This is a genomic window from Aneurinibacillus uraniidurans (genome assembly GCF_028471905.1).
Taxonomy (GTDB): Bacteria; Bacillota; Bacilli; order Aneurinibacillales; family Aneurinibacillaceae; genus Aneurinibacillus; species Aneurinibacillus uraniidurans.
The window spans coordinates 762,186-819,856 of the sequence record NZ_CP116902.1; the positions used below are offsets into that span (position 1 = coordinate 762,186).

General features: G+C 47.3%; 55 protein-coding genes and 1 other annotated feature (2 of these 56 cut by a window edge). Of the genes, 47 read left to right on the forward strand and 8 right to left on the reverse strand.

All coding sequences use genetic code 11. The features are described from left to right. The 4 genes from PO771_RS03830 to PO771_RS03845 all read left to right on the forward strand — a co-directional run. Window positions 1–870: the final stretch of a valine--tRNA ligase gene (locus PO771_RS03830; protein WP_272561960.1), read on the forward strand. 1,788 nt of this gene lie to the left of the window's left edge; the window shows 870 of its 2,658 coding nt (coding positions 1,789–2,658); the start codon falls outside the window, past its left edge; it ends in the stop codon at window positions 868–870. Between the two features lie 6 nt (window positions 871–876). Beyond that, window positions 877–2,205, forward strand: coding sequence for a bifunctional folylpolyglutamate synthase/dihydrofolate synthase (locus PO771_RS03835; RefSeq protein ID WP_272561961.1), 1,329 nt, complete (start codon window positions 877–879; stop codon window positions 2,203–2,205). Next, window positions 2,198–3,613 (forward strand): UDP-N-acetylmuramate--L-alanine ligase, encoded by a 1,416-nt coding sequence (murC, locus tag PO771_RS03840; protein ID WP_272561962.1) that lies wholly within the window; start codon window positions 2,198–2,200, stop codon window positions 3,611–3,613. Before PO771_RS03835 ends, murC begins: the two co-directional genes overlap by 8 nt. 106 nt (window positions 3,614–3,719) lie before the next feature. Continuing rightward, window positions 3,720–7,679, forward strand: coding sequence for an Ig-like domain-containing protein (locus PO771_RS03845; RefSeq protein ID WP_272561963.1), 3,960 nt, complete (start codon window positions 3,720–3,722; stop codon window positions 7,677–7,679). Between the two features lie 555 nt (window positions 7,680–8,234). Here PO771_RS03845 and PO771_RS03850 read toward each other — a convergent pair. From PO771_RS03850 to PO771_RS03860, 3 genes are read right to left on the reverse strand one after another with little or no spacing between them, the layout of a single operon-like run. Continuing rightward, a complete protein-coding gene (locus PO771_RS03850; RefSeq protein WP_272561964.1) occupies window positions 8,235–10,211 on the reverse strand; it encodes a hypothetical protein in 1,977 nt (658 codons plus the stop codon). Between the two features lie 4 nt (window positions 10,212–10,215). Beyond that, entirely contained in the window at window positions 10,216–11,004 is a 789-nt protein-coding gene (locus PO771_RS03855) for a PilW family protein (protein WP_272561965.1), read from the reverse strand. Between the two features lie 5 nt (window positions 11,005–11,009). Beyond that, window positions 11,010–11,489, reverse strand: a complete 480-nt coding sequence (locus PO771_RS03860) for a type IV pilus modification PilV family protein (protein ID WP_272561966.1) — start codon at window positions 11,487–11,489, stop codon at window positions 11,010–11,012. Between the two features lie 73 nt (window positions 11,490–11,562). Here PO771_RS03860 and PO771_RS03865 point away from each other — a divergent pair, with 73 nt between their 5' ends. The 29 genes from PO771_RS03865 to PO771_RS04005 all read left to right on the forward strand — a co-directional run bounded on the left by PO771_RS03865 (window position 11,563) and on the right by PO771_RS04005 (window position 39,182). After that, on the forward strand, window positions 11,563–12,333 hold the full coding sequence (locus PO771_RS03865) for a hypothetical protein (protein WP_272561967.1): 771 nt from the start codon (window positions 11,563–11,565) through the stop codon (window positions 12,331–12,333). Next, on the forward strand, window positions 12,326–13,861 hold the full coding sequence (locus tag PO771_RS03870; RefSeq protein WP_272561968.1) for a VanW family protein: 1,536 nt from the start codon (window positions 12,326–12,328) through the stop codon (window positions 13,859–13,861). The genes PO771_RS03865 and PO771_RS03870 overlap by 8 nt, the downstream gene beginning before the upstream one ends. Before the next feature lie 20 nt (window positions 13,862–13,881). Further along, window positions 13,882–15,540 (forward strand): GspE/PulE family protein, encoded by a 1,659-nt coding sequence (locus PO771_RS03875; RefSeq protein ID WP_272561969.1) that lies wholly within the window; start codon window positions 13,882–13,884, stop codon window positions 15,538–15,540. Window positions 15,541–15,604: 64 nt separating this feature from the next. Further along, the gene (locus tag PO771_RS03880) at window positions 15,605–16,648 is read left to right on the forward strand and encodes a type IV pilus twitching motility protein PilT (RefSeq protein ID WP_272561970.1); all 1,044 of its coding nucleotides are present in this window, start codon (window positions 15,605–15,607) and stop codon (window positions 16,646–16,648) included. 1 nt (window position 16,649) lies between these two features. Further along, window positions 16,650–17,864, forward strand: coding sequence for a type II secretion system F family protein (locus tag PO771_RS03885; protein WP_272561971.1), 1,215 nt, complete (start codon window positions 16,650–16,652; stop codon window positions 17,862–17,864). A 22-nt stretch (window positions 17,865–17,886) separates the two neighbouring features. Beyond that, on the forward strand, window positions 17,887–18,321 hold the full coding sequence (locus PO771_RS03890; RefSeq protein ID WP_272561972.1) for a prepilin-type N-terminal cleavage/methylation domain-containing protein: 435 nt from the start codon (window positions 17,887–17,889) through the stop codon (window positions 18,319–18,321). 101 nt (window positions 18,322–18,422) lie between these two features. Continuing rightward, window positions 18,423–19,190, forward strand: a complete 768-nt coding sequence (locus PO771_RS03895; protein WP_272561973.1) for a prepilin peptidase — start codon at window positions 18,423–18,425, stop codon at window positions 19,188–19,190. Window positions 19,191–19,238: 48 nt separating this feature from the next. Next, window positions 19,239–20,240, forward strand: coding sequence for a type IV pilus biogenesis protein PilM (pilM, locus tag PO771_RS03900; RefSeq protein ID WP_272561974.1), 1,002 nt, complete (start codon window positions 19,239–19,241; stop codon window positions 20,238–20,240). A 5-nt stretch (window positions 20,241–20,245) separates the two neighbouring features. After that, window positions 20,246–20,857: a PilN domain-containing protein gene (locus PO771_RS03905; RefSeq protein ID WP_272561975.1), complete on the forward strand. Its 612-nt coding sequence runs from the start codon at window positions 20,246–20,248 to the stop codon at window positions 20,855–20,857. A 3-nt stretch (window positions 20,858–20,860) separates the two neighbouring features. Then, on the forward strand, window positions 20,861–21,649 hold the full coding sequence (gene pilO / locus PO771_RS03910; protein ID WP_272561976.1) for a type 4a pilus biogenesis protein PilO: 789 nt from the start codon (window positions 20,861–20,863) through the stop codon (window positions 21,647–21,649). Window positions 21,650–21,870: 221 nt separating this feature from the next. Continuing rightward, on the forward strand, window positions 21,871–23,616 hold the full coding sequence (locus PO771_RS03915) for a methyl-accepting chemotaxis protein (RefSeq protein ID WP_272561977.1): 1,746 nt from the start codon (window positions 21,871–21,873) through the stop codon (window positions 23,614–23,616). Between the two features lie 143 nt (window positions 23,617–23,759). Continuing rightward, window positions 23,760–24,905 carry an SPOR domain-containing protein gene (locus tag PO771_RS03920; protein ID WP_272561978.1) on the forward strand — a complete coding sequence of 382 codons (1,146 nt, stop codon included), beginning with the start codon at window positions 23,760–23,762 and terminating at the stop codon, window positions 24,903–24,905. Between the two features lie 131 nt (window positions 24,906–25,036). Beyond that, entirely contained in the window at window positions 25,037–25,648 is a 612-nt protein-coding gene (locus PO771_RS03925; protein ID WP_422664979.1) for a Maf family protein, read from the forward strand. 84 nt (window positions 25,649–25,732) lie between these two features. Next, window positions 25,733–26,437 (forward strand): RadC family protein, encoded by a 705-nt coding sequence (radC, locus tag PO771_RS03930; RefSeq protein ID WP_272561980.1) that lies wholly within the window; start codon window positions 25,733–25,735, stop codon window positions 26,435–26,437. 100 nt (window positions 26,438–26,537) lie between these two features. Next, a complete protein-coding gene (locus tag PO771_RS03935) occupies window positions 26,538–27,578 on the forward strand; it encodes a rod shape-determining protein (RefSeq protein WP_272561981.1) in 1,041 nt (346 codons plus the stop codon). 14 nt (window positions 27,579–27,592) lie between these two features. Continuing rightward, a complete protein-coding gene (gene mreC / locus PO771_RS03940) occupies window positions 27,593–28,513 on the forward strand; it encodes a rod shape-determining protein MreC (protein ID WP_272561982.1) in 921 nt (306 codons plus the stop codon). Beyond that, window positions 28,510–29,028, forward strand: coding sequence for a rod shape-determining protein MreD (mreD, locus tag PO771_RS03945; protein WP_272561983.1), 519 nt, complete (start codon window positions 28,510–28,512; stop codon window positions 29,026–29,028). Before mreC ends, mreD begins: the two co-directional genes overlap by 4 nt. A 62-nt stretch (window positions 29,029–29,090) precedes the next feature. Beyond that, on the forward strand, window positions 29,091–29,759 hold the full coding sequence (gene minC, locus PO771_RS03950; protein ID WP_272561984.1) for a septum site-determining protein MinC: 669 nt from the start codon (window positions 29,091–29,093) through the stop codon (window positions 29,757–29,759). 23 nt (window positions 29,760–29,782) lie between these two features. Continuing rightward, on the forward strand, window positions 29,783–30,580 hold the full coding sequence (minD, locus tag PO771_RS03955) for a septum site-determining protein MinD (protein WP_272561985.1): 798 nt from the start codon (window positions 29,783–29,785) through the stop codon (window positions 30,578–30,580). A 34-nt stretch (window positions 30,581–30,614) separates the two neighbouring features. After that, the gene (rodA, locus tag PO771_RS03960; protein ID WP_272561986.1) at window positions 30,615–31,751 is read left to right on the forward strand and encodes a rod shape-determining protein RodA; all 1,137 of its coding nucleotides are present in this window, start codon (window positions 30,615–30,617) and stop codon (window positions 31,749–31,751) included. A 67-nt stretch (window positions 31,752–31,818) separates the two neighbouring features. Continuing rightward, entirely contained in the window at window positions 31,819–32,796 is a 978-nt protein-coding gene (locus tag PO771_RS03965; protein WP_272561987.1) for a M23 family metallopeptidase, read from the forward strand. After that, on the forward strand, window positions 32,789–33,634 hold the full coding sequence (locus tag PO771_RS03970) for a M50 family metallopeptidase (protein ID WP_272561988.1): 846 nt from the start codon (window positions 32,789–32,791) through the stop codon (window positions 33,632–33,634). The genes PO771_RS03965 and PO771_RS03970 overlap by 8 nt, the downstream gene beginning before the upstream one ends. A 39-nt stretch (window positions 33,635–33,673) precedes the next feature. Then, window positions 33,674–35,116: an Rne/Rng family ribonuclease gene (locus tag PO771_RS03975; RefSeq protein ID WP_272561989.1), complete on the forward strand. Its 1,443-nt coding sequence runs from the start codon at window positions 33,674–33,676 to the stop codon at window positions 35,114–35,116. Between the two features lie 64 nt (window positions 35,117–35,180). Further along, window positions 35,181–35,257: a sequence feature (ribosomal protein L21 leader region), on the forward strand. Between the two features lie 13 nt (window positions 35,258–35,270). Further along, complete coding sequence (gene rplU, locus PO771_RS03980; protein WP_096464006.1) at window positions 35,271–35,582, forward strand: 50S ribosomal protein L21; 312 nt, start codon at window positions 35,271–35,273, stop codon at window positions 35,580–35,582. Beyond that, window positions 35,582–35,920: a ribosomal-processing cysteine protease Prp gene (locus PO771_RS03985; protein WP_272561990.1), complete on the forward strand. Its 339-nt coding sequence runs from the start codon at window positions 35,582–35,584 to the stop codon at window positions 35,918–35,920. Before rplU ends, PO771_RS03985 begins: the two co-directional genes overlap by 1 nt. A 13-nt stretch (window positions 35,921–35,933) precedes the next feature. Then, a complete protein-coding gene (rpmA, locus tag PO771_RS03990) occupies window positions 35,934–36,224 on the forward strand; it encodes a 50S ribosomal protein L27 (protein WP_272561991.1) in 291 nt (96 codons plus the stop codon). A 103-nt stretch (window positions 36,225–36,327) separates the two neighbouring features. Further along, window positions 36,328–36,915: a Spo0B domain-containing protein gene (locus PO771_RS03995; protein WP_336297948.1), complete on the forward strand. Its 588-nt coding sequence runs from the start codon at window positions 36,328–36,330 to the stop codon at window positions 36,913–36,915. Between the two features lie 16 nt (window positions 36,916–36,931). Next, window positions 36,932–38,212: a GTPase ObgE gene (gene obgE / locus PO771_RS04000; RefSeq protein ID WP_272561993.1), complete on the forward strand. Its 1,281-nt coding sequence runs from the start codon at window positions 36,932–36,934 to the stop codon at window positions 38,210–38,212. A 367-nt stretch (window positions 38,213–38,579) separates the two neighbouring features. Next, window positions 38,580–39,182, forward strand: coding sequence for a DedA family protein (locus PO771_RS04005; protein ID WP_272561994.1), 603 nt, complete (start codon window positions 38,580–38,582; stop codon window positions 39,180–39,182). A 140-nt stretch (window positions 39,183–39,322) separates the two neighbouring features. On the opposite strand, the gene PO771_RS04010 is transcribed toward PO771_RS04005, so the two are convergent. Both PO771_RS04010 and PO771_RS04015 read right to left on the reverse strand, forming a co-directional pair. Then, window positions 39,323–39,949, reverse strand: a complete 627-nt coding sequence (locus PO771_RS04010) for a hypothetical protein (RefSeq protein ID WP_272561995.1) — start codon at window positions 39,947–39,949, stop codon at window positions 39,323–39,325. A 25-nt stretch (window positions 39,950–39,974) separates the two neighbouring features. After that, the gene (locus tag PO771_RS04015) at window positions 39,975–40,709 is read right to left on the reverse strand and encodes a S16 family serine protease (RefSeq protein ID WP_272561996.1); all 735 of its coding nucleotides are present in this window, start codon (window positions 40,707–40,709) and stop codon (window positions 39,975–39,977) included. Between the two features lie 245 nt (window positions 40,710–40,954). Here PO771_RS04015 and PO771_RS04020 point away from each other — a divergent pair, with 245 nt between their 5' ends. From PO771_RS04020 to pheA, 5 genes are all read left to right on the forward strand, one after another. After that, window positions 40,955–41,401 carry an ACT domain-containing protein gene (locus tag PO771_RS04020; protein WP_272561997.1) on the forward strand — a complete coding sequence of 149 codons (447 nt, stop codon included), beginning with the start codon at window positions 40,955–40,957 and terminating at the stop codon, window positions 41,399–41,401. 76 nt (window positions 41,402–41,477) lie between these two features. After that, window positions 41,478–42,782 carry a homoserine dehydrogenase gene (locus PO771_RS04025; RefSeq protein ID WP_272561998.1) on the forward strand — a complete coding sequence of 435 codons (1,305 nt, stop codon included), beginning with the start codon at window positions 41,478–41,480 and terminating at the stop codon, window positions 42,780–42,782. A 1-nt stretch (window position 42,783) separates the two neighbouring features. After that, entirely contained in the window at window positions 42,784–43,842 is a 1,059-nt protein-coding gene (thrC, locus tag PO771_RS04030; protein ID WP_272561999.1) for a threonine synthase, read from the forward strand. 2 nt (window positions 43,843–43,844) lie between these two features. Continuing rightward, window positions 43,845–44,777 carry a homoserine kinase gene (gene thrB / locus PO771_RS04035; RefSeq protein WP_272562000.1) on the forward strand — a complete coding sequence of 311 codons (933 nt, stop codon included), beginning with the start codon at window positions 43,845–43,847 and terminating at the stop codon, window positions 44,775–44,777. Between the two features lie 12 nt (window positions 44,778–44,789). Continuing rightward, a complete protein-coding gene (gene pheA / locus PO771_RS04040) occupies window positions 44,790–45,659 on the forward strand; it encodes a prephenate dehydratase (protein ID WP_272562001.1) in 870 nt (289 codons plus the stop codon). Window positions 45,660–45,726: 67 nt separating this feature from the next. On the opposite strand, the gene PO771_RS04045 is transcribed toward pheA, so the two are convergent. Both PO771_RS04045 and PO771_RS04050 read right to left on the reverse strand, forming a co-directional pair. Further along, window positions 45,727–46,728, reverse strand: a complete 1,002-nt coding sequence (locus tag PO771_RS04045) for a phosphotransferase (RefSeq protein ID WP_272562002.1) — start codon at window positions 46,726–46,728, stop codon at window positions 45,727–45,729. Window positions 46,729–46,833: 105 nt separating this feature from the next. Further along, window positions 46,834–48,513, reverse strand: a complete 1,680-nt coding sequence (locus tag PO771_RS04050) for a LysM peptidoglycan-binding domain-containing protein (protein WP_272562003.1) — start codon at window positions 48,511–48,513, stop codon at window positions 46,834–46,836. A gap of 136 nt (window positions 48,514–48,649) precedes the next feature. On the opposite strand from PO771_RS04050, the gene PO771_RS04055 reads away from it, so the two are divergent. The 9 genes from PO771_RS04055 to yajC all read left to right on the forward strand — a co-directional run bounded on the left by PO771_RS04055 (window position 48,650) and on the right by yajC (window position 56,239). After that, complete coding sequence (locus tag PO771_RS04055) at window positions 48,650–49,237, forward strand: BofC C-terminal domain-containing protein (RefSeq protein WP_272562004.1); 588 nt, start codon at window positions 48,650–48,652, stop codon at window positions 49,235–49,237. Between the two features lie 95 nt (window positions 49,238–49,332). Continuing rightward, on the forward strand, window positions 49,333–49,968 hold the full coding sequence (gene ruvA / locus PO771_RS04060) for a Holliday junction branch migration protein RuvA (RefSeq protein ID WP_272562005.1): 636 nt from the start codon (window positions 49,333–49,335) through the stop codon (window positions 49,966–49,968). A gap of 12 nt (window positions 49,969–49,980) precedes the next feature. Beyond that, window positions 49,981–50,985 (forward strand): Holliday junction branch migration DNA helicase RuvB, encoded by a 1,005-nt coding sequence (gene ruvB, locus PO771_RS04065; protein ID WP_272562006.1) that lies wholly within the window; start codon window positions 49,981–49,983, stop codon window positions 50,983–50,985. Then, on the forward strand, window positions 50,982–51,200 hold the full coding sequence (locus PO771_RS04070; RefSeq protein WP_272562007.1) for a DUF2905 domain-containing protein: 219 nt from the start codon (window positions 50,982–50,984) through the stop codon (window positions 51,198–51,200). Before ruvB ends, PO771_RS04070 begins: the two co-directional genes overlap by 4 nt. Before the next feature lie 69 nt (window positions 51,201–51,269). Continuing rightward, window positions 51,270–52,097: a lipoate--protein ligase family protein gene (locus PO771_RS04075; protein WP_272562008.1), complete on the forward strand. Its 828-nt coding sequence runs from the start codon at window positions 51,270–51,272 to the stop codon at window positions 52,095–52,097. A gap of 93 nt (window positions 52,098–52,190) precedes the next feature. Then, window positions 52,191–53,594: a SpoIID/LytB domain-containing protein gene (locus PO771_RS04080; RefSeq protein ID WP_272562009.1), complete on the forward strand. Its 1,404-nt coding sequence runs from the start codon at window positions 52,191–52,193 to the stop codon at window positions 53,592–53,594. 90 nt (window positions 53,595–53,684) lie between these two features. Next, entirely contained in the window at window positions 53,685–54,713 is a 1,029-nt protein-coding gene (queA, locus tag PO771_RS04085; protein ID WP_272562010.1) for a tRNA preQ1(34) S-adenosylmethionine ribosyltransferase-isomerase QueA, read from the forward strand. Window positions 54,714–54,731: 18 nt separating this feature from the next. Continuing rightward, entirely contained in the window at window positions 54,732–55,862 is a 1,131-nt protein-coding gene (gene tgt, locus PO771_RS04090; RefSeq protein WP_096464046.1) for a tRNA guanosine(34) transglycosylase Tgt, read from the forward strand. A 62-nt stretch (window positions 55,863–55,924) separates the two neighbouring features. Beyond that, entirely contained in the window at window positions 55,925–56,239 is a 315-nt protein-coding gene (gene yajC / locus PO771_RS04095) for a preprotein translocase subunit YajC (RefSeq protein ID WP_272562011.1), read from the forward strand. Window positions 56,240–56,298: 59 nt separating this feature from the next. Here the strand turns inward: yajC and PO771_RS04100 are convergent, their stop codons facing one another. Further along, window positions 56,299–57,671, reverse strand: partial view of an APC family permease gene (locus PO771_RS04100; RefSeq protein ID WP_272562012.1) — the 3' portion only. The gene runs 448 nt beyond the window's last position; the window shows 1,373 of its 1,821 coding nt (coding positions 449–1,821); the start codon falls outside the window, past its right edge — the gene reads right to left on this strand; it ends in the stop codon at window positions 56,299–56,301.

A 57,671-nucleotide genomic window follows, 5' to 3' on the forward strand; every position in this document is an offset into this window, starting at 1 on the left:
GGCTTCACATATGACGAAATCGACATTACGCAAAACCTCGGCATTGCAGACAAATGGATTTTGCATCGCCTGAACGAAACAATCAAAGATACAACGCGCCTGCTAGATACGTTTGAATACGGCGAAGTAGGTCGAGTACTGTACAACTTCGTTTGGGACGAGCTGTGTGACTGGTACATCGAGGTAGCAAAACTGCCGTTGTACGGTGAAGATGAAGCAGCGAAGAAAACAACTCGTTCTGTTCTGGCGTACGTGCTGGATCGTACGATGCGTTTATTGCATCCATTCATGCCGTTTATTACTGAGGAAATCTGGCAGCACCTGCCGCATCAAGGAGAGAGTCTAATCGTAGCCGAATGGCCGCAAGCAGACACTGCACTTGAGAATGAAGAAGCAGTGAAGCAGATGGAACTCCTCATGGGCATCATTCGCAGCGTGCGCAACATCCGTGCGGAAGTCAATGTGCCGATGAGCAAAAAAATTGAGCTGATTGTTAAGGCAAACGATGCTGAAACATTGGCACATCTCGAAAGCGGTAAGCCGTATATCGAGCGTTTCTGTAATCCGGAAGTGCTGACGATTGGTACGGATATTACAGCGCCAGACAAAGCGATGTCTGCGGTTGTAACAGGGGCGGAGTTGTATTTGCCGCTTGCAGGTCTGATCGATATCGAGCAAGAAATCGCTCGTCTGGAAAAAGAATTAAAAGCACTAAACGCGGAAGTAGAACGTGTACAGAAGAAACTGTCAAATCAAGGCTTCGTAGCAAAAGCACCGGCTCAAGTAATCGAGCAGGAGCGGGCGAAAGAAGCGGATTACCTGGACAAGCAGGCAAAAGTAGCGGCTCGTATCCAGGAACTCAGAGGGTGATCGAACGTGGAACAGCATGAGCTGCAAGAGGCGCTGTCCTGGCTTGGCGGACTGGAGCGATTCTCCATCCGCCCGGGCCTTGAACGTATGGAATATTTAATGGAGGCGCTCGGGCATCCCGAGCGTCGCCTTAAGTTTGTTCATATTGCAGGCACGAATGGCAAAGGATCAACAGCGGCATTTCTCGATGCGATCCTGCGAGAAGCAGGGCAGGATACGGGAATGTTTACGTCCCCTTATATTGAAACGTTTCACTCGCGTATTCGCTACAATGGAACCCCTATTAAAACGGAAGAATTGCTTGAGTTAATAGAGCGGATTCGTCCGATTGTAGAAGAGATGCGCAATCATGAAGTAGGGACACCGACGGAATTCGAAGTCGTGACCGCACTAGCATTGCTTTATTTTGCAACCGTTACGTATCCTGATATTGTGATCTGGGAGACCGGGCTTGGCGGACGACTGGATTCAACGAATATTGTTCATCCACTGGCTTCGATTATTACGAACGTCGGACTGGATCATATGAATATACTAGGTGAAACTAGAGCGGACATTGCCCGAGAAAAAGCCGGTATCATTAAAAGCGGTGTTCCAGTTATTATGGGACGTATGCACCCGGATGCTCTCGCTGTGTTAGAAGAGACAGCGCAGGCAAAAAAAGCCACGATGTATCGTGCAGGTCGCGAGTATACAGCGGAACGCCAACTGGCAGAAGGAAGAGAACACCTAACCTTCACGGGTCCATTCGGTCGTCTTGAGAATAGTGAGCTTGGCCTGTACGGGGCCCATCAGACTGACAATGCTGCTGCAGCACTGATGACCATTCAAGTGCTGCGCAGCTACTATGCGCTGTATGTAGATGATGAACATATGCGAAACGGCCTGGCTCGTGCCAAATGGCCAGGACGCTTTGAACGTATCGCAGAAAAACCTGACATGATTTTTGACGGGGCGCATAATGTAGATGGAATAAAAGCATTAAAACAGACCTTGGATGATTACTATCCGGGACAGCGGATTCGACTTGTATTCTCAGCGCTTGGTGATAAGGAATACGCACAGATGGTAGCCGAACTAGCACCGGCCTGCGCTGAAGTATGGGTGGCACGTACCGCTCATCCACGGGCAGCGGAACCGGAGAAAATTGCTGCTGTATTCCAGCAGGTGATACCAGAAATTCCGGTGCATGTATATGAGAACGGCACAGAAGCGTGGGAAGCGGCTTGCACCAATGCTGGGCCGGAGGATGTCATTCTGGTAGCGGGCTCGCTTTATTTTATTTCAGATGTACGGAACGGATGGAAACAAACTAGGAAAGCTGGTGATGAATAAGATGAACACACAGGATAGACAGCAGGAATCGACGAAACGCGAACACGTTCATTTTATCGGCATTGGCGGGTATGGAATGAGTGCCATCGCCCGAGTGATGCTGGATATGGGGTACCATGTAACAGGCTCGGACGTGGCACGCAAAGAACTAACAGATAAGCTGCAAAAAAAAGGAGCACACGTATTTATTGGACACCAGGCGGAGAACGTTGCCAATGCGGATATCGTTGTGTACTCGACTGATATTCCGAAAGACAACGTGGAGCTTACAACGGCGAAAGAGCAAGGGATTACACTGATTCACCGCTCGCAAATGCTTGGTCGTCTGTTGAATGAGAAAAAAGGGATCGCCGTTGCGGGTGCACACGGGAAAACAACAACGTCTTCCATGATTGCCCTTGTGATGGAAAAAGCCGGAGCGGACCCGACTTACATCATTGGCGGGGAAATTATGGACATCGGCAGCAACGCGCGTGCCGGAGCAGGAGAATATGTCGTAGCGGAAGCTGATGAGAGCGATGGTACGTTCCTTGAATATTTCCCGCATATCGCGGTTGTCACAAATATTGAGCCCGACCATCTTGAAAACTATGGCGGCGACTTTGAAAATCTGAAAAAAGCATACCGTCAATTCCTTTCGCAAGTAAAAGCGGACGGAAAAGCGGTTGTATGTGTCGACGATGCATATGTTCGTGAAATGATTGAGGCACAAAAAGAAAATGTGTCATTCCTTACATACGGCATTGAACGTGATGCTGATTATACAGCTGCCAATATTGAACCGGGTGATCGGACAGTTTCATTTGATGTGCTGCATAAAGGGCAGATGCTAGGAAGAATGAAGCTTTCTGTGCCAGGGATGCACAATGTGTATAATGCATTGGCAACGACAGCGGTCTGCTTAGAAGCCGGGCTGACATTTGAAGCGATTGTGCAGGTAATTGTGTTGTTTCGAGGAGCGAAGCGCCGCTTCCAGGTAATTGGGGAAGTGAATGATATTCTTGTGGTGGATGATTACGCTCACCATCCAACGGAGATTGAGGCGACACTCGAAGCATGTCGCTCGACGAATCGTCGCACTGTGGCGATTTTCCAGCCGCAGCGATACACGCGCACATTCTTCCTGCTTGATGCGTTCAGTAAAGCATTCAAAGAAGCGGACGAAGTGATTATTGTCGATATTTATTCGCCAGCGAATGACCCGGAAATCGAAGGGGTAAGTGCTGCGAAACTAGTGGAACTGATTCGCCAGAATAGCAATGCAAATGCTCGTTACATCGCGACCAAACAAGAGGTTGTAGCGGAGCTTGAGAAGCGGACGCAACCAGGAGATCTCGTGATTACGATGGGTGCGGGTGATATCTGGAAAGTGGCCGAACAGTTTGTGACGGTTTTAGAACAAAAATAGTGGTAAAATGTAGAAAGCCTCCCTGGTTGCTATATAGCACAGAGAGGCTTTCTGTCGTATGATATAGGTAGTAGGTCCTTTGAGAAAGAAAGGAAGGGGAGGAAAAATGAAGCGATTGTCACAGCGAATGATTAGTCTGATGATGGTGGTACTGCTGATCATAGGTGGATTGCTTGCAGGGGTTAGCTACATCTGGGCAGACGACACAACAAAGATACGTGTGCTTGAGATTACAGACAAGAAGAATGTAGACAGCAACGGGGAAGAAACGGGTGTACCATCTGAATTAGGGAACCTTGGGAACAAGTATGTCGTGACGACAATAAGTATGAAGCGGTTTGTGGCTTTGCGGGAAGAATTAGATGGAAAGTACGATGTTATTTATATTGGAAGCGGTACGTATTCGACAACAGGGGTTCAAGGGAAAGATCATAATACGAAAGCCGTGATGAATGATATTACGAATCTGAAGGCAAAAGAGATTCGGGAAAAGTTTATTGAAAAAGGACAGCCAGTCGTATTACACGAAGATATTTTCAAAGATAGTGCGAGCAAGCTTAAGGCTAACTTCTATACGTATAAAACCAATCCGGTCGCAAACGTGAAAGTGGTAACGAAAGCGGCAGATGCAATAGCTTTCATTCAATCGCTTGATATCAATATGTTACAGCGACCACATATGGAAATGACCAAAACGCCGGATGATTATATGAAAGGATCTTCTACCGTATATAAGCCGGGAGATACGGTATCATTTGGCTATCGGATCGGGGATTATGATAAGAAACTTGCCTCTCATAAGGCAAGAGTCAATCTTTATCTTGATATGAACTTTGACAAGAAGTACGAAGCATCCGAGATGCTGGCGTCTGTCCCGCTTTCTTCGGCAACTGGAGAACTGAATTATACGCTAACGCGTGGATATTCCGGGATGCGTTATTGGAAGCTGGAAATCGAGGATCTGGATACGCATTTGAAAACATATGAAACGGGCGTATTCCGTTTCCGTGACCGTGCTGTGGAAGTGCGGACGCTCCAGGTTACTCAAGATAACAATCTGGCTAGTAGTCTATTAAATACAAATAACATGAAAGCTAGCTACCTCAATGATTCGAACAATCCCGATTACAAGATTAAAATAACTGTGAAATCGATGAGTGAATTTAATACTACCGAATATAAAAACCTTAACGGGAACTATGACATGCTCATTTTTGGTTTTGCCGATTCGTATAATAATGCAGCGATAAGCGAAGAAGCAGCCAAAGCGGTGAAAACGTTCATTGCCACTAGACAGGGCGTTATGTTTACACACGATACGATTTTTAAGACAGGGAACAACTGGGTGAAATATTTCATGTATGATACTGGACAGATTGCACCGATGACTGACCTTGGATATGGTGCACCGAATACATCCAAAATTACGAAGAAAATGAATGACGGGATGATCAATCAGTATCCGTTCCAGCTTGGAGATAATGTAGCGGTAAATACAACGCATAATCAGTATTACACACTCGATTTGGAAGATGAAACGGTTGTGCCGTGGTATAACATTGTCGGTAGTAAGCGGGATCAGGATGATAGCTGGAACCATTACTACACGTATTCCAAAGGAAGTGTCACCTATTCTGGTACTGGTCATACGAATACGAATTTTCCGGATCAGGAGCAGCGCTTGTTTGTGAATACGATTTACCGGGCTTTTATTGGGGCGAATCACAGTCCAGAGATTACAGCGTATACGCCGAAAAACAATGATAGCATTCGGACAATTGATCCGCTTGAAATCGTCTGGAAGGTAGAGGACTTTGACTTGACCGATCAGTTCCTGGATACGAAAGTAACCATCTACAATGAAAAAGGTGAAGATATTACACCAAAGAATGCGGAAGCACCAAGCAGTTTTACGGATGTTCGCACCGGAACTGTTATGAAATATGTGCTACCTGAGATACCGGCTTCCCTCAAAGAAAACGGTGGTAAGCTTACGATCAAAATTGAAGCGAATGATAAGCGAGGAGCAAAGGCGGAGCCAGTTATTTTGACGGTCAACGTCAAAAAGATTATCGCCAAGCTTGTGCTTGACCGGGAACGAGAAATCAAAGCGGCAGCTGGACAGGAAGCATCTGTTCATTATACAGTAGCACCACTTCCAATTACCGAAAAACTGACCAATGGTGTTGATACGATGCCGGTAACATCCATCCAGTTCCGAGAGACATTCCCGGCAGGTGTGGAAGTAACTGTACCTGCAGGATTTAGTCGTACGGGAACCGTGGATACCGGATATACGGTAACGAAAACATTCGATAATATTGTCTACCGAAAGCAAGCAGATGGGACGTATAAGGCGGACGGTGACGGACTTGCTTTTGAGTTGAAAGTAAAGCCAACAAAAGCCGAGAAGTATGTGCTTGCTGATTCGAAGCTTTCGTATACGGATCTCGATAAAACACCGAATGTAGAAGCAAAATTCCCGGCGCTTATCCTGAATGCAGAGTCCGACGTAACCGGCATTCAGATTAGTCCGAAGCCAGTGACCATTCAAGTTGGCGATACGCAGACGTTGTTTGCGAAGGTACTACCGGATGCTAGCATGGCGAAGAATGTTGTATGGGATTGGCAGTCAAACACAACAATCGCTGAGATTACGGGTCAGACAGGTGGAACGGCGGTAATTAAGGGATTGAATCCGGGGAAGGCTGTATTGCGGGCTTCGATCAAAACTGCAGATGGTCAAACATTAACGGATACGTGTGAGGTTACGGTGATACCGGTGCCTGTAAAAGGAATTAGCCTGCCGCCATATATACAGCTCACAACAGATACAGCGCCAAACAATGAGCCGAAAGTGAAACCGGTAAATACGACAACACTGGTGCCAAATGTTTTTCCGATAAATGCAACAAATAAAAAAGTTAGCTGGTCCAGTGATCACCCTGATTGGGTATCAGTCGATCAGAATGGGACCATTCGAGCTCTTATGCCAGGTAAGACAGCTACGATTACAGCAAAAACCGCGGACGGCGGACAGGAAGCCACATGTGTGGTATATGTCATGAGTGTGGCACTTGATCGTTCTAACATAACGATGAATGTGAACGAATCGACGACACTCGTCCCGAAAGTGACACCGCCAGAAGCACCGAATCAAAATTTGCTCTGGTCATCGAGCAATCCGGCTGTTGTCACAGTTGACGGGAGCGGCAAGCTTACAACAGCCAGCGAAGGAACAGCAGTGATTACAACATGGGTACAAGACAGTCATGCATACGCACAGTGTCAGGTTACGGTAAGTAAGAAGACGCTGATTCCGAAATTTACTGTAGAGGCGAAAATTATCGATAATCAATTCGCGATTGTCAAGGTCACGCCAAAAGAAAATATTATTGATGTCCCTAGCAATGCGGCAAATGAGGAAACGCAGTGGTTTAAACGAACCGAGGATACAACGATTCCTCCATATGAGACAGGGACTACATTACATGATGCTTTTGCGCACGGAAAACCGACACCGGAAGATGGATCATATGAGTTCATCGTACCGAAAGGAGACTTTGCAAAACTTATATACATCACAGCCGTTCAACCAAATGGACTTGGCTCTGCGCAGGAGCATATCAGCGTTATAGCAGCACCGAACATTCCTATACCGGATGATTTCCTGAAAGTGACTGCAAGTGCGGTGCCTGCGTCTGAGAACCGGGCGGCTCAGATTGCGGTTTCGTACGAAGTAAATCCAGATCGACTAGACGAACTGAAAAATCTCGGGGCAACTATTTCCATTAAAGCGGGATCATATACAGTTCAAACAAAGGGGAGTAGTACGAATCCGTTTAGTGGCAAACTAGTGTTGCCAACTGGAAGCATAATGCCATTCGATAAAGAGATTAAAACGAGTCAGCTTTTCAAGACAGCTGGAACATCAGGTGAGTATACGCTAGATGCAAGTGTGGTAGCTAAACTTCAGGCTACCGTTCTAGGTCAACCAATTGTAAAAGAACGAACATTCTCAGTACAGCTTCCATTCAATGTGAAGGCGAAAGAAAATTTGAAATAGCAATGTACACAAGAAGCTGTCCCAAAGCCAAGATATGGCGAACGGGACAGCTTCTTTTTGTAGAATCGACAACGTTTGGTGGTGAGGGAGTGGGAGAAGCCGTTCGTTTTAGTACACTTGCATGGAAGTGAGGACTGTCCGCTCCGGGAGCCCGGCAAACTAGTCCGCAAAGAAAAGCCCCACGATGTTTCTTCATAGAAGAATTGCGGACAAAGGCTCGTTCGCCGTTCTCCCTTCGCTGAGTAAGCGCGTACAGGCACTCTCTTGCTCCTCCCTCCTCCCACTCCCCGCACAACGTTTCGATTTACAAAAAAAATGCCACGCCAGAGCGAACCTGCTCGATCGCCATTGGTTTCTCGAAAGGTAGCTTCCTTGTTTTTTACTTGCATAGCAAAGCTCAGCTTCTTCATCAGCATACCAAAGAGTGGTGGAGGCCCCGCCCGATCCCGGCTCCTCCACCACTCTTTGGAGAAAACCACCCTTAAGCAAGAAGCTGTCCCGCTCGCCATGTTTTGGCCTTTGGGACAGCTTCTTTGTCGTAGAGTGATGTATTTGTTAGAAGACTAGATGGAGTTCATTCGGCAGCGGTGAATAATACACGTCATACACATCGAGCGAGTAGCTGCTTCCAACCGGAAGGCCAGGAGTCGGTCGTTCAAAAATGCCGCGGTTGAACTGGACAACCAGCCGGGCAGCCCCGCCCGTTTTATCATCTTGAGGATCTTCCCGCTTCGTATTCAGCTCAATATAATTGGCACTTGTCGCAAGTCCGCCGACAATCCAGTTGAAGGAGTCGTGCGAGTACAGCTCCAGATTATTTTCCGAATACAGAAAGGCAGATAGTACGGGAGAAGCCTTACCGTTGGTAGAAGTATCTGTCCACTTTCCTACTTGACCCGGGTTATCCCGATCGAGGTACCGATCAGTGAGAGTGATCTTGCCGGTAGAAATAATGGCAAGATTGTTTTTTTTCCCAGCATCGTAGTCTATATTTCCGGCTTCTCGAATGACAACATCCCCGTCTACATAAATTGCTCCTTTGATTTTTATATCTCCGACAATATCAAGATTGCCATGAATGTAGATCACTCCATCAAAAGTAAACGGCTCTCCTGAATTATCTGGTGTTTGCTTGAATGAGCCGGTACGTCCCATCTCTACAGTAGCGAGCTTAGTAGAATCGGTTGGGCCGATAAAAATCCGGTCTGCTTTTCCTTTCAGGCTGTTTCCTGTCAGGCGAATAGTAAGCGGAATGGCTGCGCTGTCTTTCGCATAATCTGAGGCAATCACAAGCTTCTCATCTGCGGTTGTCTGCCCGATATCAATCGGTTCGAGCGCATCGCTATCGTTGACAGGAACTTCAAGGGCAAGCGGGCGTGTCTTGTAGCGGGCAGGATCACCTGGGTTCATCCCGCTTATCAGATCAATTTCCGGTTCTGTCACGGAAAAAGAATTGATTCCATTGTCTGCTTCCTGTTTGGCCATGTAGGAAGCGATACTGCCAAGTGATAATTTCTGTTTCAGGTTTGCATTACGAGAGAAAGTCGGAATATCATAGCCTGGAATATACGGTGTAGTTGATTTTGCATTCAACACGGTCTCATTGTCTGGTAGCGCATGTGGCGTAAACATATTGTGCGATGCCAGCGAAGAGCGCGAGAAATCGTTTATTTCATTTTTGGTCGTAGAGTCGAGATTTGGCTTATCAGCTCCACCCGCTGCAGGCAGCGAAGGAACTTGATAAAGCTTTCCTGTCTGGTTATTGAATACAGCGCGTCCTTCGATATACGACTGCGTGCCGCTGTTTCCAGGATCGATCTTCCAGACGCCATCCTGGCTGTACAGATGCTGGTTGCTTGTTACGAGATTACCAGCCGTGACATCTCCGATAATGTTGCTTCCGCCAAGCAGACGCAAATCTCCGGGTGTACTGACGGCAAAGCGGAATGGAGCATCGATGGTGTTGATATACGCGGTTGCCTTCAGCAGCACGCGCTTCTGCCCGTCACTATTGTCTGCTGCTGCCCGAGCTGGAATGCCGACAATATACAGGCGCAGCTTGCGCACGTACGGCTGACTTGGTTTGATTGGGTCTTTCACCGCAGCAATTATATCGCTCGTTTCGTCTCCGACTGCATCTAGTGAGACATATGCAATGCCGAATCCGCCCTGATCGTGTGGGTTTTCTTTTTGAGGAAGCCAGGTCACCTGGTAGGTTAGTTTTTGGGCTTCTATTTCTTTAATATCTGAGGGATTATTACGTTTTGCCACTTTATCTAGTAGAGCAAGCACGTCACGATCAGCGAGTGGTTTTCCATCTGCCCCGAACTTTGCTTCTTTCTCCATATACGATTGCAAATACATTAGTCCTGTATCAGCGAGCATTTTGCCTTCTACTTCATCATCTGCTATTGCCCGTTGCTTTGCTCCTTGCATCATGTAGGAAGCTAATGAGAAGCCAAGCAGGGTAAGCAGGATGAGAATAAATAGAACGGTTAGTAGTGCAGCACCTTTTTCCCGATGTTGTATCATGAACTCACCCTCTTATCAAATCATTCACAGCAAACTCGGTGCGAACCAGGTGAATGTAGCCTGGGAGCTTGGTTTCGTGTGCGTTCTCCAGACGATTCAACTCTGCTTCTACATCCTCAACATTGCGAAACTGAGTCGTTTCCCCATCACTCGTTGTGATCTGCTCGCCTCTCGGTGCAATGAGCAAATAGACGATCAACTTCTGGCTGCCATCTGTGGTCATCTCAAACAGGCCATCAATCAGATAGCGATTATCCTGAATCGGAAAGCGTTGATACAGTCCGTTTGTACCCGCTGGCAACGTTTCGGATAGCACGTAGCCGACGCGGGAGACGGACGATTGCGTAATTTTTTCCTCGTCCTGGTTATTTGGATCACGAGACACAAGCTTCACGCTGCGATAGTAGACAAGTGCGGCATTTTGGGCAGCATTTCTTGCTGTCTCATCCATCATGCCACCTGCCAGCCTGTTGGAGAAGATTCGCTTTAATGTATCTTCGGAATCAGACGGATAGTTCTTCAGTTCAAACGAAGAGACGGGGCTAATGCTGTCTGACTTATTCGGTTCTGTAGCCGACTCTTTATGTTCACGCAATGTACGCATGATATCGCCCAGTACAAAATCCGCTTCATTGCGCAGATCGGTTTGTGTCCGGGTAGTGGCATACAAGGAAACCCCTTTCGTATAAACCGAGGTGAGCGGAAGTAGAATCGCAAAAAAGATGGTCAGTGCGGCTAGCACTTCAATTAGAGTCAGCCCGCGTTCATCGTGTGGTACATGTATATGTCGCATCACGCTCACCCTTTCTCCGGAACGCCTGTGTGCAGCACAGCCAGTACATCGTCTGGGTGATTCGCATCACGTACGGTAATAGTCAGCAGCAAAAGCTGGTGGGCAGTATCTGGATCAAGGGCGCTAATCGCTACCTTTTGTAAATAGCTGCGTCCGTTAATGATGAGCGGTGCTCCTGCATTTATTGTAATGGTCTGCCCTTTAAGCTTTTTCATTTCGTCATATGTAACTGGTGTGCCTGCCGCAATTGTCACTCCATTGACTGTAGTAGCTGACGTAACAATCCCCGCTTCGCTTTTCCATTCTTCGGCAGTTTGCCGTGCTAGATTCAGTGCGATCATCCGGTTATCTTGCTTCTTGGAAAGACCGTAGCTTTTTACAAAAAAATTGCTGAATAATAGAATCGCGATCGAGAAAATGACGAGAGCTGCAACGACTTCAATCAGGGTGAAGCCTTTTTCTTTTTGTGTCATATCATCTGTCACCCTTCCTTTCCTCCTTCCTTTATATTATATTTAGCAAGAAACGCATAGAATTTTTTTGAAAATGGGTGATACAATGAACCTAGCAGGACTAACTGGATATTATCTTTTATATGCCTTTTTGACTATTTTATTAAGTATTCTTTCGCGCCACAAGTTAAAAGAAATAAAACGTGGGTATATTGCCTTTGGAATCGCGGTCTGTCTTGGCGCAGCAGCACCATTTCTCACAGCATGGTTTGGCCTACTTATGGTTGTTGTGCTTCTTGCAGTTGTTTCTGTTGTGCTTGTGCTTACGTTTTCATTTGTGGAAGCAGAAGAGGCGGTGTGGGTACATGTTCCGCTTCCGATAGAAGATGATAGGGATGCTGTGAAACAAGAAGATGAGGTAGAAGTGGAAGTGGAAGTGGAAGCAGAGGAGGAACATAAAGCGGCGGAATTGTTACAGTTTGCTAATGAGCCTGTATCGATGGAGCAAGAAATGCACGATCTATTGAATCATACAGCGTTCTCTGCTGCTACAGATGAAGATCATAGTATGATAGAGTTACAGTTTATTGAGGAATTACCGATGAAAGAAGAAGAACCATTGATAAAAGAAAAAGAAGAAGTACAGGAAGAGTCTTCTCTACTAGAAGATGAGGTTCTAGAGGCAGAGCCTCATCTTGCATTTGAGTTTGAAGACGACTCGCCAGCGCCTGTTTTTGAACGGGAAGCTGACGAGAAGGAGAAGGACTATTTTGTTCATCTTGGTGATGTATTACAAGAAGAGGGTGTATCGTTTGAACGCCTGAAAAGTAAGGCAGATGATGATCCTACGGAAGAGGGAGGATGGCACCGTGCTTGAGAAACTGCGCGGAAAAGAAACAAAAACAATGCTTATCCTGCTGTTTGCTCAGCTGACGATCGTAAGCCTGCTCGCTCTGTCAGTTTCCGGGGTGGCGGGAGAAATCGATCCGGGCGGTGACTATGACCCGCAATTGACAGTAGCCGGGCTACCATTGAGCGGCTTGACAGAGAAGCAAGCTCAGGAAAAAATCCAGCAGCTTGTAAATCGTATGCAAAAGGAACAAGTAATTTTGACGATTGATACGAGACAACGTCCAGTCGCTCAGCAGGAGATTGGCGTACGATATGATATTGCCGGAACGCTAGAGGATGCCAAACGTACCTCTGAAGAACGATCCGGCGTGCTTGGATGGTGGAAAAGCTGGCGGGGAACGTCTCCGACAGCTGACCTGCCATTACGTGTAACCTTTGATAAGGCAAGAGCGTCTACTATTCTAGGAGAAATGGAGCAGACGATCAATCGGACGGCTGTTCCGGCTCAGGTAGAAATTACGGGCTCCAATGCTCGTGTTATACCGGAAATAGAAGGACGACATCTCAGTATTGAGAAAACGATTACGGCATTGACACATGAACTTTCATATTACGAGAAGCACCTGCATGTTCCACTCGTAGTAGACAGCAGCAAGCCCGAACTTACCAAAAATGATCTTGCCGGGGTAGAGGCTTTACTCGGTGAGCAGCGCCTTGGTCTTGGCGGAGATGCTGCACGGCTTGATAATGTACAGAAAGCAGCCTCTTTACTGAATGGGGCTGTAATTAAACCACAAGAAACGTTTTCCTTTAATGCACGTACCGGACCTTTTAATCCGGGTAAGGGATATATTCCGGTAGCTGCACCTGCAGACAAACCGGAGGATGGAGTGAGCGGAGGTGCCTCTCAGGTCGCCTCTGCTCTGTATTACAGTGCACTGGCGGGACGGATTGGCATCGTGACGCGCAGTCCACATCTTCATCAGGTGGAGTATGCATCACCTGGACTAGATGCTTTTGTAGATGGCAAGGAAAAAGACTTACAGCTTGTAAATCGAAGCGATAAGCCTATATACATATATGCCACAGTACAAAATAATGAACTGCGTGTCGCGCTGTTTGGAGGTAAGCAAAAAGGCTTACCTGCTGCTGTCAGCACAAGTGAGGTTCAGGAAATCCCGCAGGATACTGTTGTGCGGGCGGACAATACCATGCCGTATGGACAGGAGCGCATCATTCGCCAGGGAGCAGCTGGTACGCGTGTTAGTGTGAATGTGGCGTGGTACAACGAAGCTGGTACGCTTCAAAAAGAGAGGGTCTCAGTAGATTACTACGTACCGATCCCGACCATTATCGCATCGAGTATTCGGAAGGAAGGAGAGGCGGCGAATCCTGCGCCTGTCTCCAACTCGGAGACTTCTTCGAGTTCAGGAACAGTGTCAAATACGACACCATCTCCGACTCCTCCACCAGCAGAAAAAGTACCTGTACCGGAAAAGGGCACGGGAAGTACAAAAATCAGAGTCAAAGATAACGTCATTTATTTGGATTAGCAGGAGAGGAAGGTGCTTCGATGGCGCGTAAACGTCTTGGTGACATCCTGATTGAAAGCGGCATGATCTCAGAAGAGCAGTTGAAAAAAGCGCTGGAAGAGCAGAAAAAATCAAAGCTGAAGCTGGGAGATCATCTGCTTCAGACCGGATATATTACGGAGCAGCAGTTGATTGAGACACTGGAGTTTCAATTAGGTATCCCGCATGTTCGTCTGTTTCGCTATCGGCTTGATCCATCTCTTTCAAGCATTGTGCCGGAAGAGGTCGCTCGCCGCAACCTGCTGATTCCGATAAAAAAAGAGGGTAACAGGCTGACGATTGCAATGGTTGATCCGATGGACTATTTTGCCATTGATGAGCTTCGGATGAGCACAGGATTTGCGATCGATCCGGTTATTGCTACGCGCGATGAAGTACAGCGGGCGATTAATCGTATGTACAGCATGCAGGACTCCGTAAAAGAGCTCATGGAGAATATGAATTCGACATTGGATGTGGAAGAGGCCGAAGTAACGGATGAGGATTCACCGATTGTCCGCCTTGTAAATCAGATGTTCGAACAGGCAACGCAGCTTCGGGCGAGTGATATTCACATTGATCCACAAGATGACGGCGTTCGGATTCGCTATCGGATTGATGGAATGCTTCGTACAGAGCGGGTGCTCCCCCGTCATATGCACGGGATTTTGACAGCTCGTCTTAAAATTATGGCGAACTTGAACATTGCGGAACGGCGTGTGCCGCAGGATGGACGCATGCAGTTGCGGATTGCGTATAAAGAATACGATATTCGTGTTTCGGTGCTGCCAACGGTTTTCGGGGAGAAAATCGTGATGCGTCTGCTGGATTTAACGAATGTCATGATGGAAATTGATCAGCTTGGACTGACAAGGCGCAATCTGGTTGCATTTCGTGAGATTATTCGCAAGCCAAATGGCATTTTTCTGCTGACAGGTCCGACAGGAAGCGGAAAATCGACGACCCTGTATGCGGTGCTTCATCATTTGAATCGTGAGGATGTAAATATTATCACGGTAGAGGACCCGGTGGAGTACCAGCTTGAAGGCGTTAATCAGGTTCAGGTCAATTCAGCTATCGGCATGACGTTCGCCTCCTCGCTGCGTTCGATTCTTAGGCAGGACCCGGACATTATTATGATCGGGGAGATGCGTGATACCGAAACAGCTGAGATCGGGATTCGTGCTGCGCTTACGGGTCACCAAGTATTGAGCACGTTGCATACGAATGATGCGATTAGCAGCATTATTCGTATGAGTGATATGGGGATTGAACCGTTTTTGATTGCATCGTCTGTGAATGGCGTAATGGCACAGCGGCTTGTGCGCCGTATTTGCAAGGAGTGCCGCTATGAACATCCGGTGAATGAGCATGAACAAGCTATTTTTGCCCAGCGTGGTGTCAAGGTTGAGAAGCTATGGCGTGGGAAAGGCTGTGCCGCATGCAATCTTACCGGCTATCGGGGACGAGCGGCGCTGCATGAAATCTTTTCGCTTGATGATACGATGCGCCGGATGATTGCAGAGCGAGCCCCTGCTTCTGAACTGCGCCGTCATGCGATGAAAAACGGCATGATTTTGCTGCTTGATGACGGGCTGATTAAAGTGACGCAGGGCATTACGACGATGGAAGAAGTATTGCGCGTTTGTGCTACGGAATAAAAATGAAAAAAATTAGTGATATAGGCAATAAGTAGTAGTAAAATATAATCAGGGGTAATGAAGGATGAGCGAGATTGATATTAAGAAATTGCTAAAGTACGCCTGTGAGAAGAAAGCGTCTGATCTTCATATTACGGTGGGATCTGCTCCTGTTTTCCGGATTGATGGGGAATTAAAACGGCTTGATATTCCATCGCTTACACCACAGGATACGGAACTGATGGCCCGTGAGTTAATCCGGGAGGATCTGTACGCGTCTTTTATCGAGCGAGGGGAGCTTGATTTCTCATACGGTTTGCCGGGAGTATCGCGTTTCCGTGTTAATGCGTATCATCAGCGTGGTTGCATTAGTCTGGTAGCCCGTGTTGTGCCAGCGGGGATTCCAGGGCTTGATTCTCTGGCACTTCCTGACGTACTTAAGACGCTTTGTCGCAAACCACAGGGGCTTGTACTGGTTACAGGTCCGACGGGTAGCGGGAAATCGACCACGCTTGCGGCGATGATCGACTATATTAACAGTACGATGCGCAAGCATATCATTACGCTGGAAGATCCGATTGAGTATTTGCATAAGCATCAGCTTTCGATTATCAACCAGCGGGAGGTCGGGTTTGATACGAATGATTTTGCGAGTGGGCTTCGATCCGCACTCAGACAGGACCCGGATGTGATTCTGGTCGGGGAGATGCGCGATCTGGAGACGATTAGTACCGCGATTACGGCAGCAGAAACCGGTCACCTCGTATTTGCTACGCTGCATACATCCGATGCGCCGCAAACGATTGATCGTATTATTGACGTATTTCCTGGAAGTCAGCAGCCACAGGTCCGAATTCAGCTGGCATCCGTTCTTGTCAGCATCGTCTCCCAGCGTTTGTTCCAGAAGGTGGGGGGCGGCCGAGTAGCAGCGACAGAAGTTCTCGTGAATACATCGGCTATTGGCAACTTGATTCGGATGGAGAAAGTGCATCAGATTAAAAGCATGATGCAGACAGGCAAGGAGCTTGGAATGCATACGATGGAGATGTCGATTAAGGAGCTGTTGGGCCAAGGGATCGTCACACGTCAGACGGTACAGCACCATTTGAATGAAAGGGTGTTTGAGTAACATGCCGCTGTTTTCGTATGAAGCAGTCGGGCTGGACGGAATGAAGGCAAAAGGCAAGATTACAGCAGCGAGCAAGCCAATCGCACTTGCGGAGCTGAAGCAGCAGGGGCTATACGTTTCCGCAATTCGTGAAGAGAAGCAGAGTGTACTGAAACGGGAATGGACACTGTTTCGTCCGGTTAAGAGTAAAGATTTTATTGTGTTCTTGCGGCAGCTCTCAACACTTATTAAGGCCGGTGTTGGCATTGTAGAAAGCATTCATATTCTTGCCCAGCAGAGTGAGAGTAAGCGGCTTCGTCAGGTACTGCTTGATATTGAGCTTGAGATTCAAGGAGGACGGCAGCTTTCGGAAGCATGTGCCAAGCATCCGCGTATTTTTGATGAATTGTATATTAGTATGCTAAAAGCAGCCGAAGCGTCTGGAAGTATGGAAACGATACTGGACCGGATGGCCGGATTTTATGAGAAATCGCATTATACGAGAGAAAAGCTCAAGTCCGCGATGATTTACCCCTTTACGATGCTTGTACTTACCGTGGGAGTTACGCTGTATTTGCTGACAAATGTGGTGCCGATGTTTGTCCAGATGTTTAACGGATTGCATGCAGAGCTTCCTGCTATTACGAAAAGCGTAGTCGCTGTTAGTAATAGCGTCATTGAAACATGGTATATGTATGCACTGGCTATACTCGGTGTATATATAGCTTTGCGATTTATCTTTCGCACGAAGCGGGGGCGGTACTGGGCGGATTATATGAAGCTACGTATCCCGGTGTTCGGCAAGCTGCTGCAAAAAGGGGCGCTGGCGCGGCTGAGCCGGACGATGAGTACGCTGTTTGCGAGTTCTGTGCCGGTTTTACAGGCGCTTACGATTGTGGAGAATGTGGCAGATAATCGGGTAATCGGGCAAGCGATCGCTAAATCACGAGATAGTTTGCGAGAAGGGCGACCGCTATCTGAACCGCTTAAGCAGGAGAAGGTTTTTCCGCCGCTTGTTAGTCACATGATTGCGATCGGCGAGGAGACCGGCGCAATGGATGGGATGCTGGAGAAGATTGCGGAATTCTACGAGGCAGAAGTAGAAAACTCGGTGGAGCGCATTAAAGCGCTCATTGAGCCTGTTATGATTGTCGTACTTGCGGTTATCATCGGTTCCATTGTTTTGTCTATTATGGTACCGATGTTTGAGATATTTAACCGAATTGATCAACAGTAAACAAGAAATGGGGGAGTGTATCATGTTCAAACGTTTGAGGGAAGATCAGAAAGGTTTGACGCTGATCGAATTACTGGCGGTTGTTGTTATTCTCGGGATTATTATCGCGATTGCGATCCCTTCCATTAGCGGGATTATCGAGAGACAGAAAGTGAAGGCGCATGACGCAAATGCTGCGATGGTTCTGGATGCGGCCAAGATGTACTATATCGATAACCCGGGTCAAGCTATAAAGGGCAATTCAATTACTTTAAAAGGATTAACAGATGGAAAATATTTAGATGGTATTCCGAAAAATCCGTTTACAGGAAAACAATATGATGGCACAACTAATAAAGTAGATTATGCGGATGGTGGAGAATTACAAGTTACGTTATTAAGCGAAGTGAGTGGAATTGATCGTGATTATAAAGGTGCAACGCGAGCAGATGTTTTAGCAGATAAGTATTCAAAATAATAGTACATGGAATCGAGACACTCCTTTTCTGGAATGAATGGAAAAGGAGTGTGATTTCCCGGAAAGACAAAAATTAAGAGGGAACAGGGAGGAGGAGCGTGGTGATCAGCTCTATCATAACTGGATTCTTTTTTTTATATGGGCTGATACTAGGCTCGTTCTTCAATGTTGTTGGACTCAGAATGCCGAACGGAGAGTCGATCGTGCGACCGCGTTCGTATTGTCCGCACTGCCGTCGTACGTTAGCGGCACGTGATCTGGTGCCGATTCTATCGTATATGTGGAATAAGGGACATTGTCGATACTGCGGGAATCCAATCCCGCCGGGTTATTCTGTTATGGAATTCATAACCGGACTGTTATTCGCAGCGACGTATCAGGCATTTGGCTTGACGCCTGAGACAGGCATGGTTTTGCTGTTCATCTCTGTTCTCGTTATTGTCACGGTATCGGACCTGGCGTATTTTCTTATTCTGGATAAAATCACATTTCCGGCGTTTTTTGCGATACTCATTCTTCGTTTTTTCATTCACCCGAATGAGTCATATGAAGCCCATCTCATTGGTGCTGGGCTTGGATTTGGCATCTTTTATATCATCGCTATGTTTGCACGGGGTGGATTCGGTTTTGGAGATGTAAAGCTGTTTACAGTCGTCGGATTATTTCTTGGCTGGCCGCGTCTGCTAGTGGTCATCATGTTATCCACCTGCCTTGGTACATTATTCGGGCTGCTTATGATGATAGCAGGACGAGCGACAGAAGGGCGCAAGACTGCCATTCCGTTTGGTCCGTTTATCGCACTTGGAAGCGTATTGGCTGTCTTTTTCGGTTATGATTTGATTGACTGGTACTGGAGTCTGTTCTGGTGACCGTCATTTTGTAGTATGATTTTTCTGGGAAAATAGAGGGGGATAGCTATGAAACTTCCATTTTTTCGGCAGTCTGTCGGTTCGGTAGGCATGCTGCTGACAGATACCGGCCTGCGGTACGCGGAAGTTCGTACTACAGGGGAGCGGGTTCAAGTCAGACAGGCAGGGCTGATTGAGCTTGAGTCTGGTTGTGTAGAAGGCGGACGAATTGTGGATATGGAGAAAACAGTCGCTCGCCTTAGCGCCGGGCTTACGCGGACCCGTTTAAAGCATAAGCGCGTGAGCATATCGGTCCCGACCTCAATGATCATTGTCCGGGCGGTTCCGCTTCCAAAAGTCCCGGCTCGTGAAGCGCGCCCACTTCTGGAGATGGAGCTTTCTTCTACCGTGCATCTGCCGTTTACGAATCCATATTTTGATTATTATAAACTTCCAGATGAAGTGGTAGAAGAGAGAGAAGATGAGGCGGGTCAAAAGGAGAGTATACGGCTTGACAACTATCTGGTGGTGGCAGCCCCAGGCAATATAGTTGAAGAGTATGTCCAGCTTTTTGAGCGACTTGATCTATCGCTTTATGCGATTGATATTGAGCCGCTGGCACTGCATCGCCTTCTTATGCAGGCTGGAGTAGACCACGAATCGTGTATAATGTATATGCAGTTTGATACAGATGCGATTAATGTCTCCTTTTTTCGGGAGAATGCCCCTGAGTTCATCCGCAGTATCCCGCTTACGATGCCCAATTATCAGTCGGTAGAGGGGACACATCTCTCAGATGGTCTGGAGGCATTGGCGGTTGAGGCAGCCCGTGAGGTCGAGCGTGTGCTAAACTTTTATCAGTTTACGATCAAAAATGACGGAACGCGTGTTAGAACGCTATACATTACCGGTACGTTCGTTGGGATTGAGAACGTGATTGAATCCATGCGTGGCGTATTGTCCGGGATTGAGATTAGCCTGTTTCCGGCTGACAATATTATGCATCCGTTTTTTGAAGATCGTGACATTCAAGATTATATAATTCCAATTGGATTATCCATGAAAGGTTGAGCGGCATGGTTGAGATTAATCTTCTTCCCCCGAAAAAACCAAAAATCAACACGCCTAGACTGACAGTGGGTATTCTGGCATTTGTCTGGGGAGTCGGCACGATTGTGACCGGGTACGCGCATTATTGTGCGGTACAGGAACAAAAAGCATTGTCTCAACAGATTGAGCAGCAGGAGAAGATCCTATCCCGTGCCGAGCAAAAGCAAAGTGAAGATCACTCACCGGCTACGTGGAAACAGTACGCTGATCTTTCGGAAAAAATGAAGCAATTGTTTTATCCACCAACCGTAATGCTCGATGAACTGGCACAAAGCCTGCCTGCGAATAGTCGATTGACTGAGGTGAAGTATACGCTAAATGGGCAGATTACCGTCCAGGGATATTTTGAGAAATATGAAGACATTGCCGCGTATGTCCATCATCTGGAGAAGTCACCTCACATGGTCAGTGCTACGATGAAAAGCATTACCGCGCTTCCGGTTACATGGAACGGAAAAGAAGAGCTGTCTCCGTTAGCAAAAGCTGCAGGAGGCAAGGTACAACCGCGCTATCGGGCCGAATTTACCCTGGTTGCGGTGACAATTGATGAGAAGAATGTTGTGCGGAAGAAGGGATAGCTGATGGAAGAAAAGCAGCGCCAATCGATTCTTGTTTTATTCAGTCTGCTATTCGTACTACTTGCAGTTTACTACTTTCTGTATTATCAGCCTGCTGTGCGAGAGAAAGAACAAGCTGAGGTACGTGTAGAGACACTAAAAAGCAAAGTGAGTGCCTTATCATCCAGACAAAAACAGACAGATGGCAAACCACCGCAGGAGCAGGTACAAAAAATTACTGAGCGCATCCCGGTTGAACCGTATACCGATCAGCTTGTGCTTGATCTGGGAAATTTGCAGAGTGTAGGTCGTGTGCGGATTGTGAACGTTTCGTTTGAGGAAGGGAAAGACGTAAACGTCAAGCAGCTCGCAGCATTGTTCGGAACGCCGCTTGCAAACGAGCAAGGGGACAAGAAGACGTCGCTTGAAGAAAAGCTCGATGTGACCGAGAAAAAAGAAGCAGCATCTGTCAAAAATGACGTAAAGCCTTCTGTGAATGTACAGGCTGTTGAGCAGGCACTTCCATCTGAAACGTTGAAAGCGGTAGAGATGAAGCTTACGGTGAAAGGGAATTATTCTGATATTTATACGTTTGTTAACGAACTACAAAATATCTCGCGTTACCTGCGTGTTGATGAGTTGTCGTTTACTTCTCCACGAAAAGATGATTTTGTGATTCCGAAAGACCAGCAGTTGAATGCGTCTCTCAAATTGACAAGCTACTACGCACCGCAGTATGCACCATTGCTTGATAAGAAACCGGAGCCGGTCGTGCCGGCTGCTGCAGGAAAGAAAGATCCAACCGTTGAATAAGTACAGCCCGCCGCGCATTGCGCGGTTTTTTTATTCCAGAAATAAAGGAATTATATGATTATTACATACCTTCTATGATTCTCTTTTGAAAAATAACATTAACATCATATATATAGTGCAACTTTTGCATCACATACATATTACTATTCATTTCTGTGTTATTATCTCGATAAAAGTATAGGCAGTACCCAATATCTTACTACAATTAGGGAGGAGCATAGGTGAACATTCGATTCCAGTCATTAAGAACAAAGGTCATCATTTTATGTTTATTTATTTTATTAATTCCTACTATCTTTATTGGGATCAGTACATATCAATCAACGAAAAACAAGTTAGATGAAGCTGGGAAACTGCAGCTTAAACAAAATGTCAAACTAGTAATTGGCATGATCAATCTTATGAACGAGCAAGTCGAGGTAGGGCATCTAACGAAAGAAGAAGCGCAGGAAAAAGTTCGGCAGCAATTACTGGGCGAAAAAAATGATAAAAATGTTCGTCCGATGAAAAAAGAATATACCGTTGGTAAAACCGGCTATCCATGGGCTGTAAACACAGATGCTATTTCCGTTATGAACCCGAACAATGAAGGACAAAACATCATGAATGTTAAAACTCCGGACGGGATTATTTTAGGGAAATCAATTGTTGAAACAGGGACAAACGGCGGCGGATATTTGACTTATAAATATAAGCTTCCCGACAATCCAAATAAATTAGAAACGAAAGTAGTGTATGTTGAAGCTGACCCCCACTGGGGCTGGGTTGTAGGCTCGGGGGCTTATGTCACTGAATTCAACCAGGGAGCTAACTACATCCTTTATCTTGTCATAATAATTTCAGGTATTGCTGTTCTTCTGGGAGCTATTATTGCCGGCTTCTTTTCGACACACCTCACAAGGCCAATTCTCGTTATCGCAAGAAAATTGAATGAAGTAGCAGCAGGCGATTTTACCGTTGAACCTGTTACGGTTCATTCAAAAGATGAAGTTGGCGAACTGGCGAAAGACTTTAATCATATGGTTACAAACATGAAGCAGGTTATTAGTGAAGTGAACTTGTCTGCTCAACATGTTGCTGCTTCATCAGAAGAATTAACAGCAAGTGCCGAGCAAACAAGCAAAGCAACGGAACAAATTACAGTAGCGATACAAGAATCAGCAAACGGGGCTGAAAAACAACAAGCAATGCTCCAACGAACAACTAGTTCTTTTGAAGAAATATCTGTAGGAATGCAGCGTATTGCCGAGAGTTCACGGACGATTTCCGACTCATCTGCCAATACGACAGAAACGGCGAAATCTGGTGAGGTCGCGGTTCAGAAGACGGTCAAGCAAATGAATTCGATCAGTATGTCTGTAAACGAGTCTGATACTGTCATTAAGTTATTGGATCAACGGACGAAAGAAATCGCAAAAATATTGAGTGTGATTACCGATATTTCGGCGCAAACGAACTTGTTGGCACTTAATGCGGCAATCGAAGCCGCACGGGCGGGGGAACACGGAAAAGGGTTTGCTGTTGTAGCAGAAGAAGTAAGAAAGTTGGCTGATCAATCCAGCCAGTCTTCTAGTCAAATCACAAAATTAATTGAAGAAATACATAAAGATATGGAGAATTCCATTCAAACGATGGGCAAAGTGAAGGAAGAAGTAGTGTCCGGGCTGGAAATCGCAAATGAAACGGAGAAAAGATTTCATGATATTCTCGTTTCTACAAGCCAGATTTCCCAGCAAATTGAGGAATTGGCGAGTGTCACCGAGCAGATATCTGCTAGTGTGCAGGAAGTTTCAGCAAGCGGGGAGAACGTTGCCCATATTGCTCAACAATCCCTGGCAAATTCACAAGACATTGCGGCTGCTTCTGAGGAACAACTGGCTTCCATGGAGGAAGTTACATCACTAGCAGCTACTCTGTCGAAGATGGCAGAGGAATTACAAGCACTCACTATTAGATTTAAGATTTAGCCCCGTTCCATCTGAAAAATAAAATAGACCTCCCGCTTACCAGGCGCAAGGGAGGTCTATTTCTTTTTTATACATAAACACCCGTAGTGAAACATATCGTATAGCAAGGACAAGCAAAGAGTGAGAGAAAGGAGACGCTTTTGATGAGCAAATGTCCAGACTATACGATTCGTACTCGACCCGTCCCCGAAGCGTCCAAGAAAGACAAAGAAACGAAAAATCCAAAGGTAACACTGAATACAGCACCTGTTTCTCAGGTGATAGATAGCAGCACTCCCCCTGTTATTGAGCCTGTTCCGATTGAAACAGATATACCACATGAGAGTGAAATCGTACCGTATGTAGAAGAAGCGGTCGGAAGAAGCGGCTTCATGGGAGGGAAAAATCGAAATTGGAATCGAAATAAAAAAGCGCAGCGGGCATTCGCGATACGGATCACCGGAATTGTCGGGGGAGCGGTTGCGGTTGGCCTGTTATTCGGTTATGCGGCGCTGCAGATGCTTGCCGTCCCAGAAGAAAAGCAGCGATCTGCTCCAGCCTCGCCTGTAACTGTTCAGCACGATGTTCCTCCCCCTGCTCCGGCTGCTTCTGTTCCGAAGCCGAAAGTCGAAGCGGCTGCACCAACTGCCCAAGCTGTCCAAACAAAATCGGTAGTGATCTCATTCCCTGCACTTCCGCTTTATATGGTGCAGGGCGGAGTCTTTACGACAAAAGAAGGAGCGGCGCAGGAGCAGGCGGCCTATAAGCAGAAAGGCTGGCCCGTATATCAAGTAGCAGATGGCGGCAAGTTCGCGGTGTTTCTCGGTATGGGAAGCTCCAAGGAGGAGGCGACGGCCATTGCTCAAATGTATCGGGACGCAAAGCAGGCGGTATATGTGAAAGAGAAGCCTGTAGCTGCCACGTCGGTTACGATTGCGGTGCCAGCAGGGCTAGAAGCGAAAGAAGTTGCGAATATCACAAAGATCGGGGACGTGCAGGCAGCCTTATGTAAAGAACTGTCAGCTATGACCAGCGAAGGTTTCCGAGAAGGGAAGGTAGCACCTGAACGTATGCAGCGGGTAGTGGAGCTTCATCAGCAGCTGCTTGATACGGGACGAAGCCTGCTTGCTGTTACAGATGAAAAAAAGAAGCCGCTCATTCAGACAGCATTGAACGAAGCAACGAGATCAATAGCGGCGACCAAACAGTTTAGCTCACAGTCAAACCGGACGTATTTGTGGCAGGCAGAAGAGGCCATGATGAAGTGGATGGGAGCTTCGCAAGCATGGCAAAATTCTTTGAAGCAGTAGAAGGAGGGAGACCTCCTTTTTCTTATTGTGCTGGTCCCATGACTTTGTTACACTAGATTACAATATGTGTTTACATGGAAGAAGAGGCACATGAACTTACTTAAATTGCATTTTTTGACTAAAGCAGGTGAATGATGTTGGCAAAGGCAAAACAGCGCTCGTTAATTCTTGCATCCGCATCACCGCGGCGCAAAGAGCTTCTTGAAGGACTCGGTTTGGCGTTTACTGTACAGCCGAGTGTAGCGAATGAAGTAGTGGAGGGGGACGTCTCTCCAGAAGAATTCGTAACCACCCTAGCTCGACGTAAAGCCCGTGATGTTGCATTTTCTCTTGCGGAGTCGGAAGAAGAAGTAGCGCTTGTCATCGGCTCGGATACCGTTGTCGTTTTAGGCGATGAGATTCTCGGTAAGCCGGCGGATGAGTTAGACGCGTTTCGTATTTTATCAAGCCTTCAGGGGAAAACCCATATCGTATATACCGGGGTATGCATCGTAGAAGCAGCGACTGGCAAAGAAAAAGTGGGCTATCGGGCAACCCGTGTTACGATGCGACCGTTGTCCCCTGACCGTATTCGTCGCTATATCGCTACAGGTGAACCGATGGATAAAGCGGGAGCCTACGGGATTCAGGGATACGGTGCCACGCTTGTCGAGAATATGGAAGGCGATTATTTTTCGGTTGTTGGCCTGCCGGTGTCATTGGTCAGTGACTTTTTGGAAGAATTTGGTGTACAATTGCTCTAGGTGCTTATTGCGCCTGAGGGGCGTACACATCATGTACAGCAGCGAGAACCCCCGGATTTTATAGGGAAATGGGGGAAGATCGACATGCATCCAGATAATACGACAGGGTCGTGTGTGATGCTGCGTGATATACCGGCGGCAGAGAGACCCAGGGAGCGGATGGAGCGGTTTGGACCTACTGCACTATCGAATGAAGAACTGCTCGCCGTGCTGCTCAGAACGGGCACGAAGCAGGAATCTGCACTAGCTCTTGCCGGGCGTATGTTATACGAGATCGGTGACTTGCGCGGATTAAAGTCTGTTTCGCTTGAAGAGTTGACGACCATTAAGGGGATAGGAAGCGCAAAAGCACTTCTTATTCTTGCCGGGTTGGAGCTTGGACGCCGCATTGCACTTCCGCCGCTCAACCGTGTTGCCGTGCGTTCACCGAAAGATGTGGCGGATGTGATGATGGAAGAGCTGCGTTATCACACACAGGAGCATTTTGTCTGCTTGTACTTGAATACGAAAAATCAAATTATTGGAAAAGATACGGTATTTATTGGAAGCCTGAATTCATCGGTCGTCCATCCCCGTGAAGTGTTTCACAAAGCGATTCGTCGCAGCAGCGCATCGGTGATTTGTCTTCATAATCATCCGAGTGGAGATCCCATTCCAAGTAAGGAAGATATTGATGTAACACGCCGCTTGCGGGAAGCTGGTAAAATACTGGGGATTGAATTGCTTGATCATGTTATTATAGGAGATGGACGGTTTTATAGCTTAAAAGAAAAAGGACATTTTATATGATGGTGCTTTTTCCTGATTGAAAATAAGGGACATTCGAGTATAATTTTATAGTTGTCGTATGACAGATCCGATCTGTAGCATGAAGGGAGATATCACACCAATGTTTGGTAGCTTTAATAGAGACATGGGTATTGATTTAGGAACAGCAAATACGTTAGTGTATGCAAAATCGAAAGGAATCGTAGTACGTGAACCGTCTGTAGTTGCACTGCGTACGGATACGGGCAGTATTGAAGCGGTAGGGAATTCTGCGAAGAGCATGATTGGTCGTACGCCAGGTAATATTGTGGCAGTGCGTCCGATGAAGGATGGCGTAATCGCAGACTTTGAAACAACAGCGACGATGCTGCGCTATTTTATTGAGCAGGCACAAAAAAGTCGTGGACTGTTCTCACGCAAACCGAACGTTATGGTGTGCGTGCCATCTGGCATTACCGCAGTAGAGAAGCGTGCGGTAGAAGATGCAACAAAACTTGCAGGGGCACGGGAAGCTTTTACGATTGAAGAGCCGTTCGCAGCGGCGATTGGTGCTGATCTTCCGGTATGGGAACCAACAGGAAGTATGGTAGTTGATATCGGCGGTGGCACAACAGAGGTTGCGATTATCTCACTGGGCGGTATTGTAACAAGCAAGTCAATTCGTGTTGCAGGCGATGAGATGGATGAAGCGATCATCCAATACATTAAGAAGAAATACAGCCTGATGATCGGGGAACGTACAGCTGAAATCCTGAAAATGGAGATTGGTTCTGCGATTCCACCAGAACAGAAGGAAACAATGGACATTCGCGGACGTGACCTGATTACAGGCCTACCGAAAACGATTGAAATTACCGCACAGGAAATTGCTGAAGCATTAAGTGAAACGGTAACAAGCATTGTTGATGCTGTGAAAATCACATTGGAGAAAAGCCCACCAGAGCTGGCGGCAGATATTATGGATCGTGGAATTGTGCTGACAGGTGGCGGTGCACTGCTTCGCAATCTGGACAGGCTTCTCACTGAGGAAACTGGCATGCCGGTTATCGTAGCGGAGAACGCGCTCGACTGTGTAGCAATTGGTACAGGACGTGCGCTTGAGAACTTGCATTTGTTTAAATCAAAGTCAGGCATTACTCAGCGTTCCGGACGCAATCGATAAGCGGGTGTTGACGGGTGATCAATTTTTTTGGCAATAAACGACTCATTGCAATATTGATTGGCCTGATTGTGCTGATCGTCATTATGGGTGCTACCATCAAGGAGCGCCCTTTTGCTACCTGGCCGGAGCGAGTGCTTAGGGATACGTCTTCGTTTGTACAGGGTATCTTTTATAAGCCGGCTTTGATGGTATCTGGTGCTGCTGGCGGTGTCCGACATATCTTTAATGTGTATGAGGAGAATAAACAGCTGAAGGCGGATCAGAACCAGTATGCTCACGTAAAGGCAGAAGCAGAAGAGTTGAAGCGGCAAAACCGCGAGCTTCGTCTGATGCTCGATATTAAAGATAACAAGCTGTCCAAGTACGACACAATAGCAGCGGATGTGATTGCGCGTACGCCAGATCGATGGAATAACCTGTTAACAATCAGCAAGGGAAAAAATGATGGTGTGACACCAAACATGGCGGTTCTTTCGTCTGACGGAGCTCTCATTGGACGGGTGCAGTCTGTATCTACGTTCTCCTCACAAGTAGAGCTTTTAATGGATATTGAAGAGGAGAATCACATTGCGGCTGTAATTCAGGGAACGCAGGCGATCTATGGTGTTATTGAAAGCTATGACTTGGATAAGCATGAACTGATTATGCGGAAAATCCCGAAAGTAAAAGATTTGAAAATTACGCCGGGACAATATGTCACAACGTCGGGCATGGGTGGCGTAATGCCGGCCGGTTTATTAATTGGTCAGGTTAGTTCCGTTGGTGAAGGAGATTATGGTCTGACACAGACGGCACGGATTACACCTTTGGCGAACTTCTATCAGCTAGAGCATGTATTTGTTGTCAATCGCAGTTTTGTCGCACCACCTGTTGTTAACAATCCAACGCCAAAGCCCGGTAGTCAAACAGGAGAAGGGCAGGGAGTGGGGCAATGAGGAATGGATGGCTTTATGCGGTAATGCTCCTCTTTTTTATCCTGGAAGGTACGGTGGCTCAGGTGTTCGCTCCGGATGTATGGGGGGCGAGCTGGATTGTTGTGCCGCGTTTTGCCCTGGCTGGAATTGTGCTGATCGGACTGTATGCAGGCCGGAGAAAGGGGCTTATCTTCGGCCTTTTCTTCGGTCTTTTGTATGATGTACTATATGCACAGGTGATTGGGGTAGAAGTACTTGCGATGGGGACGATGGGGTATCTAGCTGGTCTTACGTCTCGTTATTTCCATCAGAACTTTATGCTTGCCGTGGTCGATGTGATCGTGCTGACTGCGTTACATGAGTGGATCACATATGAAATTTATGATTTATTTAATCTTGCTTCTATGAATCTGTTACATTTGTTTATCAAGGAGATTATACCTACTGCTGTGTGTAGTGCACTGTTTACGCTTATTGTGTTCCGACCTTTCAGCTATATTTTGAACCGGACTCTTCTTAAGAAGGAGATTGTATAGGGAAGGAAGGAAAAAATGTGCTTTGTAGCGAATAGACAAGGAGGTAGGGGGAAGGCTAGCATATGGTAAAAGTAAAGCAAAACGTATGGATAAAAGGGACGAAAGACGGACTTGTCTTTCATCTTGATGATGCTTGCGCCTTTAGCGACCTGCTTGATGAGCTGCAGGAAAAAGTGCATAACAGTCACCAGCAGATTTTAAGTGGCCCGATCATTAGTGTCGTGCTTAAATTCGGGCGGCGCTATGTAACGGCAGAGCAAGAGGAGAGTATCCGAGAGATTCTACGCCATCGTGGCAATCTAGTTGTGCGAAAAGTAGAATCTGATGTCATTACCAAAGAGGAAGCGTTGCAGGAAAAGTTGTCTGCGCAGATGCAGATTTATTCGCGGACTGTGCGCTCAGGTCAAGTTATCCGACATAATGGGGATCTCTTGCTGCTTGGCGATGTGAATTCGGGGGCGCTTGTTGTTTGTACAGGTAACATTTATGTATTGGGTTCTCTTCGAGGAACGGTACATGCGGGAGCGGAAGGATGCGAAGAGGCGATTATTGCCGCGTATGACTTCATCCCAAGCCAGGTACGAATTGCAGGTGTGTTGTTTTCTGATTCACCGGAGGCAGAGCAAATTACGCGGATGGAGTTTGTCTATGTAAGAGACAACCATCTTATAAAGGCACCGATGAGCCAGCTTCATAAAATACGGCCCGGTCTTGGGCAGTTTGTCATATGAGATAGAGAAGAGGGGGAATCCTCATGAGTGAAGCCATTGTAGTGACTTCAGGGAAAGGCGGAGTCGGCAAAACGACAACGACAGCGAATATCGGGACAGCGCTAGCTCAGTTGGGCAAAAAAGTATGCATGATTGATACAGACATTGGCCTACGCAATCTTGATCTTGTCATGGGACTGGAAAATCGAATCATCTTTGATCTTGTGGATGTGGTGGAAGGAAACTGTAAGCTGCATCAAGCGATGATTAAAGACAAGCGGTTTGATGATTTACTGTACTTGCTTCCAGCCGCTCAGACGAAAGATAAGTCTGCGGTCACAACAGAGCAGATGAAGAAACTGGTGGATGAGTTAAAAGCAGATTTTGATATCGTACTGATTGACTGTCCGGCAGGTATTGAGCAGGGCTTTAAAAATGCAGTAGTTGGCGCAGATAAGGCAATTGTCGTTACAACGCCGGAAATCTCCTCCATTCGGGACGCAGACCGGGTGATTGGTCTACTTGAACGAGAGAATCTTACGGCGACATATCTCGTTATCAACCGTATTCGCCCACATATGACACAGAGCGGTGATATGCTTGATGTAGAAGATGTTGTGTCTATGCTGTCCGTTGACCCGATCGGCTATGTGCCGGATGATGAAGAAGTAATTAAGCATTTGAATTTACGAGAGCCCGTCGCAATGAATCATGAAGCAAAAGCAGGTATTGCATACCGGAACATCGCGCGCCGGATGCTTGGCGATTCGGTTCCATTTTTAAACATGGACGAGCCGGATGGATTTTTTAAAAAGGTCAAGCGGTTGTTTGGAATGAAATAGCGCGGTGCGTGTACGCATCGGAGGATAGACGACCATGGAGTTCGACAAGAAATATATACGGAATTTAGACTGGCTGTTGATTTTACTTTTGATGTGCCTCGGTATTTTTAGTTTTATCGGGATTTCCGGGGCGACGACTTCAGCTAACTACGAATGGAAGCAAGTAATCTGGTACGGGTTTGGGTTTCTTGTTCTGACCGGGGTTTTGCTGTTTGATTATCATTCGTTTAGCAATGGGGCGTATGCGCTGTATGGATTCGGGCTTGTTCTGATTATCGGGGTGTTATTCACTCCCTTAAAAAGTGGTGCGCACAGTTGGTATCAGCTGGGTGTAATTGACTTTCAGCCTTCTGAGTTGATGAAAATTTTTACAATTATAGCGGTCGCCCGGTATTTATCGAAGATGGATGAGTTGGAAGAAAGTATTGCAGATTTCCGTCATCTGTTTCGCATCCTTTTGCTTATAGGTGTGCCGACTTTTTTAATTTTCATACAACCGGATCTTGGGACTTCACTCGTCTTCATGGGTATTTTGTTCAGCATATTAATCGTAGCAGGCTTGCCTGTCCGGTATTTTGCCATTATGGGTGCGCTTGTTGCTATTTTTCTCGGATCGCTGATGTATATTTTCACGTATCACCAGCAGTTTTTTACTGAGCATATTATGCATGAGTACCAGTGGATGAGGATTGCGTCCTGGCTGGACCCATATAACGATAAATATAAGAAGGAAGGCTACCAGCTTCGTCAGTCACTGACGGCGATCGGGTCCGGCCAGCTTGCCGGCAAAGGAATTAATCAGGGCACACAGGCACGTAATGGCTGGGTGCCAGTTGGGGAAAGTGACTTTGTATTTACCGTTATTGGGGAAGAGCTTGGCTTTATCGGTTCGAGTATTTTAATCTTTCTGTATTTCTTTTTTGTATACAGGATGGTGCGCATTGCGATGGAGGCTAAAGATACGTTTGGTATGTATGTCATAGCCGGTGTGATCGGAATGTATGTGTTTCAGATTTTCGAGAACATCGGCATGACGATTCAATTGATGCCTATTACCGGGATCCCGCTTCCGTTCATCAGTTATGGAGGAAGTTCGCTTATCACAAACTTTCTTGTTATGGGGATTGTGCTGAACATCGGGATGCGCCGCAAAAAGCTTATGTTTGATTAAGAATATCGCCCATTTCCTTCTCATACACTTGTACTACGAAACGGACAAGGGAGAGGGGGATGGGCGTATGTCATTTTATGATACAGACGGCATTAAACGCCGCCGGGAAGAGAGGGTACGTCGCTTGCGGGAGCAGATGGAGAATACCTACTCTTCCTATTTTTTTGATGAGCCAGATAAGTCTTTGCCGTATGAAGAAGAGGAGCATGATTCGTATCGGGTAGACCGGGCGTATCGTGAGCGTTATCAGGAGAGACGGGATGAGCGATATGAACCGGAGCGAAATCGATATTACGAACATGAAGAGCCGTATCACCGATATCATTACACAGGAGAACCATACTCTAGGTACTCGGATGAGCGATATATCCCGGCAGCTCGCCTTCCGGGCAATCGATCGCAGAAGAGGCGTCCGGGAACGCCTTCTGGACCGATGCGTCGTGGGGATAAATGGTTAATCAAGGTTATTGCTTCGCTGTTTGTGTTAAGTACAGCCTACATTGTGCAAACTGTCCCGTTTCCTGGTGTGGAAAAATACCGAGCCGTACTTGGGGAGGTATTCGATCGTTCGTATGACTTTGAAGCGATGTCTGCCTGGTATGAACAAAAATTTGGAGCGGTGCCAACGCTGCTTCCGGCGGTCGGCGCTCCGGGCAATGACGCCAAGCCTGTACTTCAGTCGCAAGGGCTTCTTCTGAAAGCTCCTTCTTCCGGCAAGGTTGTACAAACGTTTGCCCAACAGGGAAGCGGTGTGTTTTTTACTCCCGGTACAGCGGAGATTCGCGCGGTGGATCAGGGGTGGGTGACATTCGCAGGGGAGAAGGATGGGCTGGGGAATACGGTAATCATTCAGCATGCGAAAGGAATAGAGACATGGTATTCGGGTCTTGGTAGTGTAAGTGTGAAGCAGAATGACTGGATTGAAGTACAGAAAGAGATCGGCCGTGTTGCAGCAGCGGCGGATAATAAAGTAAGACCGGTATATTTTGCGGTGAAGAAAAATGGGCAATTTATTGACCCGCAGGGCGTGGTGCGCTTTGACTAGCATTGCGTTTCACGTCCACCCGGTTTTCTGGGCGCTTATGCTACTTGCCCTTCTTGCAGGACAGTTCGTTCAGGTTATGACACTGTTTGTGCTTGTGCTGCTGCATGAAGCAGGTCATGTTGTGGCGGCGCTTCTCTATGGCTGGCGTATTCGTAAAATTGAGCTGCTCCCATTTGGCGGCGTGGCTGAAATGGATGAGTGGGGCGGCACACGAGCACGCGAAGAAATTGTGGTCACATTGGCGGGTCCTGCTGTGAATGGCGTTCTCATTCTGGTTGGCTGGTTTCTGGAATATATGGGAATATGGTCGTCTGTGTGGACGGCTTTTTTTGTGTATAGCAATATGGTGCTTGCCTTATTTAACTTGCTTCCCATCTGGCCTCTCGACGGAGGACGTCTGCTGCAAACTGGATACAGTTTTTTTATCTCGTACCGTCGTTCTATGGACGTAACGTTATATGGAAGTGTACTCGGAGCGCTTGTGTTGTTGTATTGGAGTTGTACGCAGCCTGCGCCCCATCTTAATGGGATAGCGGTGTCGTTTTACTTGTTGTTCCATAATGTGATGGATTATCGACAGCGTCCGTATTTGTTCCTGCGTTTTTTGCTTTCTAGGCAGGCGTGTCTGTCTCGCTATGCGGAAGGGCTGGCCATTTTACCTGTGCGAATTGCACCGGATATGCGCGTGCATGAAGCTGTACGTACCTTGCGGCGGAATCGGTATCATCATTTTTGGCTGACAGGGGAGCAGCGCGACTTTATACCGGAAGAAAAGCTGCTTGCGTCTTTTTTTGATGTGCGGTTTAGGAATTGTACAGTGCAGGAACTTTTGCGCTAAAATGGAAAGCAGGATGTTGAGATATGAGGGGGAACGGCGTTGAGAAGGATTGTTGTGAACGGTGTGGGCCGCGAAACGCGGGTTGCTATACTAGAAGGAAACCGATTAATGGAATACTACATGGAACGTCCTGAAGCAGATCGGATTGTTGGAAACATTTACAGAGGCCGGGTAGAGAATGTGCTGCCCGGCATGCAGGCCGCTTTTGTCGATATTGGTACGGGAAAAAATGCATTTTTATATATTGATGACTGTCTGTCACCAGGAGAGGAGGGCAAGAACAAGCCTGCGATTAATCAAGTGGTGACACAAGGGCAAGAAATTGTGGTACAGGTGAGCAAAGAGCCGTTTGGCACAAAAGGGGCACGTGTTACGAAGCAAGTTTCATTGCCAGGTCGGTACGGTGTATTTATGCCGGAGGTGGATTATATCGGGGTTTCACGGCGCATTCAGCAGGAGTCTGAACGTACGCGCCTGCGGAACATCGCAGCAGCAGCACTTCAGCCAGGCGAGGGCGCGATTATTCGGACACTGGCGGACGGGGCAAGTCAGGAAGAGCTTACAGCGGATCTTGCTTTTTTACGTGCTAGGTGGCAGCGAGCGTGGAATGAGATGAAAGAGCGAAAATCACCTGTGCTCGTACATCGGGACATGGACCTCATCTCGCGCGTTGCGCGTGACATGCTAAGCGAAGATGTAGAAGAGCTGGTAGTGGACAGCCGCGCATGCTATCAGGAAATACGGGAGTTGTTAGCCCATTATCGCCCGTCGCTTACTGACCGGGTGAAGCTACATAGTGGGCCTGCCGATTTGTTTGTCCACTATGGGGTAGAGAGCGAGATTGAGAAGGCACTTCGTCGCAAAGTTTGGCTTAAGAACGGTGGGTATCTTGTGATTGACCAGACGGAAGCGATGACGGTATTTGATGTGAATACGGGTAAATTCACGGGTAATCACGATCTGGAAGAGACCGTTGTCAAAACGAATGTAGAAGCGTGTCGGGAAATTGCCCGTCAGCTTCGCCTGCGCCGGATCGGCGGTATCATTATTATTGATTTCATCGATATGAAACAGGACGAGCATCGGGCTCGGGTGCTGGAAGCGATGAGCCAGGAACTTAGAAAAGACCGGACGAAAACACACTTGCTTGGTTTTACAAAGCTTGGTCTGCTGGAGATGACTCGCAAAAAAGAGCATCAGACACTTTCTGATACGCTGCTGCGTTCTTGTCCATCCTGCGAAGGCCGGGGTCACATTTTGTCTGAAGAAACATTGCTGGGAGAATTGGAGCGCGAGTTGATTGCTCATGGACGGGACGATCGACATGAATATGCTGCCGTGGAAGTTCATCCACACCTGCTGGCATTTTTTGAACGGCATCAGGAGGAACTTACACAGGCAAGCGGTCTTGATGTGCGCTGGCAGTCGAATGAAGCGCTTGATCAAAAGAGTTATCGCATTACGCAGCTTGGCAGTAAATAATGGTTGCTTTTGTTGGTAGATTGTGATAACCTTTTTTCTGTTGGTTAGTGTGCTTGACGCCTCAAGCAGACTCCAACCGCTCGATTAAGGTTATGAAGTCGGCTGAGGCCGCACCGGATATTGGCGAGTCTGAGTATATGGAGGAGGTGCAATTATGTACGCAATTATCGAAACAGGTGGTAAGCAATACAAAGTAGAACAAGGTACTGAACTCTACATCGAGAAGCTCGAAACAGCTGAAGGTGAGACAGTAACATTCGACAAAGTGTTGCTTGTAGCTGGTGAAAACGGTGTGAAAGCAGGTGCTCCGCTTGTAGCAGGAGCGACTGTAACAGCGAAAGTAGAACGTCACGGTAAAGGTCAAAAAATTATCGTGTACAAATACAAAGCGAAAAAGAACTACCGTCGTAAGCAAGGTCACCGTCAACCGTACACGAAGGTTGTTATTGAAGCAATCAACGCGTAATGATTACGGTGCAAGTGAAACGACGCGCAGACGAGTCGATTTATGAGATTAAGATTCGCGGACATGCTGGTTCTGCCGAGCACGGTCAAGATCTGGTGTGCGCCGCTGTTTCCGCTATTTCACTCGGCTCTGTCAATGCGGTTGAAATGGTACTAAGCATCGAACTGCCTGCGAAGCTGGGGAAGAGTGGATTCCTTCATCTTAAAGTTCCGGACGAGTATGAACCGGAAGTGGCGGAGAAGGTTCAGCTTCTTCTCGAAGGCATGATTGCCTCGCTTCGCGCAGTGGAGATGAGTAACGGAGCATATGTCCGTATACAGGACACACGTAACTATTGAGGAGGTGGATCTCATGTTAAGAATGGATCTTCAATTCTTCGCCTCTAAAAAAGGGGTAGGTAGCACGAAGAACGGACGTGACTCGATCTCGAAGCGCCTTGGCGCTAAGCGTGCAGACGGTCAGTTCGTAAAAGCGGGCAACATCCTGTACCGCCAACGTGGTACGAAGATTTATCCAGGTGCGAATGTAGGCCGTGGCGGTGACGACACGCTGTTCGCTCTCGCAGATGGCATCGTTCGTTTCAAACGTCTTGGTCGTGACCGCAAACAAGTGGTTATCGAGCCAGTAGCAAACGAAGCGTAATAGAGCGCCTAACATAAGGCTGTCGACTCACGTCGGCAGCCTTTTTGTGTGAACATAGATGGGGAGAGGAACACATATTACTTTTCTCTACCCTCATGATATAATGGATAGAAAAGCCAACAGGGAGAGAAGCCGGATGAATCAATTGATCGAAGTTATCAATCATCAGCGGCATGACTGGTTAAACCATATTCAGGTCCTATTTGGATATTTAAAGCTTCAAAAATACGATTTATGTGAAGAATATATATATCGTGTCATTAAAGAGGCGAATCGAGATACGCTGATTGCGCGTCTTGCCCATCCATCTCTTGTAGCGTACCTGCTTTCATTTAATGCCTTGCACAAGGAAGTGGTACTGGATGTCGAGATTCCAGCACCATTCTCGCTGCTAGAGCGGCCCGATATTGGAAGTTGTATTCTGCGTATGGTGGAGATATACCGCCAGCATGCGCAGATGAATGGAGAGGCGAATACGCTTCTGCTTACATTGACATATAGCGGAGACTGCCTGCATGGAGTCGCTGATTATGCCGGGCGTCTGGATGCGGCTGGAATGAGGCAGGCGCTTGCAGCAATGGAGCAGGAGACGATAGAGCTTGGCGGACGGTTTGTCATGGATATTCACACGAATGAAGAGTCGGTGATGGAGTGTATCATCCCGTTTATTGCAGAAGTGGACAAGTCTTAGATAAGGTGGAATCAACATGTTTGTAGATAGCGTAAAAATATATGTAAAAGGCGGCGACGGCGGCAATGGCATGGTTGCATTTCGTCGTGAGAAATACGTAGCCGCAGGTGGTCCTGCTGGCGGCGATGGTGGACGTGGTGGCGATGTTGTGTTTGTGGTAGACGAAGGGCTGCGCACACTTGTTGACTTCCGTTACCAGCGCCATTTTAAAGCAACACGCGGTGAAAACGGACGAACGAAGTCCCAGCATGGTGCGGGTGCGGACGATATGGTCGTACGGGTACCACCGGGAACGACTGTGATCGATGATGATACGCAGCAAGTTATTGCGGACCTCGTTATGCACGGCCAGCGAGCAGTAATCGCTCGTGGTGGACGTGGTGGCCGCGGTAATACTCGTTTTGCGACACCGGCGAACTCCGCTCCCGAGATCGCAGAGAACGGTGAACCAGGTCAGGAGCGCTATGTGCGCCTCGAACTGAAGGTGCTTGCGGATGTCGGACTGGTTGGTTTTCCAAGCGTCGGTAAATCAACGTTGTTGTCTGTTGTATCAGCAGCCCGCCCGAAAATTGCGGCGTATCACTTTACAACGATTACGCCTAATCTCGGTGTGGTAGATATTGATGAGGAACGCAGCTTTGTAATGGCAGACTTGCCAGGATTGATTGAAGGGGCGCATGAAGGGGTGGGCCTTGGTCATCAATTCTTGCGTCATGTAGAGCGGACGCGTGTCATTGTTCATGTGGTGGACATGGCAGGCTCTGAAGGACGTGATCCGTATACCGACTACGTGCAGATCAATGAAGAGCTGAAGTTGTACAATCGGAAGCTCGAAGATCGCCCGCAGATTATTGCCGCGAACAAGATGGACATTCCAGGTGCAGAAGAAAATCTCGCTGAATTCAAGGAGAAGGTAGGCGATGTGCCAATCTTCCCGATCTCGGCCGCGACCAATCAGGGCATTCGCGAGCTGATGTATGCGGTAGCCGACAAGCTTGATGAGATTCCGTTCTTGCCGGATGTCGAGGATGTAGCAGAGGAAGAGACAACTGTCATGTACCGTGCAGAGCAGGAAGGACCAGGCTTTACGGTGCGCCGCGATAATGAGACGTATGTAGTGGAAGGCGAGAAACTCGAGAAGCTGGTTAAGATGACAAATCTGAATAGCCATGATTCGATTCAGCGTTTTGCCCGTACGATGCGGAACATGGGTGTGGACGATGCGCTGCGTAAAAAAGGCGCGAAGAATGGGGATATTGTGGTTATTGGCAAGTTTGAGTTTGAGTTTGTGGAATAGAGGATAGGCAAAAGTATGGTGGCGGAGAGCGGAGAAGAGCGGTGCTATTTTATGCGCTGCGGGGAAGTAGGGACTGTTCGCTCCAGGAGACTGGCGGACTCGCCCGCAAAGCGCTTCCGAAATACTTTTGCTATGCCCACTATTACATTTAAATACAGGCTACGCCTGCTTTCAGTGAAGTGAAATTGCATAGATGTAAATAGGAGGGGGACTCAATCGATGATTGGGAACCCTTGTTTTTGTTGCTCATTGATGAGTGGATATCCTGCAATATTTGATTTGTTCATACATAGACGTTACCATTGTGTTTAGTGCCAATACGGTAGAAAATAACGTAGGGGAAAAAGGATTAAGGGGCGACTTGCATATGGAGCATCAGTTAGATTACCTGCTTACTCACTATGGCTATTTCGGAATTGTACTTGCTCTTGTAGGAGGCATTGTTGGTCTGCCTTTGCCTGATGAAATTGTGCTGACGTATGTAGGTTATAACATATATCAGGGAAAGATGCTGTATGCGCTGGCAGTAGTAAGCGCTGTTATAGGTGCGCTCACGGGAATTACGATTAGCTATTTGTTGGGGATAAAGTTAGGCAGCCCTTTCCTGAAAAAGTTTGGTCCTAAGATTCATATTACAGAAGAAAAAATAGAGCGTACGCAAGCGCTGTTCGATAAATTTGGCCCGTTTCTGCTCCTTATCGGTTATTTCATTCCCGGTGTACGGCATATTACTGCTTATTTGGCGGGTGTTTCCTGTTTGGGGTTTCGGAAATTTGCCCTTTATGCGTATGTAGGAGGGGTATTGTGGATTTTTACTTTTATCACATTAGGGAAAGTATTGGGACCTGATTGGAAAAAAGCAGAACATTATATCCGTCCGAATGGTGGTTTACTTTTTATACTGGCTGTAGTGTTGGTTTTCCTTGTTTTTCTCTATCGCAGGATGAAAAAAGGGGATTATAATTCATAAAAGGACAACGGAGATGGGAACGTGTGGTCGTTCGGCTGCTGCAGCGATAAGACGATAGCGGGTATTCAGTTAGAAAACATAACGACAAGCCCCTTCTCTGAATTGAGTAAAGGGGCTTGTCGTTATGTAGGATGAGATGATTAGGTAGCAAAAGTAGAGTCCGTGTTTTCTTGTCCGTGAGACTCTGGGGTAGAATGTGATAATGCCTCAAGACCAGATATGATCGTTCGTGTCATCTGCAAGCAAATCAGTGTAAATAGGGCCTCAATGAAAGATGAGAGAATAAACAGTGCGTTTACAACATCGGGCATTTTTTCAATGACGCGATTTATCATATTGAACATAAAAAACACCAAGTAATACCATGGTAAATATGCACGTAATTGTTGCCCTTCTTTTATTGCATTTCTTCCGTCTGTGATGAAAAAGGCAGCAAGTTTTGAAAATACATTCCATATGCCATACAGGGAATAAAACGGTATGATGAAACTGCATATGGACCAGGTTGGTTTAATCGGATAGACGGGATCAAATTTTCTTACGTCTAGGTGTACTTGATAAAGCCATGTAAAAAAAACAAGAATGGTGAGGATCCAAAGCAGGATGTTGAACAATGTGATAAAGTCATCCAAAGATGAGAAGTATGCATCGTACCAGTTGGGTGTAAGTGTCATAATCGTTGAACCGAGCAAGGAAAATAGGGATAAAAAAAGGCCAACTTGTAAAAATATCACAAGAATATTGCCTGCTTTTTTGGATGTTAGCATGGAAGTCTCTCCTTATTGCTTATGTTTAGGGAAGGGCTCGCAGAAAGGCTAGTGCTTCATCAATTGTGTCTACCGGGACGAGCTGTAGTTTCATTCGATGCTCTTGTACGATACGTTCCGCTTCTTCCTGGTTGCTTATTTCTCCAGGTGGAGTCCATTCTTTATCTTTTGGTATGAAGAAGTAATCCACGTTGTTTTGCTGCGCGGTTAAGAGTTTTTCACGAATGGCTCCAACCGAACCGACATATTGATCGTCTTCTAGTGCGCCGGTTCCAGCAATCATATATGCACCTCGTTTCGTAAAATCTTCACCTGTACGTTCCTCAATGAGTCCAAGCCCGACCATCAGGCCGAACGAGTCACCTGTGTATATTTCTGTTTCTGCTAGCAGGCGCTTCTTTGTATCGTCAAACGCTGTGACGGGCTGATGGGTAATACGAGCAGCTGCTTCAATGGCATGATTAATAGCATCCTCGCGCCATTCAGCTTCTTCTTCATATGCCACTTCTTCTTTATCTACAGGCTGAAAGTTAATTTTGTTATCGTATACAAAAGATAACGCGAGCTTCTCGTACCAATTTTTTGTGACCCCACTGCGTACATAGACGAAGTTAACGTGACCATTCGTGCCGATTTTGTTTACTGAATCAATGTCTCCTGTCGTTGTAAATTCTTCATGGTGTGGAATAAACGCACAGATCGAGAGACTAAGCGGGATAAGCATTAAGAGAAAGGCAAGTCGATTTTCTTTGAAATTCACACAAGATAGCATCCTTTCTATAGTATTAAAAATCCTGATTAGTATAAATATTACAATTTGTTCCTTTGTTATTGCAAGAATATTTATTTAAGTATGAATACAGCAGTTCCTAGCTCCCCGCTGCAGACTATCGCTTTACACATACATAAAATTTGAAAAATAAACAAATATCCCTTGTAAGGCTGTAAAAAAGCAGGTATACTGTCCATTGTATATAAACATTTGTTTTTACCGGGAGGACTTATATGGAGAAGAGAGAGGAGCAGTTTTATCTGATCCGCTCGGATGTGCTGCCGGAATCGATTGCCAAAACAATTGAAGCAAAAAAACTGCTGGATTCTGGAGCGGTAGCTACCGTAAATGAAGCGGTGGATCGGGTTGGGTTAAGTCGAAGTGCTTACTACAAATACAAGGATAGCATATTTCCGTTTAACTCGATGATGCAGAACATGATCGTTACACTGTCCTTGTATCTGGAGCATCGGTCAGGCGTGCTGTCGAGCGTGTTGAAGTTCGTGGCTGAACGGGGCGGAAATGTATTAACGATAAACCAAACCATTCCACTACAAGGAATGGCGAATGTAGCGATGTCGATTGATACAGCGCAGCTGTCGCAGTCGACGACAGAGTTTCTCGAAGAATTACATGAACTTGACGGAGTCCGCCGCGCTGCGATTGTCGGCCGAGGGTAACGTCTGTAGGAATAAAGGAGAGGAAAGATGATCTTTCCTCCCACCATCTATTTTCACAGAAAAGAGGAGCGATATAATGCGAGGAAACACAGTCAAGATAGGCTTAATGGGATTAGGAACAGTTGGAACCGGTGTAGTTCGTATCGTGCAGGGGCATCAGGAAGATTTGCAGAAGCAAACAGGCCTTGCCATTGAGGTTGCGAAGGTGCTTGTAAAAAATGCAGACAAAGAACGTAATATTTCCTTAGATAATGACATTCTAACAACTAATCCAGCTGATCTGGTCGAGAACCCAGAGATTGATGTAATCGTAGAAGTAATCGGCGGGATCAACCCGACGAAACAATACATGCTGCAGGCGCTTGAGAACGGAAAACATATCGTTACGGCGAACAAAGATTTAATGGCGCTGCACGGAGCAGAAATCCTATCCAAAGCACAGGAAAAAGGCTGCGATGTTTTTTATGAAGCGAGCGTAGGGGGCGGCATTCCGATTTTGCGTGCGCTTGTAGAAGGCTTCTCGTCCGACCGCATTACTAAAATGATGGGGATTGTAAACGGAACAACCAACTACATCATGACCAAGATGAGCCAGGAAGGTGCAGATTACGCAGAAGTGTTGAAAGAAGCACAGGAGCTTGGTTACGCGGAATCTGATCCGACTGCAGACGTAGAAGGACACGATGCAGCACGTAAGATGGCGATTCTCGGTACGCTTGGTTTCCATGTAGATATGAATCTGGATGATGTAGACTGCGAGGGAATCTCTCGTGTATCAGCCGAAGATATCGCTCATGCAAAACAACTTGGCTATGAGATCAAGCTGCTCGGCATTGCACAACGCGACGGGGAACTGATTGATGTGAGTGTGCAGCCGACGCTTGTAGCACGCAGTCATCCGCTTGCTTCTGTTAATGGCGTTTTTAATGCCGTATATGTACACGGTGAAGCGGTAGGCGAGACAATGTTCTACGGACCAGGTGCAGGGGAGCTTCCGACTGCGACAGCGGTTGTGTCTGACCTTGTTACTGTAGTAAAAAACAAAAAGCTCGGCGTCAATGGTCGTGGCAGTGTAGCTCCATACAAGGAAAAGCACCTGAAAACAGACGATCAAATCGTTTCGAAATATTTCCTTCGTTTGATTGTTGATGACAAACGCGGCGTTTTGGCGCAAATCACTCGCATTCTCGCTGATCATGATGTAAGCTTAGAACAAGTTCTTCAACAGCCGTACAATGATGGTAAGCAGTCGGAAATTATTCTCGTTACGCATCATGCGTCCCGGAAAAATATTTTCGATGTACGTAAGCAGTTTGAAGAAATAGACAGTGTATATGAAGTGAAAAGCCTCTATCGGGTAGAAGGCGGGGAGGAGCAATAACATGGCAGGCATTATTGAACGTTACGCAAATCAATTACCGGTGACAGAGAAAACACCTCGGCTCACACTGCATGAGGGGAATACACCGCTTATTTTCGCACCAAAATTGTCGGAAGAATTGGATTTAGAAGTTTATTTCAAATATGAAGGATTGAATCCGACAGGTTCTTTTAAAGACCGCGGGATGGTTATGGCGGTAGCGAAAGCGGTAGAAGAAGGCAGCCATACGATTATGTGTGCGTCTACTGGGAATACATCCGCAGCCGCAGCGGCGTATGCGGCACGTGCAAACTTGCGCTGTATCGTACTTATTCCGAACAACAACATTGCACTTGGCAAGTTGGCGCAGGCGATGATGTACGGAGCAGAAATTATCGCAATCGAAGGCAACTTCGATCAGGCGCTGCAAATCGTGCGCGACATTACAGAAAAGCACCCGATCACACTTGTGAACTCGGTGAACCCATACCGTCTGGAAGGTCAGAAAACAGCGGCATTCGAGGTTTGCGACGAACTTGGTAAAGCACCAGACATTCTTGCGATCCCGGTTGGTAACGCAGGCAACATCTCTGCATACTGGAAAGGATTCAAAGAATATTACGAAGCAGGCAAAATCGCAAGCAAGCCGCGTATGTTCGGTTTTGAAGCGGAAGGTGCCGCTGCTCTTGTAAAAGGCGAGCCGATCGAAAATCCAGAAACACTTGCGACTGCGATCCGAATCGGAAAACCAGCTAGCTGGGATCTGGCGCTTGCAGCGCGTGACGAATCAAACGGTCATATTGACTTTGTAACCGATGATGAAATCGTAGCGGCTTATCGTAAGCTTGCATCGATGGAAGGCATCTTCGCAGAGCCGGCTTCTGCGGCATCCCTTGCAGGTATTATTAAAATGCGTAAGCTTGGCAAGCTCGAAGCAGGCAAGCAAGTTGTCTGTGTTCTGACAGGAAACGGCTTGAAAGACCCGAACATTGCGATCAAGTCTGCAGGTATTGAGCCTGTTGTCGTGGAAAGCACAGAAGAAGCCGTTCTTGGCATTATCGCTCAGGGAGCGGGGGTATAAACGTGCAGAACGGAAAGGTAACGGTCAAGGTCCCAGCTAGCACCGCCAACCTCGGTCCGGGATTTGACACGCTTGGAATGGCATTTCAACTGTACACAACGATTTCTTTAGAAGCGGCGGATGAGACAATCATCCGCCTTCACGGTTCACAGCTTGAAGGAATTGCAACGGATAAAACAAACTTAATCTATAAGGTAGCGGCCGACCTATTTGAGAAAGCCGGTAAGCCTGTGCCAGAGCTTATCATTGATATTGATAGCGATGTACCGCTCACGCGGGGTCTTGGCAGTAGTGCATCTGCAATTGTGGGCGCACTTGTGGCAGCGAATGAGCTGGCAGGCAAACCGTTTACAACGGATGAGTTGTTTACGATGGCAACCAAACGGGAAGGGCACCCGGATAATGTGGGGGCTGCTTTATTTGGCGGCATCATTGTAGCACTAATAGATGGAAACGATGTACCGTATGTGCGTCTGCCAGTACCGGAGCATCTTGGTGCGCTTGTTGTCATTCCAGATTTCATGCTTTCGACAGAGAAGTCGCGTGATGTGCTGCCTTCGATGTACAGCCGGCATGATGTTGTGCATACATCCAGTCATACAGGTGTACTCGTTGCAGCTCTTGCAACCGGGCAGCTTGGACTGTTAAAGTCAGCGATGAAGGATGTACTGCACCAGCCATATCGTGTACCGCTTGTACCTGGTTTGGAGTCGATTATTGAAGATGCTACGAAGTATGGTGCACTAGGTGCTGCCTTATCCGGGGCAGGCCCGACCATTATTGCCTTTGTAGATCGTCGGAATTCGACGGCTGAATTAGAAGCATTTATGGTGAACGCCCTGGCAGAGCAGGGAATTGCCTGTACGGTGATGAATCTCATTCCGGATACACAAGGTGTTCAGATAGAAGCCTGCTTGTCCGGCGTGACGCGCTAGGGGGATCTGGATATGCAGAGGAAATTTTCATTTCTTGGTCCGAGCGGCACGAACACAGAGGAAGCAGCCCGGTATTTGTTCCAGGAGGAAAGTGATGGGTTTCTGCCGTATCGTACGATTCCAGATTGTTTGGAAGCCGCTGTGGCCGGAAAGGTTACGCACGCGGTTGTACCGTGGGAAAATTCGCTGGAAGGCTCGGTTAATTTGACGCTTGATTGGATGATTCATAAGGTGAATCTGCCTATTCTCGCTGAAGTGATTTTGCCGATCTCTCATCAGCTTGTGAGTGCCAAGCGCCCGGAGCGTATCGACTATAAGGATGTAACCAAAGTCATGTCGCATCCGCAGGGAATTGCGCAGTGCCACAATTTTCTGCGTGATTACTTGCCGCATGCAGAGATTGAATATACGAGCAGCACAGCGGAATCGGCCCGCATCGTAAGTGAGCATCCGAATGAGCCGTGGCTGGGAATTTGTCCGATGCAGGCGGTGTACTCATATCCGGTAGATCTGATGGAGGCAAATATTGAAGATTCGTCTGAGCATAATTTTACGTGCTTCGTCGTGGTGAGTAACAGTCCACTTGAACTGCCCGAATCAGACATGCATAAGACGACGATTCTTGTTACGCTGCCATCTGATTTTCCAGGAGCACTTCATCAGGTGCTAGCCGCATTCTCATGGCGTCGCCTCAACTTGTCGCGCATCGAGTCGCGCCCGACGAAAACGGGGCTTGGCAATTATCATTTCGTGATTGATATTGATCATAAAATGGATGATATTCTCATGCCAGGTGCATTTGCGGAGATGGAGGCGCTAGGGTGCCAGATTCGTGTTCTTGGGACGTACCCGGTTTATTTGAAAGCAGAAACCAGCAAATAGATCTTGCAATCCATACAAAAAACTCGCCTATGGGTAAAAATTAGGCGAGTTTTTTGTATCCTTAAGCTCAGAGGGAAGCCTGGTATAGGAAGCGTTCATATCCAGAAAAAAAGGAGGCTCTTCGCTTCTTGCCCTTTAGAAGAATAGACACATAATATTCGACCCGACTTACATGTGGATTTAATCCACTATCATATACCCCGTTTACTTCACGCAGGAAGTTATCAGGGAAGCGTATAAGTAGAAAAATAAGTGCGACCTGTTGTTCTGTCAGTGGTCGAATCGCGCGATATGCAGAAATCGCTTGTTCAAACACATCCATATCCCAGTATTGTAGGGCAAGCGCACGATTCAACAACTGTACAAGGTCGACAATTGGTGTATCATATCCTGCTGTATCGAAATCGATCAGAGACGTATGCTCGTTATGAATCAGGAAATTATGACTGGCCATATCCTTATGGGAAATGCGCTGGTCGCGTAGCGCTTCTTTGTAGTCTCGCGTAAGCAGAGAGTTGCGAGCGATCGCAAGTACATAGCTCGCTTCCTCCCGAATATAGGATGCATTCAATTGAACAAGTTGGGTCAGTCGTGTCCGGGGAAGCTCCTGATTCTCAAGTCGGGTACATACATTTTGAAAGTCCTCTAGCCGCTTCTCCCATTTGGTGAGTAGGGGTACCCCAGTTTCAGGCGGTGGACCATACGGAATGTTACTAGAAAACAGATGGAAATGTGCGAGCGTTTGGATAGCACGGATAATATCAGTACGGTGAAAATAGCTTCCGTTGCGACCAGACACGTATTCCATTGCGGTCATATAGCGGTCGTTCCATTTAAAAACAGGAACGTTTTGAATAGTTGGAACGTAGCGCACAACATTTGTAAATCCTCGTTCATGAAGCAGGGCAGAGAGTCGAGTCACCCACGCAGCTTGGGGGAAATCATCATATCCTTTTATAACCCAGGTGCCACGATTTGTTTCACAATGCCATACGGTATGGCGTGCCCGCAGGCGAGTAACACGGCAATTATACATTTGTTCAATGGCTGTGACCAGTGATTGTTCCATGTGCTCCTCCTGAGATCGCCCTTATATGTTCGCACCCTCATCTTTTTCCCTGTATCTATTTTTACAGAAAAAAAGCGGGGCGTATAGATGCCCCGCTGTACAATGTTAGTCTGTAGAAAGCGAGGAACCGTCTTCTCGTTTACATCCACAGCCTTTTTTCTTTTTGCCCCATGCTGGTGCGATCGGTGGATGATATGGCATGCAATCGTATCCGTATGGCGTAAATGGCGGCATGGTGGTTGGTGCATACGGATTCATGATGTTGCCTGTAATCTGGGGATGACTCGGTGGTAGCATCATGTTATCAGTAATCGGCATCTGAGCCTGAGGGAACATCATGTTATCTGTAACCGGTGGATGCCCTGGAGGTAATGTCATAGCGCCAGTAATGGATGGATGCCCCGGAGGCAGCATCATATTATCCATAATCGGCATCTGAGCCTGAGGTAGCATCATGTTATCAGTAACCGGTGGATGCCCTGGAGGCAATGTCATAGCGCCAGTAATGGATGGATGGCCCGGAGGCAGCATCATATTATCCATAATCGGCATCTGAGCCTGAGGTAGCATCATGTTATCAGTAACCGGTGGATGCCCTGGAGGCAATGTCATAGCGCCAGTAATGGATGGATGGCCCGGAGGCAGCATCATATTATCCATAATCGGCATCTGAGCCTGAGGTAGCATCATGTTGCCAGTAACCGGTGGGTGTCCTGGAGGTAATGTCATAGCGCCAGTAATGGATGGATGGCCCGGAGGCAGCATCATATTATCGGTAATCGGTAGCTGTGCCTGAGGCAGCATCATATTATCGGTAATCGGCATCTGAGCCTGGGGTAGCATCATGTTGCCTGTAACGGATGGATGCCCCGGTGGTACCATCATATCCATCATGATTTCACTGCCATCACCTGGTGTTGTCAGTGGCATTGTCGGCTGAAAGGGTGACATTGTTCCCATGTATGGAGTCGGTTGCGGCATTGGAGACGGCATCATATGCCAGTGACCGCAGCCTGGCATCACTGGCATAGGCATCATTGGTCCACAATGCATTGGCATTGTTGGCATTGACGGTTGCATAATCGGTTTCTGGGCTGGCTTGACTGCAGGCTTTTTTGCTGCAGGCGGTGCCGGTTGTGCTTCTGGCATGATTGGCTGTTGTGGCATAACCGGTGGCATAATAGGTGGCATCGGCATAGGTTGCACAGGCATTTGCGGCATTACTGGCATCACAGGCTTTACTGGTGCCGGTGGAGCCACAGGTAGTGGTGGGTTCTCCATTATAGGCTTTACTGGTGCCGGTGCTGGTGGAGCTACAGGTAATGGTGGGTTCTCCATTATAGGCTTTACTGGTGCCGGTGCTGGTGGAGCCACAGGTAGTGGCGGGTTCTCCATTATGGGCATTTCTACTGGTGGTGCGACAGGTGGGATAGGGAGCACAACAGAAGGCTGTTCCTTGATTGGCTTTTCTTTCACGTGCTTTTCTTTGAAATATTTCTCACCACGAAGATCATCACCGCCATCGATTGCGGATACTGCAGTCAATTCGAGATCAGGAGCCGTATCAGAAACCGTATCGGTACTCGGTTTTGGCGTGTGTGGGGTAGCCGGGAGATCAGAAACAAGCAGGGTGCTGCCAGTCGGAATTTTTACTTTTAGGCCTGGCGTCAGTTTCTCAGGGTGTTTGATATGTCCGTTTACTTGCTTAATCGTAGTAGCGTCAAGGTTGTATCTTTGCGCGATTTTCCCAAGGGTATCGCCTTTTTTCACGACGTGAATTTTCATAATGATGGACCTTCCTCCCTTTCAAAAGTACGGTACATCATATTCATAGGCGGGCGATTTGCCACCCTGTATAAAAAAATCCCTTACAGGACAAACTAGGAAGTAAAAAACTTTCTTTGTTGAAGAAGGGATACGTATGCAGAATCAAAAAACGCCAGATACATCGCGCCGTCGCTGGTGGACCATTGTCGCGTTTGCTGTTTTGCTTGGACTTATATTCGGCGGCGGCTTGCTGTATGGCTACCGGATGATTGAATCGAGTAAGGGGCGCGAAGCAGCACGTCAGGCGGTTGATGTTTTGTTACAGCGTACCTATTTATGTGGCAAAATGGAAGAAGAGACTCGGCGTGAATTTATATCGTCTTCTAAAGAGCTTACAGAGCGCTATTCAGAATGGACACTCGTTTCGAATGAACAAAATAAATATACATTTAGGCAGGATGTAGATGCACTTGCGCCCGGCTGTGAGGGACGAGCATACTTTGGAATAAGTGAACATGGCGATTTGACGCTGTTTGAAGGTCGCCCGAAAGATGGAAAAGTGATGCAGACATTTTTCCAGATTGATACGAAAAAGCTGGAAGCGACTCTTCCAAAAGAAGAGCTTGTTTTGTTACGTCAGGGTATTCGGGTGCATGATAAAGCAGAATATCACTCGATTTTATCTACGTATGAAGAATTTGCGGATACAAATGAGAAAGATGCGGCGACTATGGCTCATTAGCCAGGCGCCGTATTTTTATGGGAAAGAAAATATGTTCGTGTTTTTTCGGATAGTGTACAATAGAAGGATAAGAGAACACGGGAGGATAAGGTTTCATGATTGATTTTATTGAAGGACAGGTTGCCTACGTCGAGACGGATGCGGTTGTTATCGCGTCTAATGGAGTGGGGTATCGCATATTTACAGGGAATCCATTCCGCTATCGCGAAGGGGAAGCGCAGGCGGTTCGTGTGTATACTCATCACTATGTGCGGGAAGATGCGATGCATTTGTATGGATTTGCGACGCGGGGTGAGCGGGATTTATTTCGTAAGCTGCTCGATGTATCGGGGATTGGGCCGAAGGGAGCACTGGCGATGGTAGCGGCAGGAACACCGGAGCAGATCATCGGTGCGGTTGCACATGAGGATATTGATTTTCTGACACGCTTTCCGGGCATCGGGAAAAAGACGGCACAACGCATTATTCTTGATCTGAAAGACAAGCTGAAAAAAATGCCGGTACTTACAGTCGCTACGCGCGTAGAAGGAATGCCAGATACGGCTGAACAAGAAAATTTGTTTAGCGCATTTACAGAGCCGAAAGAAGAAGCAATGGAAGCGCTCGGTGCGCTTGGCTACAGTCAGGCGGAGATTCAGAAGGTCATGAAGAAGATGGAAAAAGACGGGACCGATCTTGGATCAACGGATCAGATTATTAAGCGGGCGCTGCAGTTATTTGTTATGAAGTAAGGGGGAAGTATGATGGATGAACGAATGGTTTCGGCGAATTCTTTTGATGCCGGAGAACATACGATGGAATTCAGCCTTCGTCCCCGCTATCTGGCGGAATACATCGGCCAGAAGCAGATTAAAGACAATTTGAAGATCTTTATCGAAGCCGCTAAAATGCGCAGTGAAGCATTGGACCATGTGCTTTTATATGGGCCGCCGGGACTTGGCAAGACTACATTATCGATGATTATCGCCAATGAACTCGGTGTGAACTTGCGTACGACATCGGGACCGGCGATTGAGCGTCCGGGTGATCTGGCAGCCATTCTTACCGGGCTTGGTGAGGGGGACGTATTGTTCATCGATGAGATTCATCGCCTGCCGCGCAGTGTAGAAGAAGTGCTGTATCCGGCGATGGAAGATTATGCGCTTGATATTGTCATCGGCAAGGGACCGGGGGCAAAATCAGTGCGCCTGGACCTGCCGCCGTTCACGCTGGTTGGGGCGACGACAAGGGCGGGGATGCTGTCAGCTCCGCTTCGTGACCGATTCGGCGTGGTGAGTCGGCTTGAATATTATACGGTACAGGAATTAGCATACATTATCTTGCGTGCGGCGGAATTGTTTGACGTAGAGATTCGCGGTGAGGGAGCGGAGGAGATTGCGCGTCGTTCCCGTGGTACGCCGCGTATTGCGAACCGACTATTGAAGCGGGTGCGTGATTTTGCTCAGGTGCAAGGAGATGGCATTATTACTGATGCGGTGGCACAAGAAGCATTAGAACGTATTCAGGTGGATCGACTTGGGCTTGATGACATTGATCATAAGCTGTTGTTTGCGATCATGGACTTGTTCCGGGGCGGTCCAGTCGGACTTGATACGCTATCGGCGACGATCAGTGAGGAAGCGACGACGATTGAGGATGTGTGTGAGCCGTATCTGATGCAGATTGGCTTTTTGCAGCGGACGCCGCGCGGGCGCATCGTCACACCGCACGCCTATCAATATTTTGGTCGGGAGGTGCCAGGGACGTGAATCCAATGGCAAAATTGCTTATTATCGGTGGCGTCATTCTAATCGTCTTTGGTTTGCTCTGGCAAATCGGGGGACGGTTCCTGCATCTTGGGCGCCTGCCTGGTGACATTGTCGTGGAGAAAGAAAATGTCCGGTTTTATTTTCCCGTTGTCACCTGTATTGTGCTCAGCGTTGTGCTGTCGCTTATTATGTATGTGATTCGCTTGTTTCGATAATGAAGGAAAAACGAGGGCTTCTACACGGCCGCTCGTTTTTCTTTCGAATCACGAATGAGGAGGAACTGTATGCAACCAGAAGGATTATTTGGCCAGCATATCTGGCGGCTTGTAGATCAGTCGAAAACACACTCGTCGTTTCATGCCCTGTATTCGTTCGCTATGGACGATACCCTTTGTACATCTGTCCAGCAGGGGATAAGTCCGGCAGTTGTACGGACATGGGTACATCATCAGAATATTGTGCTTGGTAATGTGGATACGAAGCTTACCAGGCTTGCGGATGGACTTGCCTACTTACGGGAGTGCGGCTATATGCCAATTGTTCGTAATTCTGGCGGGGCAGCGGTTGTGCTGGATACGGAAGTGCTCAATGTGTCGCTGATTTTGCCTACTACGGATGCCTTTTCCGATATTCACGCTGGATATCGGGCAATGGTTGAATTCATTCGTCTGTTACTTGCACCATATGGGGCGGTAGTGGATACCGGAGAAGTAGTAGGTTCATATTGCCCGGGTGATTTTGACGTAAGTATCGGTGGTCGTAAGTTTGGTGGATTAGCACAGCGCAGGCGGCGTGGTGCAGTCGCGGTGCAAGCGTTTCTTTTGGCTAATGGAAGTGGAGCCCAGCGTGCGGAATTGGTGAAGCGATTTTATTCTATTTCTGCGGTAGAAGGCGATGCATATCCAGATGTGAATCCGGGTACATTGGCGTCTCTAAGTGAACTGCTTGGCGTTACGATTTCATGTGCTGATCTACAGGCGCGTATCGCAGAAGTACTGGCGGAAAAGGCAGATGAAGTTCGTACATCCGTACAACTTTTGCCGCAGGAATTAGAAGAGTTCAACCGTAATTTGGCAGGGATGCAGGCACGAAATCCGCAGCTTGAACTGTAATCGTTCATAGAAGTTTTAGATGTTTCCCCCCTTTCTCTCTCATTTTTTGCTAGAATGGTAGCGTAAGAAAAAAAGAGAAAGGGTGGGAGAGTTATGAAACTGGGAAAAGTATTACCTGCAGTTCTCAGCATGGGACTGTTGCTTCCGGTGACTACGAATGTTGCATTTGCTGATGAACCTCAGGTGAGAGTGGAAGTGACAACGCCTTTCTCACTTGCTGCTTCCGAGGTTGTGACCAAAGTTTCGTTTACTGTGCTCGATACATATAGCGTTCAAGGTAATTCAGGTGTTACATTAACTCCTGGACAAAACTATTACGTAAAGATAGAAGCGGGAAAACTGCGATTATATGAAGATGGTTTGCTTCCACAATTGCTCGCAGAAAGCTCCACATCGATTGTCGTAGAACCAGTACAGCCAGATACTGAGCAAGCTGTGGTACAACTGAAAGGAAAGAAAAGTACATACGGGTATCGGGACGCGATGGAATTCCGTCTGAGTACAAAAGGCGTACTCCAGACGATCGCTTCGATCAACAATATTGACATGGAAGATTACTTACGAGGTGTCGTACCACGTGAGATGAGCAGTTCATGGGAAAGAGAAGCGCTCAAAGCGCAAGCGGTTGCGGCACGTACATATGCGATGCGTCAGATGAAAGCGAATCCGCTCATTAACGACACAGTGAAGTATCAGGCATATGAAGGGGTTAACATTGAAGGGGCGAATTCGAATGCGGCTGTCGCGGAAACAGCCGGACAGGTACTCACGTACGATGGTAAACTAATCGATGCCCTGTACAGTGCAAGTAACGGCGGATATACAGAGGGACCGGAAAATGTATGGAATGGATCGCCAATTCCATACTTAACAGCCAAACCGGACCCGTATGATAGCGTAATCTCACCGTATAAAAGCTGGCAGGTCACACTGAAAGCAGCCGACATTCAGAGTAAGATTAAAAATATGAAGCCGGCGACGGGTACGATTACAGGTGTGACAGCTCAGACGGATGAGTCCGGACGAGTGGTTGATCTGGCTATTCAGGGAGACAAGGGAGTCGTTCATCTGAAAAAAGATGCGACTCGTACTGTGCTTGGACTGAAAAGCATGCGTTACAGCGTACAGGCGAATGGAGGAGACACAGCAGGCGGAACGTCGGTAGCTCAGTCATTGATGGCGATTGATGGAAGCGGCAGTGTGGCGAACCCGAATGCAGTTATGATGACGAACGGCACTGTAACCAAACAGGCAACAGAACCGATCTATGTGCAGAGCGCTTCAGGAGTGGTAGCTCCAACAACAACTTCTCCTTCAGTTTCACAACCAGGTAAACCGCTTATGTCTGTGACATTTACAGGCAGCGGTTGGGGACATGGTGTTGGGATGAGTCAGTGGGGGGCCAAACAGATGGCCAAGGAAGGCAAGACATATGAGGATATCCTAGACTTCTACTATGGCCCAGCTCGTGCAGTAGGTGGGTATGGCGCGGAATAATCCGCGCCTTTTCTTGCATAAGGCGGCAAAAATCGGTATGATTAAAATCGTTACATCTACTGAGGCTACAAAGAAATTGAGGGATCGAACGTGAACGTTCAAGATTTTGACTTTTATCTGCCGGAAGAACTGATTGCCCAGAATCCGCTTACAGATCGGACAGGCTCACGCCTGCTTGTGCTCGATAAGGAAAGCGGTGCGGTAGTACATCGGCAGTTTACCGACCTAAAGGAATATGTGAAAGCCGGCGATACACTTGTATTGAATGATACACGCGTTATTCCTGCCCGGCTTTTTGGTGTGAAAGAAGGAACAGGTGCACATATTGAGGTGCTTCTCCTGAAACCGCTCGGTGACGACAAGTGGGAAACGCTTGTGCGTCCAGGCAAGCGTGTGCGAGAAGGTGCACGTATTCAGTTCGGAGACGGACTGCTTGTGGCAGAATGCTTGGGCAGCACCGAAATTGGTGGCCGGATTATGAAATTTGAATACGAAGGCATCTTTAACGAACTGCTTGATCAACTTGGTGAAATGCCACTTCCACCATACATTAAGGCACAGTTATCCGACCGTGAGCGCTACCAGACTGTGTATGCGAAGCACAGTGGTTCGGCGGCAGCACCGACAGCGGGCCTGCATTTTACAGAAGAATATTTAGAGGAACTCAAAGCGCTTGGTGTAAATCTCGCATTCGTGACGCTTCATGTCGGGCTTGGGACATTCCGTCCAGTATCGGCGGATACGATTGAAGAGCATGAGATGCACAGTGAGTTTTACAGCTTGAATGAAGAGAATGCTCGCATTATTAATGAAACGAAAGCGCGCGGCAACCGTATTATAGCTGTAGGGACAACATCCTGTCGTACGCTGGAGACAATCGGAAAGAAATATAATGGGGAGCTTCGAGCCGAAGAAGGCTGGACGGAGATTTTCATTTATCCGGGTTATGAATTCTCGGTCATTGACGGGATGGTGACGAATTTTCACCTGCCGAAATCGACGCTTGTGATGCTAATTAGTGCACTTGCAGGACGTGAACATGTTCTGCATGCTTATAAGGAAGCGGTAGAAGAGAAATATCGGTTTTTCAGCTTTGGCGATGCGATGCTTATTTTGTAGGAAACAGGAGGAAACACCTTGGCAGTTCGCTATGAATTAATTAAGACATGTAAACAGACCGGTGCCCGTCTCGGCAAGCTTCATACGCCGCACGGCACGATTGATACGCCAATTTTCATGCCGGTTGGCACACTGGCAACCGTCAAGACGATGACGCCAGAAGAATTAAAAGAGATGAACGCACAGATCATTTTGAGTAACACGTATCATCTGTTCCTGCGTCCGGGCCATGAACTGGTTGCGGAAGCAGGCGGCTTGCACAAGTTTATGAACTGGGACCGTGCGATTCTGACAGACAGCGGTGGATTCCAGGTATTCAGCTTGAGCAATCTGCGTCAGATTGATGAAGAAGGAGTAGCATTCCGCTCGCATTTAAGCGGTGAGAAGTTATTCATCAGCCCGGAGAAGGCGATGGAAATTCAAAATGCGCTCGGTGCCGATATTATGATGGCGTTCGATGAGTGCGCTCCGTATCCGGCAGAGAAAGATTACGTACGCCCTTCAATGGAGCGGACAACCCGCTGGGCAGAGCGCTGCCTGAAAGCGCATAAACGTCCGCATGATCAGGCGCTGTTCGGCATCGTACAGGGCGGTATGTATCGCGACCTGCGTGAGCAGAGTGCACGTGACATTACATCGCTGGATTTCCCAGGTTATGCGATCGGAGGGTTAAGTGTAGGTGAGCCGCATCACTTGATGTATGAAGTGCTTGATTATACGGTGCCGCTTCTGCCGGATAACAAGCCGCGTTATTTGATGGGAGTAGGGTCTCCAGATGCGCTTATTGAAGGTGCGATTCGCGGCATTGATATGTTCGACTGTGTGCTGCCAACACGGATCGCCCGTAACGGCACATGCATGACAAGTCAGGGACGTCTGGTTATTCGCAATGCGAAATATGCGAATGACTTTACACCGCTTGATCCGAACTGTGATTGCTATACGTGCCGTAATTATACACGTGCCTATATTCGTCACCTTATCCGTTGTGATGAGATTCTTGGTGTACGTCTGACAACGACACATAACCTGCATTTCTTGTTAAAAATGATGGAGCAGGTGCGCGAGGCGATCATGGAAGACCGTCTGGGAGATTTCCGTGATGAGTTTTTTGCTCGCTATGGCATTACAGAAACACGAGGGTTTTAATCCAACGTTATGCGTTGGGACAAAAATACACTATCTAAGTCAAAAAGGAGGATTTTATTGTAATGGGACAGGGAGCAACACAATCAATTATACTATGGGTAATTATGTTTGCGATCTTTTACTTCCTTCTGATTCGTCCGAATCAGAAGCGCCAAAAGCAGCGCAATCTTATGCTGGGTCAGTTGAAAAAGGGAGATAAAGTCGTAACAATCGGTGGCCTGCATGGCACGATTGATCTGATCAACGAAGAAGCAGGTACAGTTGTACTGAACGCGGGCGGCAACAAGCTGACGTTTGATAAAGCAGCAGTACAAAATGTAGTCGGTGAGAAGGCAACGGCACCGTCTCTTGAGAAGAAAGAAGAAGAGAGTAAGTAAAACAAAACGGTGGTCCCATAGCGGGCCACCGTTTTTATGTTGTAGAGGCTGTCCTCTTTTTATTTCTTCAAACGATACGGCACAGTAGCGATCTTAACATCCTGCCGAGCAAATAAATAAGCTCGCAATAGAAGACTAGTCTGATTGTGAAGTAAATTGTGCCAGCGTCTCTTTGTAATGAACTGCGGAACGAGTACAGTAACATGATCTGTGGCTGCTGTTTTCCATTCCACAGTGTCAATGAACTTCATCAACGGCCGTACAATACTACGATAGTGAGAGCGTAATACGATTAACCGGACACCCGGGTTCCATTCGTCCCACTTTCGCTGCATTTTCTTGATGGATTCATCATCGAAACCTACATATACAGCGACCACATCGTCCGTCAGCGATTGAGCATAACTAATCGAATTCCGTACCACTTGTGTGATACTTGCAACTGGAATGACAATCACACTTCCTTTTGCGACAGGTTTTTCTGTTGTAATGTCAATCCGTAATTCATCAGCCAGATCACGATAATGCTGATTGATCTTCTTAAAAATCATAATAACCGTCGGAAGGAAGATGAAGATCAGCCATACTTGTGAGAATTTAGTTATGAGAAAGATCAAACTAATGGTCAAAGTCGTCAGCATCCCGATCGTGTTAATCGTGAACGGAACGATCCAGCCTGCTGGTTTCTTTGTAATCCAACGTTTCATCATGCCGGCCTGCGACAGTGTAAACGGAACGAATACACCAATCGCATATAATGGGATTAGATTTTCGGTATCGCCACCAGAGATGATGATTAAAATTGCCGATAGGATAGCTAGTACAATGATTCCATTCGAAAATCCAAGTCGGTCACCGCGTACCATAAACATGTTCGGCATAAATCGATCTTTCGCCAGCATAAAAGCAAGCAGTGGAAACGCAGCAAAGGCGGTGTTAGCCGCGAGAAATAAAATTGCCGCTGTTACCGTTTGAATAAAATAATAAACAGTGCCACGGCCAAAAGTAGCAGATGCAATTTGTGATACTACAGTTTCCTCAGCCTTCGGTGCAATACCGTACGCATAGGCTAGCAGACTGATCCCGATAAACATGGTTCCAAGAATGAGCCCCATCATCATGAGGGTTTTGGCTGCGTTTCGTTCAGCGGGTGCTTTAAAATTCGGGATCGCATTTGACACGGCTTCAACACCTGTAAGTGCCGAACAACCGGAACTGAATGCTTTTAGAAGAATGAATAGTGTGATTCCAGGTACAGCTGCGCCGTACGGGGAAGGTGTTACTTGGTGAACATGTCCCGTCGCCCACTGGTATCCACCACCGATGATTAAAAGGAAAACAGCGACGACAAATAAGTACACCGGTATCATAAGAATAGAAGCAGATTCGGTTATGCCTCGCAGGTTCAGAAGTGTGAGTGTTAGGATCATCA

Excerpts from the sequence above, each read along its gene's own strand:
- PO771_RS03905 (WP_272561975.1), top strand. The coding sequence starts at position 20,246 with ATGGTTGAGATTAATCTTCTTCCCCCGAAAAAACCAAAAATCAACACG.
- PO771_RS03925 (WP_422664979.1), top strand. The coding sequence starts at position 25,037 with ATGATGTTGGCAAAGGCAAAACAGCGCTCGTTAATTCTTGCATCCGCA.
- ruvB (WP_272562006.1), top strand. The coding sequence starts at position 49,981 with ATGGATGAACGAATGGTTTCGGCGAATTCTTTTGATGCCGGAGAACAT.
- mreD (WP_272561983.1), top strand. The coding sequence starts at position 28,510 with ATGAGGAATGGATGGCTTTATGCGGTAATGCTCCTCTTTTTTATCCTG.
- pheA (WP_272562001.1), top strand. The coding sequence starts at position 44,790 with ATGCAGAGGAAATTTTCATTTCTTGGTCCGAGCGGCACGAACACAGAG.
- PO771_RS04005 (WP_272561994.1), top strand. The coding sequence starts at position 38,580 with ATGGAGCATCAGTTAGATTACCTGCTTACTCACTATGGCTATTTCGGA.
- radC (WP_272561980.1), top strand. The coding sequence starts at position 25,733 with ATGCATCCAGATAATACGACAGGGTCGTGTGTGATGCTGCGTGATATA.
- murC (WP_272561962.1), top strand. The coding sequence starts at position 2,198 with ATGAATAAGATGAACACACAGGATAGACAGCAGGAATCGACGAAACGC.
- minC (WP_272561984.1), top strand. The coding sequence starts at position 29,091 with ATGGTAAAAGTAAAGCAAAACGTATGGATAAAAGGGACGAAAGACGGA.
- rplU (WP_096464006.1), top strand. The coding sequence starts at position 35,271 with ATGTACGCAATTATCGAAACAGGTGGTAAGCAATACAAAGTAGAACAA.
- PO771_RS03935 (WP_272561981.1), top strand. The coding sequence starts at position 26,538 with ATGTTTGGTAGCTTTAATAGAGACATGGGTATTGATTTAGGAACAGCA.
- PO771_RS04020 (WP_272561997.1), top strand. The coding sequence starts at position 40,955 with ATGGAGAAGAGAGAGGAGCAGTTTTATCTGATCCGCTCGGATGTGCTG.
- PO771_RS03985 (WP_272561990.1), top strand. The coding sequence starts at position 35,582 with ATGATTACGGTGCAAGTGAAACGACGCGCAGACGAGTCGATTTATGAG.
- pilO (WP_272561976.1), top strand. The coding sequence starts at position 20,861 with ATGGAAGAAAAGCAGCGCCAATCGATTCTTGTTTTATTCAGTCTGCTA.
- PO771_RS03845 (WP_272561963.1), top strand. The coding sequence starts at position 3,720 with ATGAAGCGATTGTCACAGCGAATGATTAGTCTGATGATGGTGGTACTG.
- pilM (WP_272561974.1), top strand. The coding sequence starts at position 19,239 with ATGAAACTTCCATTTTTTCGGCAGTCTGTCGGTTCGGTAGGCATGCTG.
- PO771_RS03885 (WP_272561971.1), top strand. The coding sequence starts at position 16,650 with ATGCCGCTGTTTTCGTATGAAGCAGTCGGGCTGGACGGAATGAAGGCA.
- PO771_RS03965 (WP_272561987.1), top strand. The coding sequence starts at position 31,819 with ATGTCATTTTATGATACAGACGGCATTAAACGCCGCCGGGAAGAGAGG.
- PO771_RS03875 (WP_272561969.1), top strand. The coding sequence starts at position 13,882 with ATGGCGCGTAAACGTCTTGGTGACATCCTGATTGAAAGCGGCATGATC.
- PO771_RS04055 (WP_272562004.1), top strand. The coding sequence starts at position 48,650 with ATGCAGAATCAAAAAACGCCAGATACATCGCGCCGTCGCTGGTGGACC.
- PO771_RS04080 (WP_272562009.1), top strand. The coding sequence starts at position 52,191 with ATGAAACTGGGAAAAGTATTACCTGCAGTTCTCAGCATGGGACTGTTG.
- PO771_RS03855 (WP_272561965.1), bottom strand. The coding sequence starts at position 11,004 with ATGCGACATATACATGTACCACACGATGAACGCGGGCTGACTCTAATT.
- rodA (WP_272561986.1), top strand. The coding sequence starts at position 30,615 with ATGGAGTTCGACAAGAAATATATACGGAATTTAGACTGGCTGTTGATT.
- PO771_RS04010 (WP_272561995.1), bottom strand. The coding sequence starts at position 39,949 with ATGCTAACATCCAAAAAAGCAGGCAATATTCTTGTGATATTTTTACAA.
- PO771_RS03850 (WP_272561964.1), bottom strand. The coding sequence starts at position 10,211 with ATGATACAACATCGGGAAAAAGGTGCTGCACTACTAACCGTTCTATTT.
- obgE (WP_272561993.1), top strand. The coding sequence starts at position 36,932 with ATGTTTGTAGATAGCGTAAAAATATATGTAAAAGGCGGCGACGGCGGC.
- PO771_RS03865 (WP_272561967.1), top strand. The coding sequence starts at position 11,563 with ATGAACCTAGCAGGACTAACTGGATATTATCTTTTATATGCCTTTTTG.
- PO771_RS03995 (WP_336297948.1), top strand. The coding sequence starts at position 36,328 with ATGGATAGAAAAGCCAACAGGGAGAGAAGCCGGATGAATCAATTGATC.
- PO771_RS04050 (WP_272562003.1), bottom strand. The coding sequence starts at position 48,513 with ATGAAAATTCACGTCGTGAAAAAAGGCGATACCCTTGGGAAAATCGCG.
- minD (WP_272561985.1), top strand. The coding sequence starts at position 29,783 with ATGAGTGAAGCCATTGTAGTGACTTCAGGGAAAGGCGGAGTCGGCAAA.
- PO771_RS04075 (WP_272562008.1), top strand. The coding sequence starts at position 51,270 with ATGCAACCAGAAGGATTATTTGGCCAGCATATCTGGCGGCTTGTAGAT.
- PO771_RS03920 (WP_272561978.1), top strand. The coding sequence starts at position 23,760 with ATGAGCAAATGTCCAGACTATACGATTCGTACTCGACCCGTCCCCGAA.
- thrC (WP_272561999.1), top strand. The coding sequence starts at position 42,784 with ATGGCAGGCATTATTGAACGTTACGCAAATCAATTACCGGTGACAGAG.
- PO771_RS03890 (WP_272561972.1), top strand. The coding sequence starts at position 17,887 with ATGTTCAAACGTTTGAGGGAAGATCAGAAAGGTTTGACGCTGATCGAA.
- ruvA (WP_272562005.1), top strand. The coding sequence starts at position 49,333 with ATGATTGATTTTATTGAAGGACAGGTTGCCTACGTCGAGACGGATGCG.
- PO771_RS04045 (WP_272562002.1), bottom strand. The coding sequence starts at position 46,728 with ATGGAACAATCACTGGTCACAGCCATTGAACAAATGTATAATTGCCGT.
- PO771_RS03880 (WP_272561970.1), top strand. The coding sequence starts at position 15,605 with ATGAGCGAGATTGATATTAAGAAATTGCTAAAGTACGCCTGTGAGAAG.
- rpmA (WP_272561991.1), top strand. The coding sequence starts at position 35,934 with ATGTTAAGAATGGATCTTCAATTCTTCGCCTCTAAAAAAGGGGTAGGT.
- PO771_RS04025 (WP_272561998.1), top strand. The coding sequence starts at position 41,478 with ATGCGAGGAAACACAGTCAAGATAGGCTTAATGGGATTAGGAACAGTT.
- yajC (WP_272562011.1), top strand. The coding sequence starts at position 55,925 with ATGGGACAGGGAGCAACACAATCAATTATACTATGGGTAATTATGTTT.